At 37.9% G+C, this 57671-nt stretch carries 59 protein-coding genes (2 of these 59 cut by a window edge); 27 read left to right on the forward strand and 32 right to left on the reverse strand.

The window, feature by feature from the left end; genetic code table 11:
* From AC59HZ_RS18080 to AC59HZ_RS18160, 17 genes are all read left to right on the forward strand, one after another.
* Nucleotides 1-872: the 3' portion of a hemolysin family protein gene (locus tag AC59HZ_RS18080; protein WP_496547187.1), read on the forward strand. Its footprint begins 433 nt before the window's first position; 872 of the gene's 1305 nt are visible here — the last part of the coding sequence; its start codon lies off the left edge, out of view; it ends in the stop codon at nucleotides 870-872.
* 233 nt (nucleotides 873-1105) lie between these two features.
* The gene (locus AC59HZ_RS18085; protein ID WP_496547188.1) at nucleotides 1106-1750 is read left to right on the forward strand and encodes a helix-turn-helix domain-containing protein; all 645 of its coding nucleotides are present in this window, start codon (nucleotides 1106-1108) and stop codon (nucleotides 1748-1750) included.
* A 93-nt stretch (nucleotides 1751-1843) separates the two neighbouring features.
* Nucleotides 1844-2794, forward strand: coding sequence for an LCP family protein (locus AC59HZ_RS18090; protein ID WP_496547189.1), 951 nt, complete (start codon nucleotides 1844-1846; stop codon nucleotides 2792-2794).
* 42 nt (nucleotides 2795-2836) lie between these two features.
* Entirely contained in the window at nucleotides 2837-3031 is a 195-nt protein-coding gene (locus tag AC59HZ_RS18095) for a twin-arginine translocase TatA/TatE family subunit (RefSeq protein WP_496547190.1), read from the forward strand.
* Between the two features lie 96 nt (nucleotides 3032-3127).
* Nucleotides 3128-3886 (forward strand): twin-arginine translocase subunit TatC, encoded by a 759-nt coding sequence (gene tatC / locus AC59HZ_RS18100; protein ID WP_496547191.1) that lies wholly within the window; start codon nucleotides 3128-3130, stop codon nucleotides 3884-3886.
* A gap of 112 nt (nucleotides 3887-3998) precedes the next feature.
* Nucleotides 3999-4214, forward strand: coding sequence for a hypothetical protein (locus tag AC59HZ_RS18105; protein ID WP_496547192.1), 216 nt, complete (start codon nucleotides 3999-4001; stop codon nucleotides 4212-4214).
* Nucleotides 4215-4424: 210 nt separating this feature from the next.
* The gene (locus AC59HZ_RS18110; protein ID WP_496547193.1) at nucleotides 4425-4811 is read left to right on the forward strand and encodes an FxsA family protein; all 387 of its coding nucleotides are present in this window, start codon (nucleotides 4425-4427) and stop codon (nucleotides 4809-4811) included.
* Between the two features lie 212 nt (nucleotides 4812-5023).
* Nucleotides 5024-5659, forward strand: a complete 636-nt coding sequence (gene ytaF, locus AC59HZ_RS18115; protein ID WP_496547435.1) for a sporulation membrane protein YtaF — start codon at nucleotides 5024-5026, stop codon at nucleotides 5657-5659.
* Nucleotides 5660-5922: 263 nt separating this feature from the next.
* Nucleotides 5923-6663, forward strand: a complete 741-nt coding sequence (locus tag AC59HZ_RS18120; protein WP_496547194.1) for a cation diffusion facilitator family transporter — start codon at nucleotides 5923-5925, stop codon at nucleotides 6661-6663.
* A 104-nt stretch (nucleotides 6664-6767) separates the two neighbouring features.
* Nucleotides 6768-7403 (forward strand): YitT family protein, encoded by a 636-nt coding sequence (locus AC59HZ_RS18125; protein WP_496547195.1) that lies wholly within the window; start codon nucleotides 6768-6770, stop codon nucleotides 7401-7403.
* Between the two features lie 149 nt (nucleotides 7404-7552).
* Nucleotides 7553-7975, forward strand: coding sequence for a MarR family winged helix-turn-helix transcriptional regulator (locus tag AC59HZ_RS18130; protein ID WP_496547196.1), 423 nt, complete (start codon nucleotides 7553-7555; stop codon nucleotides 7973-7975).
* 62 nt (nucleotides 7976-8037) lie between these two features.
* The gene (locus tag AC59HZ_RS18135; RefSeq protein ID WP_496547197.1) at nucleotides 8038-8436 is read left to right on the forward strand and encodes a DoxX family protein; all 399 of its coding nucleotides are present in this window, start codon (nucleotides 8038-8040) and stop codon (nucleotides 8434-8436) included.
* A gap of 114 nt (nucleotides 8437-8550) precedes the next feature.
* Nucleotides 8551-9489, forward strand: coding sequence for a ring-cleaving dioxygenase (locus AC59HZ_RS18140; RefSeq protein WP_496547198.1), 939 nt, complete (start codon nucleotides 8551-8553; stop codon nucleotides 9487-9489).
* 23 nt (nucleotides 9490-9512) lie between these two features.
* The gene (locus AC59HZ_RS18145; protein ID WP_496547436.1) at nucleotides 9513-10121 is read left to right on the forward strand and encodes a flavin reductase family protein; all 609 of its coding nucleotides are present in this window, start codon (nucleotides 9513-9515) and stop codon (nucleotides 10119-10121) included.
* A 43-nt stretch (nucleotides 10122-10164) separates the two neighbouring features.
* Complete coding sequence (locus AC59HZ_RS18150) at nucleotides 10165-11109, forward strand: ring-cleaving dioxygenase (RefSeq protein ID WP_496547199.1); 945 nt, start codon at nucleotides 10165-10167, stop codon at nucleotides 11107-11109.
* Nucleotides 11109-11732, forward strand: a complete 624-nt coding sequence (locus tag AC59HZ_RS18155) for an alpha/beta hydrolase (RefSeq protein ID WP_496547200.1) — start codon at nucleotides 11109-11111, stop codon at nucleotides 11730-11732. Before AC59HZ_RS18150 ends, AC59HZ_RS18155 begins: the two co-directional genes overlap by 1 nt.
* Before the next feature lie 52 nt (nucleotides 11733-11784).
* A complete protein-coding gene (locus AC59HZ_RS18160; protein ID WP_496547201.1) occupies nucleotides 11785-12762 on the forward strand; it encodes a ring-cleaving dioxygenase in 978 nt (325 codons plus the stop codon).
* Nucleotides 12763-12852: 90 nt separating this feature from the next.
* On the opposite strand, the gene pdxR is transcribed toward AC59HZ_RS18160, so the two are convergent.
* A complete protein-coding gene (pdxR, locus tag AC59HZ_RS18165; RefSeq protein WP_496547202.1) occupies nucleotides 12853-14256 on the reverse strand; it encodes a MocR-like pyridoxine biosynthesis transcription factor PdxR in 1404 nt (467 codons plus the stop codon).
* 104 nt (nucleotides 14257-14360) lie between these two features.
* On the opposite strand from pdxR, the gene pdxS reads away from it, so the two are divergent.
* The 7 genes from pdxS (at nucleotide 14361) to xerS (ending at nucleotide 20183) form a co-directional block, all read left to right on the forward strand.
* Nucleotides 14361-15245 carry a pyridoxal 5'-phosphate synthase lyase subunit PdxS gene (pdxS, locus tag AC59HZ_RS18170; protein WP_430068342.1) on the forward strand — a complete coding sequence of 295 codons (885 nt, stop codon included), beginning with the start codon at nucleotides 14361-14363 and terminating at the stop codon, nucleotides 15243-15245.
* 1 nt (nucleotide 15246) lies between these two features.
* The gene (pdxT, locus tag AC59HZ_RS18175) at nucleotides 15247-15837 is read left to right on the forward strand and encodes a pyridoxal 5'-phosphate synthase glutaminase subunit PdxT (protein ID WP_496547437.1); all 591 of its coding nucleotides are present in this window, start codon (nucleotides 15247-15249) and stop codon (nucleotides 15835-15837) included.
* A gap of 371 nt (nucleotides 15838-16208) precedes the next feature.
* Nucleotides 16209-16835 carry a sporulation-specific diadenylate cyclase CdaS gene (gene cdaS, locus AC59HZ_RS18180; protein ID WP_496547203.1) on the forward strand — a complete coding sequence of 209 codons (627 nt, stop codon included), beginning with the start codon at nucleotides 16209-16211 and terminating at the stop codon, nucleotides 16833-16835.
* 123 nt (nucleotides 16836-16958) lie between these two features.
* A complete protein-coding gene (gene wrbA, locus AC59HZ_RS18185; protein WP_496547204.1) occupies nucleotides 16959-17582 on the forward strand; it encodes an NAD(P)H:quinone oxidoreductase in 624 nt (207 codons plus the stop codon).
* A 101-nt stretch (nucleotides 17583-17683) separates the two neighbouring features.
* Nucleotides 17684-18169, forward strand: a complete 486-nt coding sequence (locus tag AC59HZ_RS18190; protein WP_496547205.1) for a hypothetical protein — start codon at nucleotides 17684-17686, stop codon at nucleotides 18167-18169.
* 41 nt (nucleotides 18170-18210) lie between these two features.
* On the forward strand, nucleotides 18211-18711 hold the full coding sequence (locus tag AC59HZ_RS18195) for a hypothetical protein (RefSeq protein WP_496547206.1): 501 nt from the start codon (nucleotides 18211-18213) through the stop codon (nucleotides 18709-18711).
* A gap of 383 nt (nucleotides 18712-19094) precedes the next feature.
* A complete protein-coding gene (gene xerS, locus AC59HZ_RS18200) occupies nucleotides 19095-20183 on the forward strand; it encodes a tyrosine recombinase XerS (RefSeq protein WP_496547207.1) in 1089 nt (362 codons plus the stop codon).
* Between the two features lie 265 nt (nucleotides 20184-20448).
* Here xerS and AC59HZ_RS18205 read toward each other — a convergent pair whose 3' ends face one another.
* Together AC59HZ_RS18205 and AC59HZ_RS18210 are read right to left on the reverse strand one after the other, a co-directional pair.
* Nucleotides 20449-20910, reverse strand: coding sequence for a DUF8821 family protein (locus tag AC59HZ_RS18205; protein ID WP_496547208.1), 462 nt, complete (start codon nucleotides 20908-20910; stop codon nucleotides 20449-20451).
* Between the two features lie 22 nt (nucleotides 20911-20932).
* On the reverse strand, nucleotides 20933-21412 hold the full coding sequence (locus tag AC59HZ_RS18210) for a GyrI-like domain-containing protein (RefSeq protein ID WP_496547209.1): 480 nt from the start codon (nucleotides 21410-21412) through the stop codon (nucleotides 20933-20935).
* A 110-nt stretch (nucleotides 21413-21522) separates the two neighbouring features.
* Here AC59HZ_RS18210 and AC59HZ_RS18215 point away from each other — a divergent pair, with 110 nt between their 5' ends.
* Entirely contained in the window at nucleotides 21523-22485 is a 963-nt protein-coding gene (locus tag AC59HZ_RS18215; RefSeq protein ID WP_496547210.1) for a helix-turn-helix transcriptional regulator, read from the forward strand.
* Nucleotides 22486-22530: 45 nt separating this feature from the next.
* Here the strand turns inward: AC59HZ_RS18215 and AC59HZ_RS18220 are convergent, their stop codons facing one another.
* Nucleotides 22531-23379: an MBL fold metallo-hydrolase gene (locus AC59HZ_RS18220; RefSeq protein ID WP_496547211.1), complete on the reverse strand. Its 849-nt coding sequence runs from the start codon at nucleotides 23377-23379 to the stop codon at nucleotides 22531-22533.
* Nucleotides 23380-24000: 621 nt separating this feature from the next.
* On the opposite strand from AC59HZ_RS18220, the gene AC59HZ_RS18225 reads away from it, so the two are divergent.
* Nucleotides 24001-24783, forward strand: a complete 783-nt coding sequence (locus AC59HZ_RS18225) for a GntR family transcriptional regulator (protein WP_496547212.1) — start codon at nucleotides 24001-24003, stop codon at nucleotides 24781-24783.
* 67 nt (nucleotides 24784-24850) lie between these two features.
* Here the strand turns inward: AC59HZ_RS18225 and AC59HZ_RS18230 are convergent, their stop codons facing one another.
* The 28 genes from AC59HZ_RS18230 to purK all read right to left on the reverse strand — a co-directional run bounded on the left by AC59HZ_RS18230 (nucleotide 24851) and on the right by purK (nucleotide 57080).
* A complete protein-coding gene (locus AC59HZ_RS18230; RefSeq protein WP_496547213.1) occupies nucleotides 24851-26074 on the reverse strand; it encodes an alkyl sulfatase dimerization domain-containing protein in 1224 nt (407 codons plus the stop codon).
* Between the two features lie 19 nt (nucleotides 26075-26093).
* Nucleotides 26094-27320, reverse strand: a complete 1227-nt coding sequence (locus tag AC59HZ_RS18235) for an alkyl sulfatase dimerization domain-containing protein (RefSeq protein WP_496547214.1) — start codon at nucleotides 27318-27320, stop codon at nucleotides 26094-26096.
* Between the two features lie 21 nt (nucleotides 27321-27341).
* Nucleotides 27342-28265, reverse strand: coding sequence for an ABC transporter ATP-binding protein (locus AC59HZ_RS18240; RefSeq protein WP_496547438.1), 924 nt, complete (start codon nucleotides 28263-28265; stop codon nucleotides 27342-27344).
* Between the two features lie 47 nt (nucleotides 28266-28312).
* A complete protein-coding gene (locus tag AC59HZ_RS18245; RefSeq protein ID WP_496547215.1) occupies nucleotides 28313-29275 on the reverse strand; it encodes an ABC transporter ATP-binding protein in 963 nt (320 codons plus the stop codon).
* Nucleotides 29276-29287: 12 nt separating this feature from the next.
* Entirely contained in the window at nucleotides 29288-30211 is a 924-nt protein-coding gene (locus AC59HZ_RS18250; protein ID WP_496547216.1) for an ABC transporter permease, read from the reverse strand.
* 28 nt (nucleotides 30212-30239) lie between these two features.
* Nucleotides 30240-31175 (reverse strand): ABC transporter permease, encoded by a 936-nt coding sequence (locus AC59HZ_RS18255; RefSeq protein ID WP_496547217.1) that lies wholly within the window; start codon nucleotides 31173-31175, stop codon nucleotides 30240-30242.
* A gap of 71 nt (nucleotides 31176-31246) precedes the next feature.
* Nucleotides 31247-32851, reverse strand: coding sequence for an ABC transporter substrate-binding protein (locus AC59HZ_RS18260; RefSeq protein ID WP_496547218.1), 1605 nt, complete (start codon nucleotides 32849-32851; stop codon nucleotides 31247-31249).
* A gap of 52 nt (nucleotides 32852-32903) precedes the next feature.
* Complete coding sequence (locus tag AC59HZ_RS18265; protein WP_496547219.1) at nucleotides 32904-34523, reverse strand: long-chain fatty acid--CoA ligase; 1620 nt, start codon at nucleotides 34521-34523, stop codon at nucleotides 32904-32906.
* A 39-nt stretch (nucleotides 34524-34562) separates the two neighbouring features.
* Nucleotides 34563-35408, reverse strand: coding sequence for an alpha/beta fold hydrolase (locus AC59HZ_RS18270; protein WP_496547220.1), 846 nt, complete (start codon nucleotides 35406-35408; stop codon nucleotides 34563-34565).
* Nucleotides 35409-35452: 44 nt separating this feature from the next.
* Complete coding sequence (locus AC59HZ_RS18275; RefSeq protein WP_496547221.1) at nucleotides 35453-37168, reverse strand: alkyl sulfatase dimerization domain-containing protein; 1716 nt, start codon at nucleotides 37166-37168, stop codon at nucleotides 35453-35455.
* Between the two features lie 27 nt (nucleotides 37169-37195).
* Nucleotides 37196-38959, reverse strand: a complete 1764-nt coding sequence (locus AC59HZ_RS18280; RefSeq protein ID WP_496547222.1) for an alkyl sulfatase dimerization domain-containing protein — start codon at nucleotides 38957-38959, stop codon at nucleotides 37196-37198.
* Nucleotides 38960-39038: 79 nt separating this feature from the next.
* Nucleotides 39039-39812, reverse strand: a complete 774-nt coding sequence (locus AC59HZ_RS18285; RefSeq protein WP_496547223.1) for an SDR family NAD(P)-dependent oxidoreductase — start codon at nucleotides 39810-39812, stop codon at nucleotides 39039-39041.
* Between the two features lie 95 nt (nucleotides 39813-39907).
* Nucleotides 39908-40444 (reverse strand): chromate transporter, encoded by a 537-nt coding sequence (locus AC59HZ_RS18290; protein ID WP_496547224.1) that lies wholly within the window; start codon nucleotides 40442-40444, stop codon nucleotides 39908-39910.
* 12 nt (nucleotides 40445-40456) lie between these two features.
* Nucleotides 40457-41065 carry a chromate transporter gene (locus tag AC59HZ_RS18295; protein WP_496547225.1) on the reverse strand — a complete coding sequence of 203 codons (609 nt, stop codon included), beginning with the start codon at nucleotides 41063-41065 and terminating at the stop codon, nucleotides 40457-40459.
* Between the two features lie 36 nt (nucleotides 41066-41101).
* A complete protein-coding gene (locus AC59HZ_RS18300; protein WP_496547226.1) occupies nucleotides 41102-41920 on the reverse strand; it encodes a GntR family transcriptional regulator in 819 nt (272 codons plus the stop codon).
* A gap of 805 nt (nucleotides 41921-42725) precedes the next feature.
* Entirely contained in the window at nucleotides 42726-43775 is a 1050-nt protein-coding gene (locus AC59HZ_RS18305; protein WP_496547227.1) for a phosphotransferase family protein, read from the reverse strand.
* A 217-nt stretch (nucleotides 43776-43992) separates the two neighbouring features.
* A complete protein-coding gene (locus AC59HZ_RS18310; RefSeq protein ID WP_496547228.1) occupies nucleotides 43993-45357 on the reverse strand; it encodes a PD-(D/E)XK nuclease family protein in 1365 nt (454 codons plus the stop codon).
* A gap of 337 nt (nucleotides 45358-45694) precedes the next feature.
* Nucleotides 45695-46339 carry a hypothetical protein gene (locus tag AC59HZ_RS18315; RefSeq protein WP_496547229.1) on the reverse strand — a complete coding sequence of 215 codons (645 nt, stop codon included), beginning with the start codon at nucleotides 46337-46339 and terminating at the stop codon, nucleotides 45695-45697.
* Nucleotides 46340-46390: 51 nt separating this feature from the next.
* The gene (locus AC59HZ_RS18320) at nucleotides 46391-46999 is read right to left on the reverse strand and encodes a hypothetical protein (protein WP_496547230.1); all 609 of its coding nucleotides are present in this window, start codon (nucleotides 46997-46999) and stop codon (nucleotides 46391-46393) included.
* Between the two features lie 191 nt (nucleotides 47000-47190).
* Entirely contained in the window at nucleotides 47191-48558 is a 1368-nt protein-coding gene (locus AC59HZ_RS18325; protein WP_496547231.1) for a dipeptidase, read from the reverse strand.
* A 435-nt stretch (nucleotides 48559-48993) separates the two neighbouring features.
* Entirely contained in the window at nucleotides 48994-50253 is a 1260-nt protein-coding gene (gene purD, locus AC59HZ_RS18330; RefSeq protein ID WP_496547232.1) for a phosphoribosylamine--glycine ligase, read from the reverse strand.
* 59 nt (nucleotides 50254-50312) lie between these two features.
* Nucleotides 50313-50891 carry a phosphoribosylglycinamide formyltransferase gene (purN, locus tag AC59HZ_RS18335; protein ID WP_496547233.1) on the reverse strand — a complete coding sequence of 193 codons (579 nt, stop codon included), beginning with the start codon at nucleotides 50889-50891 and terminating at the stop codon, nucleotides 50313-50315.
* A gap of 2 nt (nucleotides 50892-50893) precedes the next feature.
* Nucleotides 50894-51928: a phosphoribosylformylglycinamidine cyclo-ligase gene (gene purM / locus AC59HZ_RS18340; protein ID WP_496547234.1), complete on the reverse strand. Its 1035-nt coding sequence runs from the start codon at nucleotides 51926-51928 to the stop codon at nucleotides 50894-50896.
* Between the two features lie 13 nt (nucleotides 51929-51941).
* Nucleotides 51942-54230: a phosphoribosylformylglycinamidine synthase subunit PurL gene (purL, locus tag AC59HZ_RS18345; RefSeq protein ID WP_496547235.1), complete on the reverse strand. Its 2289-nt coding sequence runs from the start codon at nucleotides 54228-54230 to the stop codon at nucleotides 51942-51944.
* Complete coding sequence (gene purQ / locus AC59HZ_RS18350) at nucleotides 54217-54900, reverse strand: phosphoribosylformylglycinamidine synthase subunit PurQ (protein WP_496547236.1); 684 nt, start codon at nucleotides 54898-54900, stop codon at nucleotides 54217-54219. Before purQ ends, purL begins: the two co-directional genes overlap by 14 nt.
* A gap of 12 nt (nucleotides 54901-54912) precedes the next feature.
* Nucleotides 54913-55167 carry a phosphoribosylformylglycinamidine synthase subunit PurS gene (gene purS / locus AC59HZ_RS18355; RefSeq protein WP_496547237.1) on the reverse strand — a complete coding sequence of 85 codons (255 nt, stop codon included), beginning with the start codon at nucleotides 55165-55167 and terminating at the stop codon, nucleotides 54913-54915.
* On the reverse strand, nucleotides 55160-55879 hold the full coding sequence (gene purC, locus AC59HZ_RS18360; RefSeq protein WP_496547238.1) for a phosphoribosylaminoimidazolesuccinocarboxamide synthase: 720 nt from the start codon (nucleotides 55877-55879) through the stop codon (nucleotides 55160-55162). The genes purS and purC overlap by 8 nt, the downstream gene beginning before the upstream one ends.
* A gap of 73 nt (nucleotides 55880-55952) precedes the next feature.
* Complete coding sequence (gene purK / locus AC59HZ_RS18365; RefSeq protein WP_496547239.1) at nucleotides 55953-57080, reverse strand: 5-(carboxyamino)imidazole ribonucleotide synthase; 1128 nt, start codon at nucleotides 57078-57080, stop codon at nucleotides 55953-55955.
* A gap of 180 nt (nucleotides 57081-57260) precedes the next feature.
* On the opposite strand from purK, the gene purF reads away from it, so the two are divergent.
* Nucleotides 57261-57671: the 5' end (the start) of an amidophosphoribosyltransferase gene (gene purF, locus AC59HZ_RS18370; RefSeq protein ID WP_496547240.1), read on the forward strand. The gene runs 969 nt beyond the window's last position; only the first 411 of its 1380 coding nucleotides appear in the window; its start codon is at nucleotides 57261-57263; its stop codon lies beyond the right edge, outside the window.

Genomic DNA, 57671 nt, shown 5'->3' on the forward strand with positions numbered 1-57671 from the left:
TTTATAAAATCATGTATCCTTTTATTAAAGCATTAAATGGATCTGCTCGTTCGATTTTAGGCATCTTTGGAATAAAACCAGCTTCAGAACACGAAGCTGCTCACTCGGAGGAAGAACTTCAATTGATTATTTCTGAAAGCTATAAAAGCGGAGAAATTAATCAGTCTGAGTATAAATATGTGAACAATATTTTTGAATTTAATGATCGAATTGCAAAAGAAATTATGGTGCCACGAACTGAGATTGTTGTTTTTGATAAATCACAAACGTTAGCAGAATGCCTTGAAACTGTTAAGAGTGAAAAGTATACAAGATACCCAGTTATCGATGGGGATAAAGATAATATCGTGGGTATGCTGAATTTGAAAGAAGTCTTAACGGATTATATCGTCGGCAAGAATCTAGAAACTCCAATTGAACATTATGTACGTCCTGTGATCCAGGTAATTGAATCGATCGCCATACACGATTTGTTACTTAAAATGCAAAAAGACCGTATTCATATGGCTATCCTAATGGATGAGTATGGCGGAACAGCTGGATTAGTAACAGTTGAAGATATTCTAGAGGAAATTGTCGGTGATATTCGAGATGAATTTGATGCGGATGAGGTACCTGAAATCAATAAAATAAACGATAATAAAACAATCGTCGATGGAAAAGTTCTTATAGAAGAAATAAATGATTTATTCGGAATAGATTTAGATGATGAGGATATTGATACCATTGGTGGTTGGATATTATCCAAAAAGATGGATGTTTTCGAAGGCGAGATAATTAATTATGGTGATTTTGATTTTAAAGTCCTTGAAGTTGATGGGTATCATATCAAATCTTTAGAAATAGTAAAAAAGCAAGAAGCTTTTGCTTAATAGATGAATCTCTCTTAATTAGAGGGATTTTTTTCGTTTTTATTCTGTATAAATAATAAATATGTTGACATTTTAATGACAACAAAAAGTCGATTGTTGACAAAATGTCAACGAATTTGTATATTTTAATAGAATTTCATTTTTTCAATAAGGATAAAGTGTGTTTAATTCTTCTACTGATTTTTAATCGTTATGAAATTGATAAGTAATGAAAAACGGAAAGGGAAGCTAAGATGTCTGGTGAAAAGATGGATAATAATCTGGGGTTATTATTGAAAAAATTATTAAAGGAACGTTCTTTATCCATGAGGAAGCTTAGTGAGCTTACTGATATTGACACAGCCACGATCTCTAGGATTATTAATGGTAAACGCAAAGCAAAGCCTGCCCATTTACAAAAATTTGCTGATTTTTTACAAGTCCCCGTTTCAGAGTTATTTATAGCTGCAGGCTTTTCAATTGAAGAGAAAAATACAACACAGCAATCTGACATTTTTATGTCTGTTGAAAGTATTCAAAATTTACTTGAATTCTCCAACATTATAGATAATAAGTTTAGTATTGCTAGTTTAGAACAGGAATTATCTAATTATGAACAATATGTACAAACAGAAGAGGGAAAAGAAAATATTCTCAAAAGCTTTGGGGAAAAGATTAAGAAATTAGGCAGTATTGGTCCGTTTATCAATCAGCTTAAGGAAATGTATGAGAAATTCCGCTTAAATAAGGGCACACCACGGGAGCTTGCCATAGTTGGAAGTGCACTAATTTATTTTATTGTCTCAGTGGATGTTATTCCAGATTACATTTTTCCAGTCGGTTTTATCGACGATGCTATAGCAATTCAAATTGTAGCAAATTTACTAAAAGCCGAATAGCAATTGCCTTAATTCTTCCAAATAGCCGTTTAAGAGCTACATTGGAGGTAAAGGGCAAATTCAATAAACTAAGGACAGTTGGGAAGGTGTACTATGGAAAGAATGCTTCGTAGGAAAAAGCGTGTTAGATGGATAAGGGTAATGATGCTTATTTTTATTTTAATGATTGGTAGTGTAGGTGCTTATGCAGCTTATCAATATAAACAAGGAGTTTCGCTTGGTAAGGATGGGAAATTTAATGGTGATGAGAAAGTAGCGAAAGCTTTCCAGGGAGAAGATGTGAAGTTTGGTAGAATTAATGTGCTTCTATTGGGAAATGATTCACGTGGTGAAGAACATTCAAGAACAGATTCGATCATGATTGCCCATTACGATCAAAATACTCATCAATCTAAGTTGATTTCTATAATGAGAGATACCTATGTTAATATACCTGGTCATGGAAAACAAAAAATAAATGCAGCATATGCATATGGCGGACCAGAGCTTCTTAGACAAACAATTAAAGAAAACTTTGATATTGACGTAAATTATTACGCTGTTGTTGATTTTGAAGGATTCTCAAAGATTGCAGATATTATTGCACCAGATGGAATTGAAGTTGATGTTCCTCATGAAATGCAGTATGGAATCGGAACGACAATAAACCCTGGAAAACAAACCTTACATGGTGATAAGTTATTAGGATATGTACGTTTTAGGCATGACAAATTAAGTGACTTTGGCCGAGTTCAAAGACAACAGGAAGTCATTAGCAAGTTGAAGGACCAAGCTTTGAGTATTGGAAGCATCATACAGCTTCCTAAAATATTGGGTGTTATAAACCCTTATGTTGATACCAATTTGGATACTCCTACTCTATTTACCTTGGGGAAAGATTTGCTTACTAATCAATCCAATGACCTAAAAACAATGCGTATCCCCGTGGATGGGTCTTTTACTAATGAGCAATTCAAGAATGCGGGTGCAGTGTTAAGTATCAATCTTGAACAAAACAAGTCTGCTCTAAATGAATTTTTATCATCGAAACAAAGCCAAAAATAAGACAAGGATAAAAACAAGAGCTTAGCACTAGGAGAGGAAAATATGTTATCAAATATTGGTTTTCCAGGATTAATTTTGATCCTTATCGTTGCACTTGTTATTTTTGGTCCTAACAAGCTTCCAGAAATCGGCCAAGCCTTTGGAAAAACAATTCGGGAATTTAAAAAAGCTACAGAAGGCATAGCACAAGATATTAAGGAAGAAGTGAAGGATGACAAAATTGATTTAAATAAATAATGACCTTTATAAAAAAATGCAGGATGGAAAGTGAGCATCTTGCATTTTTTAAATTGGTTGTATCAAGTTAATTATTTAACAGGCGGGAGTAAGCACATGGATGATAAAGAACTTAATTTATTTGAGCATTTAAATGAGTTGCGAAAAAGATTAATTATTTCGTCACTTGCTTTCATAATATTTCTTATTTTAGGGATGGTTTATGTCAAAGATTTATATGCTTTTTTCATGGGGAATCTTGATTATAAATTAATGGTTTTGGGGCCAAGCGATATTATATGGATCTATTTTCACATCGCCACCGTCGTTGCAGTAGCAGGAACAATCCCAATAGCTGCATGGCAAATTTGGTTATTTGTAAAACCTGCTTTAAAGCCAGTGGAGAGGAAAATAACAATAGCGTATATCCCAGCCTTGTTCTTTCTTTTTATTGGAGGATTGGCATTTGGTTATTTTTTTATCTTCCCAAATGTCATGAACTTTCTTATCAATTTGGGAAACGATTTAGTGACAACCTCCTTTACGGTAGATAAATATTTTAGTTTTTTAATTAATATGACTTTACCTTTTGGTGTAGCGTTTGAATTACCTCTTATCTCGATGTTTTTAACGACTTTAGGACTGGTTAATCCATATAAAATTGTAAAACTTAGAAAGTATGCGTATTTAATTCTTGTAATCATCGCCTCAATGATTTCCCCACCAGAATTTATTTCTCATATTTCTGTAGCAATACCACTAATTCTCATATATGAATTAAGCGTTTTATTATCCAAAGTGGTTTTTAATCGAAAACAAAAACGTCTCAGTGCTCTAACTGATGATGAAGAGCCTTATTATTTGAAGTTAGAATGACAATAATGAAAATTATAAAAATATATCGATAAATATATTCAATGTGATAAACCTGGCGGGAGACGGAGACGGTGTTGATGAGAAACTTCATATGAGAAAGGGGATTTTGAAAATGAATTCAATTCAAACAATTACTGTTTCGAAATGTCATTGTAATTATTGTCATAAGGAATTTTATGAATATAAGCATTTTGAATTAAGTAAATGTCCGATTTGTGATGCTGAATTTAGTAACAAAGGCGATTGTTATATTGAGGAAAACGTGGATATTGGAATTGAAGTTGACTCTAAAACGGGAAAAATAAACATTATGTTACCAATCATTTAATAAGCACGCTTTTCGATTTTGTCTAAACTTCTAACTTATAAACCATTTCTTTTTGTTATTTATTATTTTTAGCATTGTTTTTTAACGAAACTTTTGGATTCAATAATTAGGTAATACAGGAATAACATAAATCTTTGGGGATATGTATATCCATTACCAATGTCACCTGAGAATTACACTATATACAACTCATTTGAAAGGTGGACAAACATGCGTTATTTATTCTTATTAATCATTATTATTCCTGCAATGGATATAGGCGTTTTGCTGTTATCTGGTAAAACGATTGGTGTTTGGCCAACATTGATTTTTATGATATTAACAGGGATAATTGGAGCCTATTTAGCTAAAAGAGAGGGGCTGCAAGCCATTCGCAGGGCACAGGAGCAACTGCGTTACGGACAAATTCCCGGTGAAGCTGTTTTAGATGGCATTTGTATTCTAATTGGCGGTATACTACTTTTGACACCAGGATTTATCACGGATTTATTCGGATTTCTAATGCTTTTTCCGCCAACAAGAAAGCTGTTTAAATTCTTAATTAAAAATTCATTTCGAAGAAGGATCAATAGAGGAAATATTAAGATTATAAACTAAAAAAGTCAGCTTCCAATACTGGAAGCTGACTTTTTAGTTTTCTTTTCCTTTAAATACCCAAATATTATAAAAAGTTTATTTGTGTTAACAAATAAATTCTGCGTAATAGACGGTTTCCTTTTAATATATCCTTTTTGAAGAGTTGGTTCTGATTAACATAATCCAAGCATTTCGAATATATAAATACACATAAGAATTTTTCCAAAGAACAACTGAAAGAACGCACACCACAGGAGGAAAATATGCATTATTTGTCTATATTATTAATTGGTATTGCGGCGAATCTAGATAATTTAGGCATAAGTGTTTCGTATGGATTAAGGTCAACACGGATTCCATTTGTTTCTAATTTTATTATTGCTATAGTCTCCATGTTTTGTGCTTATCTTTCCATTATTGCAGGGGAATTCATTTCCCAGTTCATTTCGATTGGATTTGCCAATTTTGCAGGTGGTTTGATTATTATTTGTATAGGGATAAAGTGCATTGTAGATTCCTTCTCTTTACATGAATCTACAACGGAAGTTAAGGTTGATTCTAATTTTTCGCATGTTATTTCTCATCCGGATTCAGCAGATGTAAATGATGATAAAGTCATTTCTGTTAAAGAGTCGATTTTCTTAGGATTTGCGTTAGCAATCAATTGCCTAGCTATGGGATTGGGAGCAGGTATTACAGGTGTTTCGCCTGTTTTAACCACCTTGTCTATTGGATTGTTTTCCATTGTATCCATTTGGAGTGGAATAAAACTTGGCAATAAGATTTATGGTTTGAGCATAGGCAAATACTCTAACATTGTTGCAGGAATCCTGTTAATAATAATTGGTGTTTATGAAATGATTGTGTAAAAAAGGATAAAAAAAGAGAGTTGGAGTACCCAACTCTCTTTACGTTATGAAATGTTCAAAAGTTTGTTTTAACCGATACTGATAAAAAAATAAAAATCCCACTTGTATAAAAGTTTTGATCATTTATACAAGTGGGATTTTTTATTTTTATACATGAAATTCGCCTTTTTAAACTCATAAAAAGTTAACAAAAATTTGATTTTATCAATATTTCCCATTTTTATTGGGACACTATAAGAACATAGAGTGGGGGAGGTAAGCATATGAAAATTAAGCTGTTGTTTGAGTCAGTAAAAAAAGGTAACAAATCATCTGCATTAGCCATGACGGGTAATACGCTTATTGCTGTTACTGAATTTATAGCTGGAAGCATTAGTGGGAGCGGAGCCATGTTTGCCGCAGCTATGCACTCTTTAGGAGACGCCGTTAACCAAGGTTTCATTTTTATAGGAAGTGTTTTATCTCAAAAAAAACCGTCAAAACGGTTTCCTAATGGTTTCGAACGTTTGAACCATATTTTTGGCATGATTGCCGCATTGGTTGTCTTCACTATGGCATTTGAAACCATCCGTGAGGGATGTCATTTAATTTATAATCCTGTTGAACCAAGTACAGGTCTATTGATGAACATATTTATTTTAATTCTAAACCTGGTTATTGATGGAGCTGTTTTAATTAAAGCGATGAAAGAAATAAATCATGATTCTGGGATAAAAGTAAAAGGGCTCAGAATTGTCCTCGAATCATTTAAAAATGTAGGCAGAGCAACTCCTCCAACAAGATTTGTCTTCTATGAAGATCTTGTGTCTGTTACAAGTGCGTTATTGGCCTTAATTGCAGTAGTAATAACCTCGATTACAAATTTACATCTTTTAGATGGAGTTTTCACCGTCATCATTGGATTGTTAATGCTCGGTGTTTCTATTCGAGTGGCCTATGATAATATTGTAGATCTAATTGGAAGCTCACCTATTGTGAAATTAAAGAACGGATGGCAAAAATAATAGGAATAGTAGGTATATAAATTTTAAAGTACATTTTAAAAATTAGTGATAGATAACCATAACAACTTTATTTCGGGGCCATGAAAATAGGGGGTGATGAGACAATGAATATTCCTAAGAAAATGTGTGTCATTTTGCTTGGCAGTATTTTGTTGTCAATTGGTATTAATTTCTTTTTAGTGCCATTTGAATTACTTGATGGCGGAATAATCGGCATAGGGTTGATTATCAAGTATTTAACAGGAATTCAACCTGGACTAGCTATTATTATTTTAAGTGTACCTATATTTGCACTAGCCTGGTTCCATAATAAAAATTATTTTTATAATAGTTTACATGGGATGTTGTTTTCTTCGTTTGTGATTGACCTACTGGCACCTTCACGATCCATTTTACCAGAATTTCAAATCCCTGCTGTCTTTAGTTCTATTTTGGGAGGAATATTCGTTGGATTAGGTATTGGGATCATGCTCCGCCATGAAACTAGTACGGGTGGAACAGATCTATTAGCTCAATTTTTATCGAAAATATTTAAAATTAATGTAGGGATTTTGATATTCATTATCGATGCATTGGTCATTTGTCTTGGCGGTTTATTATTATCTAAAGAGACCTTTTTCTTATCTTTTGTTACGATAACAGTTGTAGGTTTATTTACCAGCCTATGCACGTGGAAAATTAAAGGGAGTAATATAAAGACGAGTTGGAGGAAAAACTTCATTAAAACGAAAATTGGATAAACAACCATTCGGTTCCTGTTCAACCGTTTGACTCAATATGTTCTTCGATAAGTTTATCAATTGGTTATTGACAAAAAAAAATATAAGTATTATGATTATCTCATATTCAAGATATTTTAATTCAAGATTTTATAAGGGGGGTGAAATTAATGGAGAGGAAATGCAATAATCTTCCCTTTCTGATATTAATGCAAACATCTAAAGCAATTCATGAACGAATAAAAGAAGAAATGGCAAAAAATAAGTTAAGTATTACGGAATTTTCTGTTTTAGAGGTACTTTATCAAAAAGGGAAACAAACGATTCAACAAATTGGAAATTGCATATTAATCTCAAGTGGTTCGATGACCTATGTTATAGATAAGCTGGAGCAAAGAGGTTTATTAAGCCGAAATGCCTGTTCAGATGACCGCCGAGTGATACATGTGACATTAACGGATGATGGAAATGAGCTAATGAATGTAATCATGCCAAAATATCATGATACTGTTAATCAGATGTTTGAATCATTAGTTGATGATGAGGCCGAGACATTGGTGCAGCTTTTGAAAAAAGTAAGGAACATAGTTTAAATATCATTTTTTTTATAAATATATCTCGAATTCGAGATAAAAATTTTTAGGAGGATATTAAGATGATAAATATCGGTTTATTAATAATTCGTTTGGTAATTGGTTTATTATTCGTTGGTCATGGAGCTCAAAAATTGTTTGGTTGGTTTGGCGGCCATGGATTGAAAGGAACGGGAGGATGGTTTGAATCCATAGGCATGAAACCAGGAATAACACTGGCTCTTATTGCAGGGTTAGCAGAATTTGTTGGCGGAATATTGTTTGCACTAGGGCTTTTAACCCCAGTAGCAGGAATTTTGATCGCTGGAACTATGGCTATGGCAATCATAAAAGTTCATGCGCCAAACGGATTATGGATTACATCAAATGGATATGAATTTAACTTAACATTACTTGCTGTGGCAATTGGTGTTGCCTTAATCGGTCCTGGTAAATATGCTTTAGATGCTTTTTTATTCTAAAATATCTCCATTTTGAGATTGATAAATAATTGTGTTTTATCCGTAGATGGAACAAAATAAGGTATCTCGTTTAGTTAAATACTGGATATTAATTTATAAAGGAGTGTTGAAAAAATGAGTAAGAAAACAATGGGTATTCACCATATCACAGCAATCGTAGGGCATCCGCAAGAAAATGTGGATTTTTACGCAGGAGTTTTGGGATTACGTTTGGTTAAGCAAACGGTCAATTTTGATGATCCAGGCACCTATCACCTTTATTTCGGTAATGAAGGTGGAAAACCAGGAACCATTATTACATTCTTTCCATGGGCTGGAGCACGTCAAGGAGTCATTGGGGATGGTCAAGTAGGGGTTACTTCTTATGTAGTTCCGAAAGGTGCCATGGAATTCTGGGAAAAAAGGTTAGAAAAATTTAATATTCCCTTCACTATAATGGAGCGCTTTGGAGAGCAATATTTAGAATTTGATGATCCGCACGGTCTTCACTTGGAAATTGTGGAAAGAGAAGATGGAGAAATAAATACTTGGACTTTCGGTGAGGTTGCACCTGAAGTTGCTATCAAAGGTTTTGGCGGCGCAACTCTTTTATCGACCCAGCCTAACAAAACGGCTGAATTATTAGAAAAAGTAATGGGACTTGAATTAGTCGGTAAAGAAGGAGATTTCGCACGTTATCGTTCCACTGCTGATATTGGAAATATTATCGACGTTAAATTAACTCCAATCGGACGTGGGCAAATGGGTGTAGGAACGGTCCATCACATTGCATGGCGGGCTATTGATGACGAAGATCAATTAGATTGGCAAAAGTATGTGGCTGCGAATGGATATGGCGTCACTGCTGTAAAGGACAGAAACTACTTTAATGCAATTTATTTCAGAGAGCATGGTGAGATTCTATTTGAAATTGCCACTGATCCTCCAGGTTTTGCTCATGATGAATCGCAAAAGTCAATGGGAGAAAAATTGATGCTGCCATCGCAGTATGAGCCTCAAAGAGAAAAAATTGAAAGAGTATTATTACCATTTGAAGTAAGAGAACTAGACTGATTTTATGAAAAGGGATGATTTCTTTGCTTTCAATCGATCCAGCCACATTGTCCGAAAGAGAAAATTATAAATTTCTAATAGGTAGCATCATACCTAGACCGATTGCTTTCGTCACCACCATTTCAAAAGACGGCGTTTTAAATGGGGCACCATTTAGTTATTTTAATATCGTGTCATCCAATCCCCCGATGATTTCTTTATCTATTCAACGGTCATCGGGGAGACAAAAAGATACAGCGAGGAACATCATGGAGTCAAAAGAGTTTGTGGTTCATATCGTGGATGACCACAATGTTGAAAAAATTAATAAAACAGCTGCAAACCTTCCTCCTGACGAGAGTGAGATTGAGTTAGCTAACTTAACTCCAGTCGATAGTACGAAGATTTCAGTTCCTGGAGTAAAGGAAGCAAAAATTCGCATGGAATGTTTGATGGAGCATTCCTTCGAACTGGGTGGTTCAGATACTCCTGGATGTGATTTTATTATAGGAAAAGTTGTTCAATTTCATGTCGAAAGCGACATTTATGAAAACGGAAGAATCGATCCAAGGGGATTAGGTGCTGTAAGTCGATTGGCTGGAAATAACTACGCCAAAATTGGTGAGATTTTTGAAATCGAAAGGCCTAAATAATTGGTTTCTAAATCTCAATGATGAAATGGATGGAGAGGATTGAATGCAAAAAACAGCAGGTATCCATCATATCACAGCGATGGTAAACGATGCCGGGCGGAATATAGATTTTTATGCAGGTGTATTAGGATTAAGGCTTGTTAAAAAAACCATCAATTTTGATCGTCCAGAAGTCTACCATTTATATTTTGGGGATGAAACGGGTCAACCAGGAACTGTGATTACGTTTTTTCCATGGGCTAAACAGTTGAAAGGCCGAATTGGAACAGGTCAGGTTGGTGTGACCAGTTATGTAATACCAAAAGGTTCAGTCCAATTTTGGGAGAGTCGATTGCAAAAATTTGGAGTGGAGTTTACTTCATCCATTCGATTTGGTGAAAAATATTTAAAATTCAACGATCCTGACGGACTTCAACTTGAACTAACAGAAAGAGATGAAGGATCAAAAAATCCCTGGAGCTTCGGGGGAGTCCAACAAGAACATGCCATTAAAGGGTTTGGTGGTGCTGTTCTGTTTTCAGCGCAACCACATAAGACAACGGATGTTCTTGAAAATATTTTAGGTTTAGATTGTATCGGTCAAGAAAATGAATTTCTAAGATTTAAATCGACAGGAAATGTTGGCAACACTATTGATATTCACTTAAATCCTTCAGTTCGAGGGCTGATGGGAGCAGGAACGGTTCACCATATTGCATGGCGGGCAAATGATAAAGAAGTTCTTCTTAAATGGCGTTCACTACTCCAAGATAAAGGTTTTTATCCAACAGAAATTCGTGACCGTAACTATTTTAATGCAGTGTATTTTCATGAAGGAGGGGGCATCCTCTTCGAAATAGCCACTGACCCGCCAGGATTTGCAGTAGATGAACCTGTCGCCGAATTAGGAAATAAACTCATGCTGCCATCCTGGTTAGAGTCGCAAAGAAAAGAATTAGAAGAAACCTTGCCTCCAGTGGAGGTTCGTGTTTTGGAGGGAGATAAATAATGAAACATATATTCAATAAGGGCCAAGATCCAACAAAACCAACATTATTATTGCTTCATGGTACTGGTGGTAATGAATTAGACCTGCTTCCTCTTGCGGGAAGAATTGATGAAGAGGCTTCTGTCTTAAGCGTTCGAGGAAATGTATTAGAAAATGGAATGCCTAGATTCTTCCGAAGATTGGCTGAAGGAGTATTTGATATAGAGGACCTTATTTTCAGAACAAAAGAATTAAATGAGTTTCTAGATGAGGCAGCTGAGAAATATGGTTTCGACCGGGATAATATTATTGCCATTGGGTACTCAAATGGAGCCAATATAGCCGCAAGTTTATTATTCCACTATCAAAATGCCTTAAAGGGTGCCATTCTTCATCACCCTATGGTACCGAGAAAAGGAATTGAACTTCCCGATTTATCAGGGAAACATGTGTTTATTGCTGCTGGATCAAATGATCCGATATGCTCGCCAATGGAATCTGCTGAATTACAATCGTTATTAGAAAATGCTAATGCGAAGGTTGAACTACATTGGGAAAATAGAGGACATCAATTAACAATGCAAGAAGTCGAGGCTGCGGCTGACTGGTATCGCCATTTTGGGAACCGAATCGAAAAAAGATAGAAGAAAAGTTAAGACTCTTAATATTAAAATAAATCTCTAGGAGGGATATATAATGAACAAACTAAAAGGAATACACCATGTAACAGCTATTACAAGCAGTGCAGAAAAAAACTATGAATTTTTCACCAATGTTTTAGGTATGCGTTTAGTTAAAAAAACAGTAAATCAAGATGATATTCAAACCTATCATCTATTCTTTGCAGATGATAAAGGCAGTGCAGGCACAGACATGACTTTCTTCGATTTCCCCGGCATTCCGAAAGGCGTACATGGTACTAACGAGATCTCAAAGACATCTTTCCGTGTACCGAGTGATGAAGCATTAAACTATTGGGTAAAACGTTTTGATCGTTTAGAAGTCAAACATACTGGAATCAATGAGCAATTCGGCAAGAAAACCCTCTCTTTCAATGATTTTGACGATCAGCAATATCAATTGATTTCAGATGAATTCAATAAAGGGCTGGAATCTGGCACACCATGGCAAAAAGGTCCAATTCCACTGGAATATGCAATTACTGGTTTAGGACCTGTTTTTATCCGTATTGCGAACTTTGATTACTTTAAAGAAATGATGGAAAAAGTCCTATTATTTAAAGAGACAGATAAAGAAGAATCATTCCATTTATTTGAAGTGGGGGAAGGCGGGAATGGTGCTTCGGTCATTGTAGAATATAATACCGTTCTTCCTGAATCCCAACAGGGTTTTGGGACGGTTCACCATGCGGCATTCCGTGTAGAGGATCGCTCGGTTTTAGAAGAATGGATTGAACGAATGAGTAGTTTTGGATTTCATACATCCGGTTATGTAAATCGTCACTTTTTTGAGTCATTATACGCTAGAGTGGCACCGCAAATTTTATTTGAGTTCGCTACAGATGGTCCTGGTTTTATGGGAGACGAACCTTATGAAACGCTTGGGGAAAAATTATCTTTACCTCCATTCTTAGAGCCAAAACGTGCGGAAATAGAAAAATTAGTTCGCCCAATTGATACAATGAGAAGTACAAAGGAATTCATCAAAGAATAAAAAGAAACACATTCAACGAAACTGATATGTACCATTTCAATAAATACAGATTTGAAAAAGGGGGGATGATTCTAGTGGCACAAAAAGCCATTAGAACCGTCCCCCCTGTATCCAACATTGCATTAATTGGTGTATGCCTTTTTCAATTTGGTCCAATGGAATGCCGCCGAAGCCTAATAGAAAAGTTGGATATTGATAGTCAATGGGACTTAACAGATAATCGCTTACTGGATAGATGGCAATATGGTCCTTTGCCGCCATTTGTTTTAACTGATTTTCCCCTTTTGACAGGGGGACGGAAATTAAAATATGCATTCCTGCTAGGTCTCCTGTGATCATAACATCTGGATAATACGTTTCTAATATCCGGGTCAATTTTTCATGTTTTTTGCGATAAATTTTCCGCATCCTGTTTAGGTGTTTGGAAAAATTGCCATCTCTCATAAAGTCAGCTAAAATATGCTGATCGAATCTCGGTACTGTTGATGAGTAAAAACTGAAGGTCTCCTTATATTTTTGCAGTAAGGTTGAAGGTAGAACACAATATGCAACACGTAAGGAAGGCATTAATGATTTGGTAAACGTGCTCAAATAAATAACTTTTTCGTTTTGGTCTAACCCTTGTAAGGCGGGAATAGGTTTTCCTATATAACGAAACTCACTATCGTAATCGTCTTCAATGATGTAACGATTTTCACCTTTTGCTGCCCAGTTTAATAGCTGCGTCCTTCTTGTTGCTGATAGAACCGCACCCGTAGGGAATTGGTGGGAAGGGGTAATGTAAACCACATTGGCATTTGTTTTTTCAAGTTCATCCACTATTAAACCATCTTCATCCACCTGAATGGGGATGGCCCTATTTTGCAAGTGTATTTTTGGGATGGCTGAATAGCCGGGATTTTCAAGGGCGAATTTTGAATCATTTCCAAGTAACCTTAGAATCATTGGAAGCAGCTGTTCCGTTCCCGAACCAATGACAATTTGTTCGGGGCTGCAGACAATCCCCCTCGATTGATAAAGATATTTAGAAATTTCAGCTCTTAATGCGTATTCTCCTTGAGGGTCTCCAATTTGTAACAACTCTTTTGAACTATGATCATATAAATTTTTTGCATATTTTCGCCAAAGTGAAAATGGGAATGAGTCTGAATCAATTTTTCCCGGATGGAAGTCGAATTGATATATTTTTTTCTCGACCTTTTCTACAGGCATGTTTAATAGATCTTTTTCAATATAGGGTAATTCATCAATCTCTTCTACAAAAAAACCAATACGGGGTTTAGATCCCACATAGCCTTCTGCGATAAGTTGGGCATAGGCAATTTCAATGGTTGTTTGACTGATATTTAAAAATTCAGCTAATTTTTTTTTGGATGGTAATTTGGTTCCAACTTCAATTTGTTTTTGGATAATGGCGTCTTTGATACCGATATAAAGCTGTTCATATAAAGGTTTTTCTGTACTTTTATCCAATTTAAACATGAGCATATCCATCTGCAATCTCCCCAACTGACCATATTAATTTTTAAAAAATTGAACCTTTTCTTAAAGTCAATTTCTATTATACTAGTAATCATCAAATGTATGGAGGTTTTTTTATGAAACAAGTTGGAACTGAAAGAGTAAAACGTGGTATGGCAGAAATGCAAAAAGGCGGCGTGATTATGGACGTCATTAATGCCGAGCAAGCAAAAATTGCAGAGGCTGCAGGTGCAGTTGCTGTTATGGCTTTAGAGCGAGTACCATCCGATATTCGAAAAGCTGGTGGCGTAGCTCGTATGGCAGATCCTCGGATTGTAGAGGAAGTATTGAACGCTGTCACCATTCCAGTTATGGCAAAAGCACGTATTGGTCATATTGTCGAAGCACGTGTATTAGAATCAATGGGCGTTGATTACATAGATGAAAGTGAAGTATTAACACCTGCTGATGAGGAATTCCATTTATTAAAAAGCGACTACACCGTACCTTTTGTATGTGGATGCCGCGATTTAGGGGAAGCTGCTCGTCGTATTGGAGAAGGGGCTTCCATGTTACGTACGAAAGGTGAACCGGGAACAGGAAATATTGTCGAAGCTGTTCGTCATATTCGTAAAGTTAATTCACAGGTAAGACGCGTTGTTGGTATGAGCACTGATGAATTAATGACAGAAGCAAAAATTTTAGGTGCACCATTTGAATTATTGTTGGAAATCAAAAAATTAGGGCGCTTACCAGTTGTAAATTTTGCTGCTGGTGGGGTGGCAACACCTGCTGATGCCGCTTTAATGATGGAACTTGGAGCAGATGGTGTATTTGTTGGATCAGGTATTTTCAAATCTGATAACCCAGAAAAGTTCGCACGTGCCATTGTAGAAGCAACAACGCACTATCAGGACTATAAACTAATTGCTGCCATTTCAAAAGAGCTTGGGACACCGATGAAAGGTATTGATATTGCAACGCTAAATGCAAGTGAACGTATGCAGGAACGTGGTTGGTAATATGCTGAAAATTGGGATACTTGCATTACAAGGTGCAGTCAGAGAGCATATAAGACAAATTGAAGAGCTTGGCTGTAAGGCCATTTCAGTTAAATCGGCTGAAGATCTAAAAGAATTGAATGGTCTTGTTCTGCCTGGCGGAGAAAGTACAACAATGCGGAAACTCCTGGACCGATACGAGTTGCTTGAACCCATTCGTGCTTTAGCCGCCGCGGGAGTTCCGATGTTTGGAACATGTGCAGGCCTGATTTTACTGGCAAAAGAAATCGTTGGATTTGATACGCCTCATCTGGGGGTGATGGACGTCGTGGTCGAACGGAATTCATTTGGTCGCCAAGTGGATAGTTTTGAAGTCGAGATGTCCTTCAGAGGAGTAGTGGGGGATTTTCCTGCTGTTTTTATCCGAGCGCCACATATCGTTGCGGCAGGCGAAAATGTTGAAGTTCTCGCAAAACATGAAGAGCGCATAGTTTTAGCGCGAGATGGCCAATTTTTAGGATGTTCCTTTCATCCGGAATTAACAGAGGATCTTAGAATTATGAAGTATTTTATTGAAATGGTGCGAGAGAACACAAATGTTTTAGCTCATTAGGGGCCATGGGACGCCGATTGGTTAAAGACCAGTCGGCGTTTTTTTGGGGTTATAGTAATACTACCAAGCAAAGCGTACAGTAACAGTTGTAGAGTGAGTTAAGAAAGAAAATCAAAAAACTATTCGTTTAAAGGCTAATCGTAACTTCACGATTAGCTTTTGTTTTTTTCCTATTATATGAGAGATAAGAAGTTGTAATTTTTTATTTTAAAAAGGCCCATGCTATTTGTCATCCATTAAACAAAAGAAGGGAACACTTTAAACAACATACCATTCTTATATTAAGTTAAATCAGATTCTTTTTAGAAGGGGCTTATTTGGAATTTACTCATTCAATGGTTAATGATAATAAACGATCTGGAGGGACCGTCTTGGAGAACACAAATTGTGATTTTTCACCAATGAAAGAGAATTTAGAAAATGGCATTAAACACCTAATACATATACTACAATCTAACTTAAACGTTCTGGGAAATGAAAATTATTGTGTATTAGGTAGTCTAGAGGATGCTAAAAACCAGCTAAATTCAATTGAATCTTTGGCGGCCTCTTTTTATTTAGATTGTTATTTATCCTCTTTTACTAACACATATAAGGATCTGTCAACTACTGTGCAGCACCTTTCAAAATTAAAACATGGAGCATTGATAGTAGTCGAACGTGGTGACTCTATTGAAACTATTATCCAAAAAGGAACCACAATTGGAGCTATGGTTACACATAAATTATTAGAAGCGATTTTTTACCCTGGGAATCCTCTCCATGATGGGGCTGTTTTGATCCGAGGGAATGTAGTGGTTTCAGCAGCCAATGTTCTTCCTTTAACTAATAAAGTATTGGATGGAAAGAAAATTGGAACCCGTCATCGTGCAGCTCTCGGAATATCTGAGCAAAGTGATGCCCTTGCTCTTGTTGTTTCAGAAGAAACGGGCCAAATTTCATTTGCGATTAATGGTAATCTTTATCCAATTAACACTACACACCCCATAGTTTTTTAAGCCTACAAAATAACAATATAAAAATGTAAAAAAGATGAATAAAGAAGGATTGAACTTTTTAGTAAAGGCAACATTATCAATGTGGATTTTATTTTTTATAATCTGAAAAGGAGATTGGCTTCAATGACAAATGTAAATCTTTCAATCATTTTTTATAGTTCAACAGGAACAAATTATCAATTAACACAGTGGGCATCCGAAGGAGCAAGAGAAGCTGGAGCCGATGTTAAGGTCTTAAAAGTTCCTGAATTAGCTCCACAAGAAGTTATTGATTCAAATCCTGCATGGAAGCACTACTCAGAGGAAGTTGCAGCATGTGTTCCAACTGTTTCACTTGAAGATTTAGAATGGGCAGACGCAATCATTTTTAGCGTTCCAACTAGATTCGGAAATATGCCGTCACAGATGAAGCAATTCTTAGATACAACAGGTGGGCTGTGGTTTAATGGGAAACTCGTAAATAAAGTAGTAAGTGCTATGACTTCTGCTCAAAACCCTCATGGTGGTCAAGAGGCAACCATTTTGTCATTATATACAACTATGCACCATTGGGGAGCTATTATTGCCGCTCCAGGCTATACTGATCCAATTATTTTCGGAGCAGGAGGAAACCCTTATGGAACAAGTGTAACTGTTGACCAGAATGGCAAAATAGTTGAGGATTTTCCTGCTGTTCAAGCCGCTGTAAAGCACCAAGCAAAACGCACAGTTACGGTTGCGGAATGGATGAAGAAAGGAAATCAATAAATTTAAAAGAGCTAATCGACTAGTTAGATTTTCTCTTTAGTTTTGATTTTAGGAACTTAAAAATTAAACGAAAATTTAAATACAGTTAAAGGAGCTGGAATATGTTTAATAATAAAAAAATGGCATTCTCTATAGGAATGCTAATCATTCCATGGCTTACTGTACCTTTTATGGGAAAAAAGTCATTTTTCAGGTTTTTGCCTGTAGCAAGTTTTACTAATTTATTCATAAGTATGTTCAGTGTCATTGCAAATAAGAGAAAATGGTGGGTAAATAAAAATCCTTTATCTCCTGGTCTTGTTGATTTTACATATATATTGGGCCCATTTTTTGTAGCTACACTTTGGATATTTAAACTGACATACGGCAATTTTCTCAAATATTTCATTACAAATGCAGTTTTGGATGTTATTTGTGCTTATCCTTTTGCTGAAATATGGGAAAGAGTAGGGGTATTTAAATTAAAAAAATTAAGTCATACGATGTGGTATGTGTTTTGTATTTCTTTAGCAGTTATTATTTATGGGTTTCAGAAATTAGTGGAAAAGTCGATAAAGGAACCAAACAGTTCTGAATCAAAATTGTAAGGAAAAGCATCACATATACCGATATTAAAGGCTGATATTTAATGAAAAAGACAACTAAATTGGAGGCAATACTTTGGTGCATTGCTTTTCCAGGTTTTGGGCAACTTTTAAATGGTCATCTTATAAAAGGAATTCTGTTTATCATTTTAGAATTCACTATTAACGTAAACAGTTCATTTAACCAAGCTATCATGTTGAGTTTTCTTGGGAAGATTACAGAGGCTTCCAGAGTAGTTAATCACCAATGGCTTATGTTTTACCCTTGTGTTTATATGTTTGCTATGTATGATGCCTATAAATTTGCGGAAGGGGAGAATCCTCGGTTATCGTTTGTTCCTTTTGCTTTTGGAGCCTATTTTGTAACTATAGGTCTAATGTACTCACCAAAAGAAATTTTCGGCATATTTTTTGGTCCTATTTGGCTTCCAATGATGTCTCTTATTCCTGGTTTAGGAATTGGATTTATCGTTCGTAATATTATAATAAAAATTGGTCTAAAAAAAAGTTATAGTGAGAGACATTCCTTAAAGGATAAAGGATAAAGGCTATGTAACTTTTTTATAAGGGTAAAAGATTGGATGAATATGCCATAATGCTTATGGGGGAGCCGCCCGTTAGGTAGGGAAATCTTGTCGTTTTGGTAGGGAGATTCTTGTCGCAGGACAGCTGGAGTTATTATTCGAGATCTTATTTGTATCTTTAAAAGAATCAATAATTATGCCGCACATTATGTAGGCATATTTGTGTCGTGAAAATAGGGGGATATTGGTTCCTTGAACGTTATGTAGGCAAGTTTGTGTCGCTGGACAATGAAGGTGGAAATCTGGCAGCCACCCTTCCTAAAACACTTCGAAATATAATTACGTAAAATATAAATTTGACGTAATTATGTATGGGAGGTAAAATATAGGAGTGAGGTGTTATTATGGTAAATCAGGAAAAACAAACAAATTTCAAAAAGCTGCAAGATCTCCTTCATGAATTACCCTGGTATGTTGAAGAATATATCAATCACAAATTACGAAAACTTTCTACTGCATCGTTATTTAATTACTGTCATGATTATAAGATTTTCTTCAATTGGATGATTAGCGAACAATTATGGAACGGCACTGTTAAGGAAATTCCCCTAGAACGTTTGGAGCAAATGACTGTCATAGAGGTTGAAGGATTTTTAAATTTTCTTCATTATCAATTAAACAATAAGGAATTAACCGTTAATCGTAAGCTATCAGCATTGAAATCGCTGTTTAATTACCTGCAGAATATTGCTGAAACCCCTGATTTAAAGCCTTATATTAACCGTAATGTGATGGCGAAAATTGAATTTAATGAAGTGAAAGACAGTATGGAAACGAAGGCTAATAAAATGGAAGGCAAAATTCTGCTTGGTGATGAGTACGAAAAATTTCGCTTTTTTGTGGCCAATGATTATGGTGAATTGAATAAGGATCATAAAAAAATCTATAATTTTTATCAAATAAACAAAGAACGTGATACTGCAATTGTCTCGTTAATCTTAGGTTCTGGGCTGCGGCTTTCGGAGTTAGTTGGTATTGATTTAGATGATGTTGATTTTAGCAAGTATTGTGTAAGAGTGATTCGCAAAGGAAATAAAGAACAATTCGTTTACTTCAGCCAAGTGGCGATGGCAGATTTGCAGGAATATCTAACTATTCGAACTGCTAAGTATCAGGTTGATAAGACTAATAAGGCGTTATTTATTTCAGCTTCAGTGGGTCCTAAAGGTAAATCCCGGAGACTTACCGCACGTTCCGTTGAAAAACTAATTGAAAAATATGCTGCGGCCTTTGGCAAACCGTCATTATCAGTACATAAGCTGCGTCATTCATTTGCAACCAGATACCATGCTGAAATAAATGACGTGCCAAAATTAAGACGGCAATTAGGTCATTCCTCGATCCAAACGACCATGATTTATACGCATATTAAGAATGATGATTTAAAAATTGCGGTTGATAAGATGGATATGCCAAAGGAACAAATAGAATAATAGCTGCCATTGTTGTGGCAGCTTTTTTGATTTTTTAGTTTACATAATATAATTATAATAAACCAAATTAAATTTATCTCAAAATCCAAGTATACTTAAGAAAATGAGACAGAATAAAAATTTTCACTTTTTAACAACCTCATTTCTATAAATATTAAGTCGGTTTCTACAAATTGATACATGATTTCCTTAAACAAAAAACCCTTCACAAATATTGATATATCAATATTTGTGAAGGGTTTTATCGTTTGTACTTTTGCTTACTTTAATATTCACCTTTAATGACAAAAAACGAGCCCCGAATGGTTCCAGCCAGCTTCGACTTCTGCCTAGCAAACTTAAACTTCGCTTCTAACTCCTTTGGTATCTCCATCCCCTCAGAAAGCTTAAAACCAACCGCCCGCTTCTTAGGGTCATCAACCGTATACATGACGTTGACCGAAAGACCATCCTCATAAAATACGTAGGCCATTTTGATATTTTCCACTTGAAAACGCGACGTTTCTAAAGGTTTGGCCGCAAACTCAATATCACGTTCTTTCAAAATTCGGTTCACATAATCAAGGGTCTCGCAGGACTCGCTAGCTGGTACAACTGTAAATTCATGCTTGTATTTGTTCATAAAGTAACGTGCTTCATTCGCACGTAAACCAGCAAGCGCTTCTACTACAGGTGAAGACTCTAAACCAACCGCAGACACATTTTTAAAATCAACGATATTTGACATTTCCATCTCCCCTTTTATCTCTTTATTTCCTAACAACAGGAATCCACATTTCACCAAAAACTAAGCCGTTTCGCTGCCCCATCTCAACCGTTGCATTTGGGGCACCAACATAGGCAAAATTCTTTGCTTCCGGCAAGACTTGACCAAAGGCTATGCCAGCAAGCTTATTATTCAATTCATCAGCCGTCTTCCCTTCCCCTTTAACAACTAGGTATTCCCCCTTAGGGAATTGGATAACTCTGTCTACTTCTGGTGCCGATACCTCTGACATGACCCCAGCATAATGCATCATCTTGTTATTCACCGCTTCGTTCACGGCAAAAATGTAGTCATTTGTAGCTTTGGATTTTAAAGCGTCAAGCCTTCCATCTTCGCTGACGGCCTGCCAAAAGTCTGACTTTTCCTTGTTTAAGCCAGCAAAGTCTGTGTAATGGCTCTTAAGCTCAGTTCCAAACCCTAAAACGGTAAAGCTGTCTTTTTCCTCTAATGTAAAGTCTGCCATATTCAAAACCTTCCTCTTTTTTAAATTTATCAAATGACTTGCGTTCTTCACTTGATAGTTATATCATAGCCTTAAATCATGTCAAAAAATGATACTGTTTAGGAGTCCTGATGAAAAAAGTTGAACGGATTAATATCATTATGCGGTATATCAACAACCGCGCCCACTTTACCATTTCTGAAATCATGCAAGAATTTAACATTTCTCGTTCCACAGCAATTAGAGATGTCAGAGAAATTGAGGCCATGGGGATGCCGCTTGTCGCTGAAGTTGGGAGGGATGGGGGCTACTTTGTCATGCACAATTCTGTCCTGCCCGATGTTCGCTTTACCGATAATGAGGTCAAAGCTCTTTTTATTGCCTTTATGGCCACAAGAAATCAACAACTCCCCTATCTAAAGAGTCGTCAGTCTTTAGCTGAAAAATTACTAGGCCTCATCTCAAAAAACCAGCAAGATGACCTTGTTCTTTTAAATCAAATCTTGCTATTTGAAGGTACCAACCCTCATAATCCCGACCTGCTCGATCTGTCAGACCTCCCCCATCCCATGTTAGAAAAACTAATCCAAATCCTTCTTCTGGATAACTATTTATTGATTACCATCAATGAAGAGAATGTAATAAAGTCTTATCCAATTTATCTCTTGCACCTTTATCGTGAGAAAAGTCTTTGGATGATTGAAGGGTTTAACTTAAAGGAAGAAAAGAAGCAAATTTTTCCTGTGGACGATCTTACCAATGTCAAACCCTACCCGACGAAAAAAAGATTAAGTAAGAAAAGAATTTTAGAAAAACTAAGTAAGCAGGAAGAAGTAATCAACCTTGTCATTGAACTTGGTCCAAAAGCGATTGCCCAGTTCAGAAAATACCATCCTTTAAATGTTTCCATTTCCTATACGAATCCATACCAAGCCACAGCCATTCTAAAGACTTTTATCAATGTTAATAAGCCCGAAGAATTGACCGAAATAACAAATTGGCTCCTTTTTCTAGGTGGGGATATTAAGGTCAGGGAAATGCCAGAAGAAATCTTAGAAGGTTTACAAGATAGATTAGGCTTATACTGCCAATAAGCATAATCTTATCTTTATTGATGTATATTCACTTATTAAAATCAATTATTTATGATAAATAAACCTTTCCCCAGGAACCATCATATGAAATTTTTGGTTAGGATAGGTATGAAATAAATAATCGACAAAATAGGCAGGATTCTCGCGGTTATTCGGAAACATATCATAATGAATCGGAACAACAAGGTCTATCCCAACCGCTGCAGAAAAGTCTGCTGCTTCTCTGGAATTCATGTTTCCGATAATACCACGTGAAGTTCTAAAATAGTCTGCCCCATTTATTGGCAAGAAAGCCACATGTGTTCTGAACTCTTTTACTTTTTCGATCAGTTCAGGTGTAACTAGTGTATCCCCGCTGTGAAATAGACGAATTCCGTTTACTTCTATCAAGTAGCCTAAAAAAACATGATTTCCTAAAGAATCCGTTTCATAATCCGTATGTGCGGCAGGAATAGGTGTTACCATAAATCCTTTAATCATAAACGATTCACCAATTTTGGCTGAATGGACATAATTATTTTTCACCTGTTCTTGAACTAACGAGACTTGCGGCGCAGGGATTCCAAAAAAGGAATCGGATACTCTTGCAATCTCTTTAATACTTGATAAATCTAAAGGATCATCGTGTCCGTGAGTAACTAATACACCGTCTAAGTCATGGAGCATTCCCGGATCAATAACTGGTGGAAAAGCTCTTTTAAATTCAGTTTCGGGATTCATTTCTTCAATTCTTCTAGTTAAATAAGGATCAATGCAAATGAGCCCATCCTCTTCTGTTCCTTTTAAGAGAACACCCGCTTGCCCTAAATTCCAAAAGGAAACAGACTCTCCCAAAATTTTTGTTCGCCTAACCTCATTCATTAATTCTTCGCCACTTTTATAAATTGCTGTCATAGATTCCACCTGTTTCTCATAATTAGATTAGCACTAAAAATATGTACTCTTTCGCTATTCTTGACGAACTTAAACGCTTCGAACATCTCTTTTATTCTCACCGGAAATTCGGATGACTTCGTAGGTTTTCTTCTATTAATTTCTATGCAAAATAGAATTCCCCTTCCGCCAGACAAAAATTAACGTAACAGGACGAACTTTTAACCTATACTGTTTCGCGCGACCTTGTATTCTAGTAGATTCAGCAACCAAATAAACAAAAATGGCGCTTGATTCCTTCAGAAAAATACTGTCAAGGTCAAACCCCATTTTGGTTATTCTCCAAGCAATAAAAGCCGGTCATCAAGTATAAAGGCTACCATAATAGCCTGCTTGATTCACTGCTTTCACTAAGAAAGCGATATATGGGTCTAATTCCAGCGTATTAACCTTTAACCCATTACTTATGAAAATTAAGCAATTATGATATTAACATAAGAAATTTTTATATTTTATAAAATATGTTTATCTACCTAGATTAAAAAATGAATTTTGACACAGTTCTGAAATTTATTATGCTATAATAGGTGGTACGGATAACATATTAGGCTCGCACATTCATTACGGAGAAGAGTTGATGTCATGTTAGATGAAAAAAGTGTTATACCACTCTATTATCAATTAAAGGAAATCATTAAAGAAAAAATAAAAGATGGCTCCTGGAAAGAAGGAGAAAAAGTTCCCTCTGAAAGAGAGCTTATGGAGCAATATAATATCAGCCGCGCTACAGCAAGGAAAGCACTCAATGACCTCTTATTTGAAGGATTAATCGAAAAAAAACAAGGGGTAGGAACCTTCGTAGCGAAAAGAAAAGTTTTACAAGATTTAACGGGTGAATTAGCCTATGCCCATCAAGTCAGGGCTCAGGGATTAGTCCCTGGCTTAAAAGTGATTTTTTCAGGAACCGATAAAAATATTCCTAAGCGGATATTAAACACGTTCCAGTTAAACAACTCTGAACAAATATTTAAATATAGTGGTGTTCTTTTCGCAGATAATCAACCTCTGATTTTAGCAACAACCTGCATCCCTTTTGCATTAGTTCCAAATATAATAGAAAAAAATTTAGAAAAATTAATTTTATTTGATTACTTAAAAAATGAATGCAATATAAATATCTCGCATTCTACAGTTGATATCGAGCCAATCATTTTAAATGATTTTGAAGCAAATCATTTAAATACGGATATGGGGAAACCAGCTTTATCCGTTGAACGAATTATTTTTGAAGATAGTAAAGCTGTAGTAATATCCAAACACATCATGCTCGGTGAAAGATGTAAATACTTCTTTACTATCAAACAGAATGGTAATAATGAGCCTGACTTAAATATAGATTTTAAGTTTAATATTAACCCTGCCTGAAAAGTTTAAAAGCTCTTTACAAGGAAATCAACATTCCCTTGCAAAGAGCTTTTTGTATAGCTAATAGTTAATTTATTTCCTTTAAAATTACTTTTGAGGCATTATTATAGATGTTCTTCCGCATATAATTATCATCTATTTCAGAAAGTTGAGCCACTATTTCTGATTTTAGTCCTTTAGCTTCCCTTAGCAATTTACCTTCAGATTCAATAATGACATCTAACAGATGGAGAGCAAGCTGGTGCTTGTTTACCCGTACCAATTCTTTTGACCGATTCAAGACCTTTTCTTCATCTGCTATCAAACTGTTAATTTCGGCAGCAACAGTTTGGCTCTTTTCCGGATAGAGATTGGTAGGATTCCCATCATACCAACCAGTGTACCGGCGGTATGTCCCTCTGATGGCAAAATCCAGACATCCATAGAACTGGGCTAAATAAGGGCTCTCTTGCAAATGGGCTGGCAGAACCGATTCTTCAAGAATATCGTCCAAAGATTTCCCTTCATTTAAGCCATTTACAACACTCTCATGGACAAACTCCATTGATTCCTTGATGGCCAATGTCTGGTCGTCAAATACCTTAGGGTCATCAATATACGGTCCATGGCCTGGGAATGTAAGCTTAGGTTTCAATCCCCGGATTTTATCCATCATCTGCGCCCATTCTTTTGCATACCGCCTATCTTTCGCAGGATTCCCGACATTTGGAAATGAACGTATGATAAAATCCCCAGTAAACACTACATCGTCTTCCGGAACATGAATAATCGTTTGATCGTCAGTCTCGCCTTTCCCATGCATCAAGTTAAAAGTTTTACCTCCCAACGAAAAAACATATTCATGATCATAAACAATATCCGGAAATAAAAACTTCTCCCATAATTGATGATGCCTAAAATTAGTGGCAAATTGCCGCTCATTTATTAAATTATGAAACGCACTTAATTCTTCATATTTATTTAACCTTGCATTAACGTTCCGATGTGCGATAATTTGAGCTCCTTCCCTCTTAAAAACACGGGCCCCTCCTACATGATCGCCATGACCATGGGTATAAACCAAATACCTAATAGGCTGATCTGTCACTTCTTTGATTTTGGTTACAATACTTTCAGCCTGCATGGGACTAATGGTGCTATCAATGACGACTACCCCCTCATTAGTGACAACGATACCGACATTCCCAAATGCCTTCACAAAAAAATACTCACCTGTCACTTTTTGAAAATCAATATCCGTAGTTTTTGCGGCATAATTATTCATATCATTCTGTAAACTTGATATACTCATTTCCATTCACCTCAATAGTTTATTTCACTTCTACTACCATTCTTTGGGCCAGCTGTTTATAGATGTTTCTCATTATAAAATTATCATTGGTTTCAGAAAGCTTTTTGGTCAAATCGGCTTTTAATTGCAGGGCTTCGGAATCGTCAGCTCCGTATACAAGCAGATCTATCAAATGAATGGCCATTTGATAGTCACCTTTATCCCGAAGCACTTTACACTTTTCCAGTATTAAATGAGGATCTGAAACGAAAGAAAGAATTTCTTTCGCTACTTCGGTTTGTTTTGCAGGCTGCAGATTGGTTGGATTTCCATCAAACCAGCCAGAATATCGACGGTAGGTTCCTTTAATGGCAAACATTAAACAGCCATAGTGAGGTTGTATATATTCGCTTTTTTCCAAACGCTCTGGAAGTTTAATAGCTTCTATCATCTCTTCCACAGAAACTCCTTTATTCATATAATGAATCACTTCATTATGGATAAAGCGCAAACAATCAATGACATCCTGTAGGGCAGTCTGAATCCTGGCTTTATTATCAAAATGCTCACCATGTCCTGGGATTAAATATTCCGGACGCTTTTGTTTGATTTTTTCCAAAGCCTCAGCCCATTCCCGTTCAAAGCGGACCTCCTTTAAAGGATTCCCGATATTAGGGAATGACCAAATGAAGAAGTCGCCTGAATAGACCACCTTATCTTCTGGAATATAGACAAAACAGTGGTCATCTGTTTCACCTTTCCCGTGAACAATTTGAAACGTCTTGTCCCCAAGCGAAAACACATACTCGGAATGAAAATTAATATCTGGATAAGAAAAATCGTAGCTTTTGGCAGAAGTTGTTTTGTTATCAAATTGCACGGAGCCAATCCGTTGCCGATGTTCTTTTAACAGTTCGTATTTTCTAAATCTCTCATTGATATTTTCATGTGCGATAACAATTGTTCCCTGTTCTTTAAATACACTGGCGGAATTAACGTGGTCCATATGGCCATGTGTATATATAATGTAGCGAATCGGCAGGTCAGTCCGTTCCCGAATCTGTTGATAGATATTTTCCGCGAAATCTTTGTTAATACCCGTATCAATGAGGACCACACCTTCAGAGGTAAGGACAACGCCCACATTCCCAAATCCCGGTGCATAAAATATGTCCTTTTTTAATTCAATTAATCGAACATGATTTGTACTGTTTTCAAAAACCTGATTCATTTGTGTGTCCAGCATACTTAACCCATTTCTTGCCATTTCCATCCTCCTTCATTCACTCTAGATTAGATGGCATGAAGCCTGGTGCTCATGCACAATTTCATTTAATACAGGAATACTTTGATTACAGGAATCCAATCTTACTGGGCATCTTGAATAAAATGGACAGCCCTTTGGCGGATTTTTAGGACTTGGTATATCACCCTCTAAAGTCACTCTATTTTTCATTTTCTTTAATTTCGGATCAGCAATAGGGACGGATCCTAACAATGCCTTCGTATATGGATGCTGGGGATTATTAAATATTTGTTCCTTACTGCCGATTTCAACAATTTTCCCCAAGTACATAACCGCAACACGATCACTGATATGTTCTACGACACTTAAATCATGGGAGATGAAAATATACGTAAGTTTAAGCCTTTTCTGCAGTGACTTTAATAAATTTAAAATTTGTGATTGAATCGAGACATCCAGTGCAGAAACAGGCTCATCACATATAATGAGCTGCGGTTCAAGTGCTAGAGCCCTTGCAATTCCGATTCTTTGCCGTTGTCCTCCGGAAAATTCATGGGGATAACGGTATAAATGATGGACATCCATCCCCACTAATCTCAGGAGCTCGATCACTTTTTCTTCAATTTCGTATTTTGATAGATTGGTATTAATAGCAAAAGGTTCACTCAAAATCTTATTAATGGTATGTCTTGGGTTTAGTGAACTGTATGGGTCTTGGAAGATAACCTGAATATTTTTTCTGTATCCGCTCATCTCCTTTCTTTTCATGTCTAAGACATTTTTATTTTCAAAAACAATTTCACCCGAAGTAGGTTCGATTAACCTTAATAAAGACATTCCAGTTGTACTTTTTCCACAGCCTGATTCACCAACGATGCTGAAGGTTTCCCCTTTTCTCACTTGGAAGGAAACACCATCCACCGCTTTTACGACACCATCAGTTTTACCTAAGAAATTACCTTTCATCGGGTAGTATTTCGTTAAATTTTTTACATCGATTAGCACTTCTTCCTTTACATCTGGTGCCAACAGCGAACCCTCCTTCCTTCGCCTACATCCACTAACTGTGGTTCATATTCCCGGCATTCTATGGCTGCCACGGTACAGCGCGGATGAAATCGGCATCCATTAGGCATGCTGTCAAAGTCGGGAACGGCTCCCTCAATCGAATATAATTCCTTCTTTCCGCTGCCCAATTTCGGAACAGATAGCATTAGGGCTTTTGTATAGGGATGTTTAGGATTGTCAAACAGTTCTTCTACCGGAGCTTCTTCAATCACTTGCCCGGCATACATGACAACCGCCTTTTGACAGGTTTCAGCGACCACTCCTAAATCATGGGTAATCATAATGACCGTCATGTGAAGCTTTTGCTGAAGTTCATACAAAAGGTCTATTATTTGTGCTTGGATGGTGACATCTAAGGCTGTAGTTGGCTCATCAGCAATTAATACTTTGGGATTGCAAGCGAGAGCCATCGCAATCATGACACGCTGCCTCATTCCCCCGGAAAGTTCATGGGGGTAAGCCTTAAGTTTATCTTCCGCATCTGGAATCTTAACTTGTTTAAGAACTTCGATCGAATTTTGTTTAATCTCTTTTGCGGTAAGATTTGTATGATATTTAAAAACCTCTGCCAATTGATTTCCAATCGTAAAAGAAGGATTTAACGATGTCATCGGTTCTTGGAATATCATCGATATTTCTTTTCCTCGAATCTTATTAATCTCTTTGATGGACATTTTTGTAATATCTTTTCCATTATAGAAAATGCTGCCTGACCCGACTTCCATCGCCTTTGGAAGTAACCCCATAATAGACAAAGCCGTCATGCTTTTCCCGCAGCCGCTTTCTCCTACAAATGCCACAAATTCCCCTTTATCAATAGAAAAACTGACATTTTCCAATATAGTATTAAAGCCCTCTTTGCTTTTTCTACCAACCTGTAAATCTTTAATTTCCAAAACCTTACTCATCTTCTTCACCTCCTACTTCCTCTGGCGTTTAATATGGGGATCAAAAGCATCGCGAATGGCATCACCCAAAATATTAAACGCAATCGATACGATTAGTAACGCCAACCCAGGATAAAGCACTAAACCCGGGGTAGAGGTAATATATTTAAAACCTTCCTGAATCATATTTCCCCAAGTAGGTGTAGGAGGCTGAACACCTACTCCTAGAAAGCTCAAACTCGCCTCAATTCGAATGGCAGATGACATGTGCAGGGTGGATATAACTAAGAGGGGGCCTAAAATATTAGGAAAAATATGCTGTAGAATCACTCGAAAATTCCCTGCCCCTAGTGATATCGCAGCTTTTATATACTCCCTCTCTTTGACTTCCAGTGCGGATGCCCTTGCCATCCTGGCTACACCAGGAATTAAGCCAATGCTAATGACAACGATTAAAGTTGTCATACTTGATCCCAAGGCGACAAGAACCATTAGGCCAAATAATAAAAGCGGAATCATCATAATAGACTCGAGGATTCTCATTAAAACATCGTCCAGCCAGCCTCCCTTGTAGGCAGCAACCATCCCGAGCAATCCTCCAATAACAGTGCTGACAGCAACTGAAGCAAATCCAACAAATAAAGAGGTTTGTGATCCCAAAATGACACGACTTAATATATCCCTCCCTAGAGGATCCGTTCCGAGCCAATGTTCTCCAGAGATTCCCTTTGCCCGATTAGCGACATTCTGAGCCAGCGGGTCATGGGGCATGATAAATGGTGCGGTAATGGCTACCAATAGCATGATGACTAATATCACCAGTCCTGCCATTCCTAATTTGTTTTTCTTTAATGCAGCCCATTCTGCTGATTTGACTCGTTTTTTTACAGGAATTTCTATAGGCGGCAATTCCGAAATTAATTTAGGCTCTGTATCTTGTCGTAATGGTTGTACCAATCAGCATCTCTCCTTTCCTAAATAATGTTTATCGCGGCCTTATTTTTGGATTAACAAACGAGTAACTAACATCAACGATTAAATTAACAAATATAACCAATAGGGCGAACAGGATTAGGCAACCTTGTAGAATGGTAAAATCCCTTGTAGCTATCGCTCCGACCGCTAGACTTCCCAATCCCGGCCGGCTAAAAATGGTTTCTGTAATGACAGCACCACTGATCAAGGCAGTAATATCAATACCAATGACGGTAATGACTGGGATAAGACTATTTCGTAAGGCATGTTTAAAAATAACTAATTTGGTTGGGATTCCTTTGGCACGAGCAGTCCTGATATAATCTTGGTTAATTTCCTCCAGCATACTGGCACGGGAAAATCTCATCATAACTCCCGACAGGATTAAACCTAATGTAAATGCCGGCAGAATCAGGTGTAAGATACCATCCCCAAGACCTTCACCGGTTCCCATCGAAGGGAAAATATTTAATTTAAGTGACAACGTTAAAATCAATATAATACCTAGTAAAAATGGGGGTGAAGATAACCAAATCATTGAAAAAATTCTCACAATAGTATCTATTAATGAATTAGGTTTTAATGCTGAAAGGATCCCTACAGGAATACCAATGACGCAGCCAAGGATAATGCTGGTAATGGATAGAGTCAGAGTGGGAGTGAAATTGTCTGCAATAAGTTTGATAACTGGAGTTCCCGACGCAATCGAATCTCCCAAATTCCCTCTTAAAATATCACCTAAGTAGTGTAAATATTGCTGCCAAACAGGCAAATTCAATCCCATTTGTGCACGTAAATTATCCAAAGCCTCATGGCTGGCATTTTCCCCCAAAATAACTTCCGCGGGGTCGCCAGGCAGGACTCTAAGTGCGAAAAAGATAATGGTTAATGTAATAAAAACAGTTGGAATCGCTACCAATAATCGCCGAACTAAAAACTTCAACAAAACTATCACCCCTTTTTATGTAAGGTAGAGAGAGGGGGGCAGGAAACGTCTCCCCTTTCCCAACAAAGAACTTACTTTAGGTCAGTTGTTTCATAAATAGGATAGGAATAAACGAATGTACCTTTAAAATCATATCCGAGATTTACTTCTGCTCTTCGGAACAAGATACTCTTAGTCTCAATTAATGGAATGACAGAATAATTATCCATGATTTGTTTTTGAATTTCTGCGAACATTTCTTTTGCTTTTGCAGGATCCATTTCCTGCACTGCCTGGTTAATTAAACTATCGGATTTGTTATACTTAGAAAAGTTTGTTTTCCCTATGGAATTACTACTGAAGAAGTAATTAATCGGGAATGAAGCAGACGGCTTGAAATTCTTCGTATAAAGACTAATATTGTTCAGACCTTTACGGATATTAGCCTGATAGGTAGGAATATCTGCCTGCTTTAATTCCATTTTGATTCCCACCTGTCTTAATTCTTCTTGAATAAAGGTCATCATATTAAGATAAACTGGGCGGGTATTGACAAAGTTCGGCGGCAGCGTCAATCCATTCGGATAACCGGCCTCTTTTAATAATTGTTTTGATAATTCTGGATCATACTTATAAACTCCTAAATCTACATGTCCCTCCATATTACTTGCTAAAGGACCTGATCCTAATTGGGCAACACCTTTGCCATAAACTTCCTTTACATATTTCTTCATATCGATGGCATGGGCAATCGCTTCTCGGACTCGAATATCATTTAGTGGTTTAATGGTCGAATCTAAGTGAAGGAGCCAATTAAGCGGCGGATCAGGTAAATCAATGTTAAATTCCTTTTTACTCTTCATTTTATCTAACCATAGCTGATCTCCACTTCCGGTTGCCATTTGAATCTCGCCTTTTTCCATGGCAATATCCACTGCATTTTGATCCGTCATCGTAATAAATTCAATTCCATCCAGCTTAGGTTCACCGCGGAAATAATCTTTATTTTTTTCCAGGACAACTTTTTCATTAAGCTTATATTCTTTTAACATAAATGGCCCAGTACCAACCGGCTTTACCATTGAATCTTTACCAGCCGCCTCGATAGCCTCTTTCTTAACGATGGCCCCAACTGAATCATCCACAAGCAACCGTTGCAGGAAAACAGGGTCAGGACGATTTAACTGGAACACGACTGTATATTTATCAGGCGCTTGCACTTCTTTAATGATTTTTAAATCTTCTAGAGCCGGTGAACCAGTGTTTGGATCCAGTAATCTGTCATAGGTCCACTTTACATCTGCAGATGTAAATTCTCCGTATCCAAATTGCCATTGTACACCTTTGCGAAGATGAAACTTCCAAGTCGTTCCGTCGGAGCTGGTTTCCCATTTTTCAGCCAAATCTCCTTCGATATCATTTACGGAGAGTGTTCCGGGTTTAAATCGAACTAGTCCATTGTAGATTGTTTGATTGACAGTAAGGTCAGGTGCAGAAGCGGCAAAAGCTGGGTCTAATCGGGTAGCGTTGCCGGGCATTGCTACCTTTAACACTTTTACTTTGTCTGCTGTTTTTCCACTATCACCACTATTACTTGTTTTCTTAGATGTTTGGCTGGATGACGAGCAGCCCGTTAAAACTAGAATGACACTCAAAATTAGAGCCAGACTCAAGTTTAACCATTTTGATGATTTCATCGGAACTCCCACTCCCTCGTAATTTATATAATTTAAGTTTCGGAAATTTCAGTTAGTTTACTGCATAATAGTTTTCTAATTTTTCCCGTAATGCCCTCTTTAGGAACTTTCCAACTGAGGTTTTAGGGATTTCGTCCATTATAATAACGTCATCTGGGATCCACCACTTAGCAAACTGTGGTTGAATAAACTCAATGATTTCCTCTTTTGTTACTTTATCTTTATAGTTTTCTTTTAAAACGACTACTGCAATTGGGCGTTCCTGCCATTTAGGATGCGGTACTGCCACAACTGCGGCTTCCATGACAGCATTATGAGCCATAATCGCATTTTCTAAATCGACAGAGGAGATCCACTCGCCACCACTTTTCACCAAATCCTTTGTTCGGTCCACAAGCTTGATGAACCCTTCTTCATCGATGGTGGCAATATCCCCTGTATGCAGCCATCCATCCCTTATCGCTTCTTTCGTTTTCTCCGGTTCTTTAAAATAGGAATCAGTAATCCACGGTCCGCGCAGGAGCAATTCGCCCATACTCTTTCCGTCCCATGGAACTTCACCATTCTCATCGATAATTTTCGTTTTCAATCCAGGCACCAATAGCCCCTGTTTCGCTTTTAGGTCCAACTTAAATTCATAAGGTAAATCCTGCTGATAACTTTTTAAGCGAGTGATAGTGACCAACGGGCTTGTTTCTGTCATCCCGTATCCTTGATAGAAAGGAATTTGATATTTTTCCTCGTAATCTCGAATCATACTTTTTGGAGCTGCTGATCCCCCATTAATCACCATCCGTAAGCTTGATGTATCATATGGATGAGAATCCAGTTCATTTAAAATTCCCAATAAAACAGTTGGTACAGCTGCTGTTAATGTCACCTTTTCAGATTGAATCAATTCCAAAAGAATTTTGGGAGTATAGTTTGGTCCTGGGAGTATTTGAGTGGTTCCAAGCATCATTGCCGAGAACGGAAGCCCCCATGCATTCACATGAAACATCGGAACGATGACAAGTGCCCGGTCTGTTTCTGAAATTCCCACTCCATCTGTCATACTTTGAGCCATACTGTGCAGGACAATGCTTCTATGAGTATAAAGAACACCCTTGGGGTATCCCGTCGTTGCCGAAGTATAACAAATTCCTGCAGGCTCATTTTCCTTAATATCTGTAGGGTACTGATAGTTTGGATCACCATTACATAGTAACTTCTCGTATAGAAACAACGGTTTTAGATCAGATATTGGAAGCTCTTCCTCATCTGTCATGACAATAATGGACTCAACAGTAGGAATTCGGTCCTTCACTCTTTCAATAAGGGGAAGGAAATCTTTGTCAACGAGCAAAACCTTATCCTCTGCATTGTTAATGATGTAGATCAAATGTTCTTCTGAAAGACGAAAATTGATCGTATGCAAAACGGCTCCCATGTTTGGAATCGCAAAATAAGCTTCTAAATGCCAGTGATGGTTCCACCCTATGGTTCCAACCGCATCACCTCTATTAACACCCAGCGTCTCTAAAGCACTTGACAATCTCCTGATTCGCTCGCCTATTTGTTGATAGGTAAATCGCTGTATGCCAGATGAAGTTCTAGAAACAACCGGTTTTTTGGCGAAATACTTTTCCGCTCTTTCAAGTAAAGAAATGGTAGTTAATTGGACATCCATCATTTCTTCATCAATCCCCTTGCGTCAGATATTTAGAAACTTCTAATGAATCGTTTTTTGCTGATTTTTTACTGTTTGGAAGTGTTCCTTTACTAATGGAACCACCTTCTGAGGTGCTTCAATATGAATAAAGTGACCAAGGCCTGGAATGACATGGACGGCTGCCTGTGGAAATTGTTGTTCACGAGTTTTATAGGCATACTCATAATGAATGTAGGGATCATTTTCTCCCCATAAAATCGTCACCGGACTTTTAACGGCAGACAGTTTTTGGTATGGTTCCAACAATTCAACATTGGCCGAACGGTACAAATCCAGAATGACTCTTCTTGACGCTTCCGTTTGATAAATAGAGTAGAAGTCTTCCAATATCGCTTCATCCACTGAAGGGACCTCTTTTCTCATATTGGCCAACCAGCGGTCTTTATCTGCCATACCCTCCATCACCTTTTCACCGACTCCAGGGGTCCGCCATTTCTTAGCAATCGGATGCCACCTATATCCTGGTATAAACGAGGTGTCACTAATAATAAGGCTTTCGATTTTTTCCATATTTTCACTTGCCCACCGCAACCCGATTAATCCGCCCCAATCATGGACAATGAGATGAACTTTTTCTAGTTTCAGCTCTTCTGTCAAACGGTTGATAAATGTCAGATAGTTTTGCCAGGAAGACACGGTTTGAAATCGATCACTTTGACCAAATCCAGGCAGGTCTGGAGCAATGGCACGGAATCCTTGTGAAACAATCTCTGGAATGAGATGTTTCCATAACATGCTTGATTCTGGTACACCGTGAATAAGCAGCACAGGCGGATCATCCTTGTTACCCTCATCTATATACTTAATAATCAGGTCATCGATCTTAATTGACTTTTTGGTAATCATGGTTCCCCCTTAATGAAATTAGTCAAATATAATCGCAATTAAACTTAATCAAACATTTCGAAGATTGGAATCAATTCCTGCAGATTCCCGGATAGTTGGGCTCGGCCGCTGGAAATTAAACTGGCTATATCTGCTCTCTTAAAGATCAAGCTGTTCCAGTCTGAACTTTGAAGGGAGAGTGAGTATTTCGGATCTTTTAAGGCATGAGGGACAAATTCTGCCACTCCTCTCCGAATACACAGCCCTAACGTTTCACCTTTATCAGTAAAATGTAATCCAATCTCCGTATCTACAGCCGCTGATTTTACAGGGTCAATTCTATATTGGAGGACCCTTACAGCCTCTTCGATTGGAAGGGTGCCAATTCTTTTTTCATCAACTGATATAAAGCCAGTAGGAATTTGAGTAAAATCGATTTTTCCTTCCAGTGCCAATGCCTGGGTTAAATAGAAATTTCTAGATGTTGATGCCGGTGTGACATAGGCCATTTCCCTTAATGCGTTTGCCTTAATCTGTTTCGCCTGTTCATGGTCAGGATCAGTCATCAAAACATAGTTAATTAGTTCTGCTGCCCACGCAAATTCTTTTTTCTCTAAAGAATCTTTGGCTGATACAACGACCTGATCGATTCCTCCAAAACCTTCAATTAATTTTTGAGATCGAATTTTACTGGTGACAGGGTTGATATCCGCTGCATCCATACTGAACCAGCCAATTAACCCGCTATAAACTCCCTTTACGTGGTGCTTCAGTTCCAAGTAGGTTTCCGTTAAACGTGGATGCTTGGCAAGATGTTCCGGGAGTTTAACAGACTCTGCAATTTCGTCTGGTTTCAGCACTTTGTTAATACCACGGATGGTTTGACTATAAATAAAGGCAATAGAATCTCGATAGGCAGTCGCCAGCTCGTAGCTGTCTTCCCTCGTCAACATCGCTTCCCCATGCTCGGGAATGAGGTAGGTCGGGTTAATTCGCCTAATATTGTCTATTCCTTTCAGCCACATTATCGGATCTCGATAAGGCTGACCTCTTAGTGTGTACATATTGGGAAGCGAGCTAAGGATGCTGTTCGTGATAACGGCATCATCGTCTGGAAGCCACAGAGTGATCGAATCATTGGCATCTGATGGAGAATAAAAAAATTGCATTCTCACTCCATCAATCGTTAATTCTTCTTCATGTTGGACTTCATAAGTTGGCTTTATATATCCTGAGGATTTATCTTCCCCTTCTCCTCCTTCATAACTAATTGGCGGAGCGTCGGGACCAGTCCTAGGGAGCATCATGCCAAAATGCTGTGCGATATTACGTGTAAAGGATGGCCCTAATTCAATACCGGAGTTCATGCAATTTTTATGAACGTCGGGATGAGCAATAATTTGGATCGATTTTCCCTCTTCTCCTTCAGGAACAAACGCTCTGGCTCCATTGGTATAATGACTGTGGGAGTAAATTATCGCCCGGACTGGTTTATCCGTAATTTGACGCAGCAGCTGATATTTCTTTTTTCCGACTCCCATATTTGAACCCGTATCCCAGAAAATGACGCTATTCTCACCTTCAATTATCACCGAATTTTCCAGGGTAAACCTCTCCAACACGGTAATTCGTTTTCCGATTTTCCTGATTACTGATTCTCTTCGTTTTCCATAGGCTTCGCCCATAAGTTTATTAACAAAAGCCCCATGAGGCATGGTCATTTGTTTTACTGGTGACCCCATATATGGGGATTGTAAATGTTGGTCTGTTAACTGTCCCATAAACTTCATTCCTCCTTAAAATTCGTTTTAGTCTAATAAATCAAAGCCCTTAAACAGTTCAATGACAGCTGATACCTCACCGCTGACTCGTACAGAATCATGATTGAGGACCTCTACAATCGTGTGCTTTCCTAAAATAAAATCTATCCAAATGGTGCTAGGCAGGCTGAGTGATTCATTTGCCTGTTTAGGCGGAGAATCACTAAATTCCGCCACCCCTCTTCTTACATGCAAACCGAACGTTTGATTTTGGTCGGAAAATTCAATGGATAATATTCGATCAATATGTTTACATTTCTCTGGGTTAATTTTAAACTCCAGCAGCTTGATAGAGGTTTCGATTGGATACTTTTGTGCTGCTTCTTTATCGTAATTTTTCGAGAAAGAATTAGGGATGTTAGATAGATTCACCTTCCCCTCAAGTTCCAGTGCTTGTGAAAGGTAGAATCCTCTTGAGGAAAGGGCTGGTGTTAATTGCCCCATTTCCCTTAACGCTTGGGCTTTGATTTGCCGTGCTTCCTTCAAGTCAGGCATTACATTCAACACATGTGTAACCAATTCCGCTGCCCATGCAAATTCATGATTCTCAATAGATTCCCTGCAAGCCTCGAGAACTTTAGGTATTCCCCCATAGCCCTCAATAATTTTCTGTGATCTAAAGGAGATTGGCACGGGATTAATGTCGGCTGCATCTAAACTAAACCAGCCAATTAAACCACTGTATACACCTTTAACCTGATGCTTGAACTCACCATAAACTTCTATTAATCTAGGATGCTGTGAAAGATGTGCAGGCAGGGTAATTTCCTCTGCTATTTCATCCGGTTTCAACCCTTTATTAATCCATCGAATGGTTTGACAATAGATGAACGACATCGCATCACGATATGCCGTAGCTATTTCATAGCTTGCTTCTCTTGTTATCGCAGGACTGCCATGAGTTGTGATTAGATATTGCGGCCTTAAACTGCGAATCTGGTCAATTCCTTTAATCCAATAAACCGGATCGCGATAAGGCTGTCCACGTAAGGTATACATATTTGGAAGAACATGCCAAATACTGTTGGTAATGACCGTATCGTAATCTGGAAGCCAGGCAGTTATCGAATCAAAAGTGTCCGCAGGAGAATAGAAAAACTGCATTCTCACACCATCGACTGTCAGTTCTTCTCCATCCCCAACGCCATAGTTAGGCTTTACATATCCAGAGGACTTGTCAGCATCACTGCCGCCATCATAGGTGACAGGCGGTGCATCAGGTCCTTCACTTGGCAGGAACAACCCGAAGTGCTGCGCGGTTGATTTGGAAATAGCCTTACCAAGTTCAGCTGTTGAGTTGACAATGTTTTTATGTACATCTGGATGGCTGATAATTTGAATACTCTCTTCATCCGCTTTTTCTAGCAAAAAGGCTTTTGCCCCTTTGGTGTAGTGGTTATGAGAATAGATAATCGCCTTAATCGGTTTATCAGTTACACTTCTAAGAGCCTGATATTTCTTTTTTCCAATCCCCATATTGGAACCGGTGTCCCAAACAATGACCCCTTCTTTTCCATCAATAATGACAGTGTTTTCTAATGAGAAATTTTCAAGTACCGTTATTTTGTCCGTCAATTTTGTAATGGAAGGCCCTGCTGATTCCGAGTAGTGCTTCGCTAAGACTTTATTAATGATGGCGCCATTTTGCATCGTTACTTTTTCCACTGGTGCCCCCATATATATATTGGGCTTCGTTGCCGTTGCTGCCATCTCTTCCCGAATCTGCACGGTTTCGTTTAAATTATTTTTCATTCGGATTCCTCCTTGGTCCTATTAAAATCTAAACTATCACTAGCCTTGAGAACTTAGAAAAGGGGCATTTCACCTACATTTAACTCGCTGTTATTCCACCATCAATCGGAAGAGTTTGACCCGTACAAAAGTTGGATGCTTTAGAGGCGAAAAATAATACAGCTCCTATAAGGTCGTGTTCACCGCCAAATTTGCGAAGTGGAATTTTATCCAGCATTCTATCACCAATTTTTGCAATTTTATCCCTGTTAATATCGGTAGGGAACGTTCCCGGAGCTACTGTGTTTATATAAACACCAAATGGCCCCCATTTCACCGCAAGGTCTTTTGTAAGGATCGCCAGTCCACCTTTACTAGTGTTATAGGCCACGTTATCAAGCCAATAAGGCTCTGTTCCTTTAAAACCTGCTGCCGAGCCGATATTGACAATTTTCCCATAACCATTAGAAATCATGGTTCTGCCAACTTTCTGACACATTAGAAAAACACCTGTAAGGTTCGTATTCAAGACACTTTGCCAAGTTTCTAAAGGCATTTCTGCAGCAGGAAATCGGCCACCTATGCCGCTATTATTGACCAATATATCAATCTTTCCAAAATGAGAAACAGCGTCATCAATTAGCTTGTCAATCGATTCTGGAATAGTAACATCCACTGGTAAAGCAATGGCCTCTCTGCCAATCTCATTTATTTCTTGTTTAACTTTTTCGCAAGCATTAACGTTTCTGGAGCAAAGAACGATATCTGCGCCGGCTTCTGCCAGCCCAATGGCAATTTGGCGGCCTAAGCCTCTTCCACCACCTGTGACAATCGCTGTTTGCCCAGAGAGATCAAATAGTCCTTGAATAGGCATTGGAAATTTCACCCCTTTTTAAATTTTTCCTGTCACCAACCCAACCGAGAAAGCACTAGCTTTAAACCTTTTTTTAATACTTCTGCCTGTGATCCTTATAAAAATGCTATTCCTCCTAAAACTGATAAGAGGATAAGAAACAGGGGATGAATTTTTTTATAGATTAAGAGAAACATAGCTATAAAAAACATTAACGAAAAATTAATCGTTTCCAGAGAAACTGACCTAACAATATCCATGGAAAAAGCAAATTTAATAGCTGAATAGATTAGTAAAGCAACAACAACTGGCCTTAAACCGTTTAATGCTTTTACAATTGATTCATTACTTTGAAAGCGCTTAAAAAATTTCCCGATGAATACAACCAGTATTAAAGATGGTGAGATGATCCCTGCCGTTGCTACTATAGAACCAACTATTCCGGCTGTTCGGTAGCCAACAAAAACAGCGGCATTCGTTCCAATGGAACCTGGCAGCATGCCTGATAATGCAATTACCTCTCCAAACTGTCCGGGCGACATCCAATTATGACTGGATATTAGTCGTTCAATGAGCGGGAGCATGGCATAACCGCCGCCAAATGAAAAACATCCTACTAGAAAAAAACCACAATATAGTTGTATATACATCATCGCTTTTCCTCTTTAATTGTCTTTATAAATAAACTTTTGCTCTTCACTAGAAGCAATTTTTACATCCTCCTTTCCTTCAGATTTGGGTTTCAGTTGAATCAGTCCAACAAGAGCGCCGCCAATAATCATTAAAATTGGATTTATGTGAAAGATTAGCAGAAGTAATAAGCTTAGAAACATGATTAAAAAAGTAGTTTTCCCTTTAATCGCCGATTTTCCAATCGTTATTCCTGCATAAAGAATCAAAGCAATGATTGCAGCCCCAATTCCATTAAACGCAGCTTTTATGACAGGGTCATTCTTGAAGAAAAAAAATAGAAACGAAACAAGAATGACTATGAGAAAGGTAGGGAATAAGATGCCAATTAATGAAATCACTGCTCCTGTAAAGCCTGCTACACGGTAACCTATAAACATTGCAGAATTTATTGCAACAGCTCCAGGTAGGGTTTGAGCAATCGTAAAAACATCGATAATATCTTCTTGTTTAATCCATTTATTTTTATTGACAACTTCTATTTCAATTAAAGTAGTCATGGCGTAACCGCCGCCAAAGGTAATGGGACTAATCTTTAAAAAAGTGATAAATAATTTGAATAGAATTCTGATTTTTGAATCCATTCACTCTTCCCTTCTTTATCTTTATTTTTCTAAAGGTTAAGGCTGCTGGTTAAATTCAATTCCTACTAGATAATCCTCTTTCTTTTGTAAGCTTTCCCCTAAAGTTAAGGAAAACTTTCCTCTATCCCCCCGCATGATTCTCTTTTGAATAGCTATGGCATCATCTTGAAAGTAAATCACGCGCTCCAACGATAGTGCTGGCTTACCGATATCGATTTCCAAATATCTTGATTCAAAATCATTAGTTGCCACAGGTTCAATCTCCAGGGTGGAGTGTGTAAAAGTCAGCTTACAATCCATTTCTAGGTAATTAAATATTGCAATATTCATTAAATCCTGATGTAATATTTCTGGTGCATATTTATGTGGGATGTGAAGTGTTTCTAATATTAATGGGGACTCGTTAGCTAAACGAACTCGGATGATTTTATGGATTTTTTCGTTCTCTTTCAATTTGAAAATATCCATTATGCGGTTAGGTGTAGGTGATTCTAAAGCTGCATAAACAACCTTTGAACTTGGGATCAATCCATGAAGTATGGCTTGCCGGTTAAAACTCAACTCGCCAATTAAATTCTGAGCAATTTTCGATTTGGATACAAATGTTCCAACACCCTGCTTACTGTAAATCAAACCCTCCATCATCAGTTCACTTAGAGCTTTTCTGACAGTGGCACGACTGACGCTGTAGGTTTCCATTAGTTCTCTCTCGGATGGAACCTTTAATCCTTCCTCCCATGAACCATCTTTGATTTTTTCCTTTAATATTTCTTTCAGCTGGTAATATAGAGGGATGACATTCCTTTCATCTAGCATGGCTATCCTCTCTCTTTCTAAAAAAATCCAATAGTTCATGCCTCCTAATGGTGTGAATAAATACGAATATCCTTATGTAATAAATAGCGGTCATCAGCCCATTAGGTTATACGTACCAGTTACAGTTTTTAGTCTAATATGAATTTTCATAATTGTCAAACTCTTTTTGTGTTTATTTTTACCAGTTAAGGGATTTTTTCGAGGTCAAAAAAGCACAGTGTTGTCTTTAAGTCTCGAGGACCGTACTCTCCCCCCTCATAACACCGGCTGGAAAATAACCTTCAGACTCTTTTGACCACTTTATTTTAAAAGTATAAAACGAATATATTAAACTAGTTTTATCCTAAATCACTCTCTCAACCTCTTTTAGGCGAGAACTTATGGAGTTACAATATTAACTTGTATTATTAAAGTCATCCAACAGGCTCAATAATTCATTTAGCTTTTTTGAATCACCTAATATTTTCAATTTTTCGGAAGCAATCGCTTGTTCTAGAAATAATTGTGATACTAACATAAGAACAATTTATATTTTAAAAAAATAATAGAATAACAAAAGGGGACATGGGGACGGTTCTTCTAGTCTGAACTAACCACGTGGAAATTGGTCTCTTCTTCCTGCTGGTAAATAAAAAGAGGCAGCCATTCAATAATATCGGCTGCCTTAGTTACTTCATCACTACTCTTTGAATCGTGCACACTCTTTAAATAAAAATATTGTTAGAATTAGGAGCCACTAACTCAATTTTAGTAGTGTCACTTAACCTTATTTAAAGATTTTTGAAGTTATGGTCTGAATTCACCTAAAATCATTTGAACTATGAGAACCGTCCCTACGGCATTTTCACAATATTTTATTTGTCCTTGTTAAATTCGCCAAATCAAATAAATTGGCAATGGGAAAATTCATCTTTGCAAACCGAACGTCGTTTGTCTCGCCTTTTTTCCAGCGGTAGTAAAGCTGTTGTAGGATAATGGCAAGCTTGTAAAAGCTAAATGCCACATAATATTCAATATCTGTGATATCACGACCACTCACTTGAGCATACCGTTCGGCCATTTCCCTTCTTGAAAAGAAACCTGGTTGGTTTGTAACCACTGAAATGCCCATGTCGGGATCGCTTGCTTCCCCCCAGTAGGTTAACAGGGCTCCGATATCACTCATCGGGTCACCAATAGTGGCCATTTCCCAGTCAAGAACTCCTTTGATCACTCCTGGGTCATGCGGATCCAAAACAAGGTTGTTGAGTTTAAAGTCGTTATGAACAATCGTCGAATCGACCGTTTCCGGCCGCTGCTTGATCAGCCAGGCCTCCAATTCCGCTACACCTGCTATTTCATCCGTCTTGACTAGACTGTAGCGTTTGATCCAGCTATGAACCTGCCTTTCTAAAAATCCTTCCGGCTTCCCGATATCCATTAAATTCACTTTTTCATAATCTACCTGTTGAAGCTCTACTAGACTATTAATAATACTTTTTGAAATGGAAGGTCCAATCAGCTCAGAGGAACCATAGATCTCAGGAATACTTTGATTGATTACTACCCCTTGCTTTTTTTCCATCAGATAAAAATGTCTCTCCATAATGGCAGAGTCTTCTTTATAAAAATAAGGTTTTGGAGCGAGAGGGTAGACTCCATGCAATCTTGAAAGAATCGTATATTCTCGCTTGATATCATGGGCCTTCGTTGGAATTTCACCGAATGGGGGCCTCCTTAACACAGCTTCCCAATCCCCAAATGTCAGTAAGTAGGTATGATTTGAATAACCTTCGGAAAATTTCCTGATCTTCATTGTTTCTTTTGGGATACCCTGAATCGTTTCACGTAATAACATTTCCAATCGAACCCAATTTATATGTTCATGATCCACCCATTGGTTGACAGTTTTCATAACATAGATTCTCCCCTCTTACTTACCTTAAATGTAGGAACGTGTTTCTCTTTAATTGCACTTGGCCCTTCAGAAAAGAATTTACTCTAATCACTACAATTACTTTAGGGTCCTCAGAAATAGAAGAAAAACCCCTCCCAACTCTCTTACTACGCTAGTCGGGCCTTTTTACGCGTAAAACTTCTGACTGTCTCCTTAGTTAACCGTCCCTATGAATTTACACCGTTTCTAGCAGTGGAGTTTCTACCGCTACACCTAAAGATTTTAGTAGTTTAGAAATGGTTTTCATACAACTTTCGGGATTAATTTTGGTTTCAATGTAGTAAGTCTCACCGGTTATAATTGATTCGTATGTATGAATTTGTGCGAATTTTTTTCTGTCTTTATGGACTGGCTGAAACGCAATGGCATAACGCTTTCCTTTATTTCCGGCTCCAAGAATAAAGCCTTCTTCAACAAGCTGACGAAGTGGGAGTTTATGCTCTTCAATCCACTGTAAAGTCTTTTTCCAAAGTTCTGGAACATTTTCTCCATTAATAACTGTTCCTTCACTCTCATAATTAATAACGATAGTTAGTTCGTCCCATCTTTTAAAAATGTTTCTTTGGAATGGTGTCGAAAAATTCCATACCTCCTCTACATCGTTTTCCTCGGTAAGGATCCATTTGATGGTTCTAAAAACTTCACCGTAGGTTTCGTTCACGATAGTGTTAACATAGTTTCTTTCTTCACTGTCCTCTTCATTTGATATTTTCGTAATAGCTTTAAAAACATCTTCAAAGCGATCATAAATGGAGCGAACCAGCGTGCGTTCTTCTTCAATTGTAGCCAATTTTTCACGTTTTCCTTTATAAGGCATCCGTAAGGCATCTACATATTGCTGAATGATGGGTTTGGCGTAAATACTTAAATCAGGATTTTCCAGGCAAGGCATAAGAACAATGTCTACTAATTGCTGATAATCAATCCCAAACCATTTTGAACTGCCAAATGTAGCTTCATTTGATTCTTTAATTTGGCTTTTTGGTACCAAGCCTACAAGCATGAACGTTTCTTCTTTGAATTTCTGTTCGAACTTTCTTAAGTATTTATTGCATTGATTCACGTCTACTCTTGCATATACCTTTTGCTCAACGGCGAGGATTAACTTTTTTTCCACGGTAGAATTCGTTTCATCGATGATATTTACCTTAAAAAAGACATCCAGCCTTCCTTTGTCATCATTTTTTTCTGTTTCCTCGATTGTTTCCTCCTCATCGATATCTAGTTTGTTGAGATCCTTCTCAGCTATGACCTCAGGATTTCTGAATTGATTCACATTCAGCATTGCTATATCGGTAATATCGTCTAAATTTTCATCAGCCGATTCGGCAACGGCCATTAAGAATCTCTGAAAAGGATAATAGCCTAGCATATGTCTTTCTGTCGGATCCAAAAGCCAGGATAAGAACCTTGAATGCCATGTTTCTAAATGGGTAGCCCCAACGACATGGAAGACATTCGGACGATCAATCAGGAATTTTAAAGCGACAAAGTCTTTATCCATTGTTAATTCATAGAGCATTCGTTTCAGTGATTTCAATATTTATTACCTCCATTTTTCGTTTATCTAGAGAAGACATAGATCAAAAAATCACCTTCAAAAAGGTAAAATATTCACTAAAATTATACTACATTAAACATCATTGGTAATCTATGGATTAGTCACTACACTATCATTCTAGTTAGCGGAACTACAATGAACCAGATGATAAAATGGAATTGATATAATATGAAACTACATTCTACTTATTTACCTTTATAGAAAAAACTCAGTTCACGGTGAACTGAGCTAATTCTTTGGTATATCCCCACTTTTTATAGTGATCTCCATTTGCTCTAGGTTAATGAGTCATTTTTACATTTTTATTATAGGGTTGTTATTGTAAATTAAAGAAAACTTGACCACCAATCATTTCTTCATAACGAAGTTGTGCTTTTTCACCTGTTTTCACTAAATTGGCAATATATCCTTCTTTTTCATTCCCGACATACATTTCGAAACTAAATGCCGGTTCGGTTGTTCCATATATATCACCACTATAAATATCTCCACTTTCACTTACCATTTCAAAATTCATAATACCATCAATGTTAAAAGATAAGTCTTGGGTTTCAGATTTAACAAACTTTACTTTTGCTTTCACTAACATCCATTCATATCCTTGTGGTGCAGGTTCATTGAATTCATTCATAGCTTTTAGTTTTTGATAGGCAGCATCTCCACGTGTAACTTCTTCAACCGTTAAATCAAATTTAATCGGGAAAGCATTACCTTGATCATTGTACAATTCATCATCGATCGTGGCCGTTTTTTGAAATGGCACTGGATAGGTACGAGAACCTAATTTAGAGGGTGCTTGTTCCTCTTTCTGCGTTTCATCCTGTTTTTGAGATGTTTCATTTTTTCCTGTATTTTCTTTTACTGAGATATCTTTCGTATCCTGTCCACACGCTCCAAGAACCATAATGGTTATTAATGTTGTTAAAAGTAAGCCGAGTATTCTTTTTCCCTTTTTTTTCATGGTTTCCACTCCCGATAATTCGATTATTAATTCAAATAATTTTAAAAAATATTATTGTTGGTCACTTTCTTCTTTTAAGGCATCAGGGTAAACGATTTGGTCAAACACTTTTTGAGTAGCTTGGTCTTTTAAGAGAATCGTTACTTTATAATCATTTTGGTCTACACCATTGAATAGCTGATACATCATGCCGGACATCCCCAGCCCCAAGGCCACAAAACCATCCATACTGTTTTCATAAGCTGCTTTATCCACTTCAACAGTAAACTCCGAGATATCATCGTTATATGTTATATCTTTTATAGAGGCGTAGTCTTTACTGTTTTTTGTTTCTTCAACAGTTTTGGTGATGTTTTCCTTCATTTCTTTCATCATTTTCTTATGTTGCGCTTTTGACATTTTATAAGTAAGGGAACCATCTTGATTTTTTGTTACTTCTATCCCTTCTTTTTTAGCATCTGCGATAACTTGGTCTATATCTTGATCTTCAAACATGGAAGCTGGCAAAGTAATTTTTACACTCAAAAGACCTTTGTCCACGTCTACTTGCTCTTTCGGCTTTTCTTCTTTTTCCTTGGTTTTGTTTGATGGTTTTTCAGATGAACACCCAGCAACAAAAGCGATCATTAGCACGAATAGTATATAGGTATATCTCTTCATAAATTATCCCCCTCATTTATTTATGATTTTGCCTTACAAACTGAATTATATAAAAAAGGGTGCACCAAAAATGGCGCACCTTTACGAATTGAACTTATTCATATTCTCCATTTCTACTTTCATCTACTGAACCAGTAATGGGTAATAGTGCCTGTCACTACCTGAATATTGTATTCGTGACAGGCACTATTTTACTTTTTAAGAAGGTCTAAAAAGGTACAGATGGTTAAGATCCCTTTATCAAAGTTTTCCAAATTAAAATGTTCGTTTGGAGCATGAAGATTTTCATCTGGCAAACCGAATCCCATTAAGACAACAGGAGCACTTAGGGATTGGTTAAAATCCGATACAATCGGAATCGAACCACCTTCTCTTTTGTAAACCGGCGATTTCCCATAAACGGTTTCATAAGCTTCAGCCGCTTTTTGAATCATCGGACTGTCGATCGGCGTTAAGAATGGATTTCCCGTATCGCCAAGAGACACTTTCACCGTACATCCCTTTGGTGCATGTTCCTCAAGATGCTTTTTAATCAATTCCTGAATTTTTTCAGGGTTTTGATTGTGGACTAGACGGCAGGTGATTTTGGCATGAGCTTCGTTCGGGATAACTGTTTTTGTTCCTTCTCCCTGAAATCCGCCCCATAATCCGTTTATTTCTAATGTTGGCCGGGAACTGATTTTTTCAGGGTAAGGAAAATTGTTTTCCCCTCCCGTTAAATCTGTTAATCCTAAAGATTTTTTCAATTTTTCTTCATCAAATCCTAACGCTTTAATCTGTTCCTTTTCAAAATCAGTAAGTTCCACTACATCATCATAAAACTGATCAACATTTACTTTTCCGTTTGCATCATGAAGGGTCGAAAGCAGCTGTACCAATAAATGGTTGGCATTCTGGACTCCCCCGCCGAACATGCCCGAGTGCAAATCAGAATTAGCGGTATGAAGGGTAAATTCCAGTGCACAAAGACCTCTTAAAGAATAGGTGATGGCAGGGACACCTCTGTCCCACATATCAGAGTCTGAAATAACGACTACATCACAGGATAATTTCTCTTTATTTTCGGATAAATACGGCGGAAGATGAGGACTTCCGATTTCTTCTTCTCCTTCGATGCAAAATTTCACGTTTACCGGTAATTTACCTTCTAATTTCAATAGTGTTTCGACTGCTTTGATATGTAAGAATGTCTGACCTTTGTCATCGGTTGCCCCTCTGGCATAAATCTTTTCATCACGGATCGTTGGTTCAAACGGAGGCGTTTCCCATAAATGAACAGGGTCAACGGGTTGTACGTCATAATGGCCGTACACTAGGACTGTTGGGGCGTTTTCCTGATGAAGCCAGTCACCATAGATAATCGGATGACCTTTTGTCTGAACAATTTCAACATGTTCCATTCCAATGCTTTCTAATTCATTGGCAATCCATGAAGCTGCTTTTTGAATGTCCTCTTTATGCTCCGATAAGGAACTGATGCTTGGAATCCGGAGCAATTCTTTTAATTCCTCGACATTGTTATGATGATTATTGGATAAGAACTCTGATAATTCACTCATATTATCACCTTTTCTAGTTTATTTTCTATTCTTATATTATACAAAAAGTATGAAGAAAACCTTCAATCCGCTCTAATTCAAAAAACTAATCTTTTTACAATTCATACATCCGTTCCTTCACTCATTACATCTTCTTTTGAATGAAAATGGTAATTAGACACCAATTGCAGAAGGAAAAAATGGACCAATCTACCTTATTTGATTGGTCCATTTTTTTATATATTAATCTGCATAAGGATTCCTAATGTAAGCTCACATTCAAATTCAGTATGATGAAATTTAAATGTTTGAACGTCTTTGGATATTCTCTTTTTTAATACATAACCAGATTTTTAATAGATTTGCTTCCAGCGTATGTGAAAAAATGTTGAACATCAAAAATAGAGAGTCACCCTTGATGTCTCTCCTTTTCCTGATAAGATTCAAGCATGTTAATTACAAAGCCCTAGAACTTATATCTGTTCGGTAATGAGCACCTGTAAAAGATATCTTTTCTACAGACTGGTATGCCAATTTCCTTGCTTCTTTCAAAGTGTCACCAATAGCAGTGATCCCAAGAACACGTCCGCCATTGGTTAGAATCTCGCCTTCCTGTTCAGAGGTTCCAGCATGAAAAACAATCGTTGGATAAGAAACCTGATCCAATCCATTAATTACTTGGCCTTTTTTGTATGGGCCTGGATAGCCGGCAGAAGACATAATCACGCAAACTGCTGACTTGTTTTTCCATTTCACCTCTAGATGTTCCAATTCACTTGAGCTGCTTGCCATTAAGATATCAAGTAAATCCGTTTCTAAAAGTGGTAGAACTACTTGTGTTTCCGGATCACCAAAGCGTGCATTATATTCAATCACCTTTGGACCTTCCTTCGTCAGCATCAAACCCGTATAAAGAATCCCCTCAAAAGGACAGCCTTCTAATGCCATCCCTCTTACCGTTGGTTGGACTATTTCTTGGACGATCCGCTCAACCATTAATGAATCAATATGAGGTAATGGTGCATAAGTACCCATTCCACCTGTGTTAGGTCCCTTGTCACCATCATATACAGACTTATGATCTTGGGCTGGAACCATTGGCTTCACAGTAGTCCCATTTACAAATGCGAGCAAGGTCATTTCTTCGCCCTCCAGAAACTCCTCTACGACCACTCTTGCTCCAGCCGAACCAAATGTGACTTCTTTCATCATACTATTTAGGGCTTCCTCTGCTTCATCCAGTTTTTTTGCTACAATTACCCCTTTTCCGGCAGCTAAGCCATCTGCTTTTATTACGATTGGTGCTCCTTCACTGCGAACATAGGCTAAAGCTTCATCGTAGTTTGTAAAAGCAGCATATTTTGCTGTGGGAATATGATACTTCATCATTAATTCTTTTGCGAACGACTTGCTTCCCTCAATCAGTGCTGCTTCTTTTGTAGGGCCAAAAATCGCTAATCCCTGTTGTTTAAAATAATTGACAATCCCCTTTGAGAGAGGCTCCTCTGGTCCTACAAAAGTAAAATCTATTTGTTCATTTTTTGCAAAATCAGCTAATTTTTCAATCTCTGAAACAGAAATAGATACGCATTTCGCTAATTCTGCGATTCCTGGATTACCAGGAGCACAATAGATTTGCTTAATCTTAGGACTTTTAGACAATTTCCAAACAATGGCATGCTCACGGCCGCCTCCCCCTACGACTAACACCTTCATTCTGCTAATACCTCCTAGTGTTTAAAATGTCTTATGCCTGTAAACACCATAGCGATTTCTCATTTTACTGCCTCCTTACTCGCAAGCATTTGAATCACTTCTGGTAATAGTTGGTGCTCCTGCCCTTGAATCTTTTTTACTAATGAATCTTTTGTCTCATCTGAATCGACAGTAACGACTCGCTGGGCGATAATGGGACCTGTATCCATTCCCTCATCCACAAAATGGACCGTCACACCTGTCACCTTTACCCCATAATTGAGTGCTTGGCCTATGGCATCTTTTCCTGCGAAGGCTGGTAATAAGGACGGATGGATATTGATGATTTTTCTATCATAGGCTTGTAGTAAAACAGGACCCAGCAGTCTCATGTATCCAGCCAATACGATAAAATCGACATACCTTTGTCTTAATATTTCTACAATCTCTTCTTCAAAGGCTTGTTTGTTTGGATAGTCCTTGGCCCTAAAAGTATGCACAGGAATCAGTTCTTCCTTAGCTTTCTGAACAGCAAGGGCTTCAGGGCGGTCGCTAACTAGTAAAACCACTTCAACGTTAGTGATTTTTTTTGATTGGATGGATTCTAGAATTGCTGTAAAATTAGAACCCGTACCAGAAGCAAAAACGGCTATCTTCATACTTACTCCTTCTTGAATACGACGTCTTCGGTTCCTTTTTGCACTGTACCAATTACATGCGCGTCTTCACCCAACGATTGTAGATGCTCGATAATGGCCCGGGAGTCTACAGAATCTACGACTAAAATCATGCCAATTCCCATATTAAAAGTCCGAAACATATCATAATCAGAAATTTTGCCTACATTTTGGATAAAGGAAAAAATTTTCGGGACCTTCCATGATTCACCATTAATTTCAACTTGTAAGCCTTTTGGAAGAATCCGTGGAATGTTATCGTAAAAGCCTCCACCTGTTACATGTACCAGACCAGAGACATTATATTTCCGTATGGTTGAAAGGACGGATTTCACATAAATTTTGGTTGGTTCTAATAACACGTTTCCCAATTCAGATTTTAATTCATCCACATAGTCACCTAATGTGAGCTGAGCATCCTCCAATAAAACCTTTCTGACAAGCGAAAACCCATTGCTATGTACACCACTTGAAGCTAAACCAATTAGGACCTGGCCTTCTTTTACTTTGGTTCCATCAATAACATGTTTTTGATCCACCACACCTACTGTGAATCCAGCAATGTCATATTCCTCGTCCTGGTACATTCCCGGCATCTCGGCGGTCTCGCCGCCAATTAATGCACATCCGGCCAGCACACAGCCATCTGCGATCCCTTTCACGATGGCTTCAATTTTTTCGGGGTTGATCTTACTGCAGGCTAAATAGTCTAGAAAAAAAAGGGGCTCGGCCCCTTGGACGATGACATCATTTACACACATGGCAACAGCATCGATTCCAATGGTGTCGTGCTTGTCCATGGCAAAGGCAATTTTCAATTTGGTCCCTACTCCATCCGTACCGGAAACAAAAACTGGCTCTTCCATCCCCGTTAGGTCTGGCTTAAATAGAGCTCCAAACCCCCCTAATCCGGTTAACACCTCTGGTCGAAAGGTTTTTTTTACATGTTTTTTCATTCGTTCAACTGCTTCATTCCCTGCATCGATATCGACTCCAGCTTGACGGTACGCATCACTCATTTGCTTCTCTCCTTTACGGTAAATTTGCTGAGATTTCATGCATGTTGAACTTTTTTAATAATCCTGAACGCATAATGTCTGGAATAGCATTCCGCCAGGCTGCTTCCAATGCTGCAATCGGCTCCGAGATGACCATTCTTCCATTATGAGTAATTGACAGTTCCTTACCTTTCACTTTACCGATTTCTTTTATTGGTACCTCTACTTGTTTCGCCATTTTCTTTATCCTTTCCGCCTGGTCCGCTGACACAGAAAGAATAATTCTAGATTGAGATTCACTAAAAAGGCTAAAATCTGCTCGAAGTTCTTCTGTTAATTGAATTTCTGATCCCATCTTCCCGCCAATACAACTTTCCGCTATAGCAACTGCTAAACCGCCTTCTGCCGTATCATGAGCTGATTGGACCCATCCTTCTTGAATCACCTTGAGGGTAAAAGCTTGGATATTCTTTTCCAAATCAAGGTTTATTTTCGGTGGACGCCCTTCGATTTTTCCTGTTATTATTTTTTGGTATTCCGAGCCGCCAATTTCTGCTTTGGTTTCCCCAATTAAAAAGATTAAGTCTCCCTCATTTTTAAATTCCTGAGTAGTAATATGATTGATATCTTTAATTAACCCTACCATGCCAATCGTTGGAGTTGGAAAAATAGCTTCTCCTTTTGTTTCGTTATAAAGACTGACGTTTCCGCCAATGACCGGTGTATTTAACTGACGGCACGCTTCACTTATTCCATCTGCAGCCTTTTCAAACTGCCAGAAGATTTCCGGTTTTTCTGGATTCCCAAAATTTAAGTTATCGGTTATGGCTAAAGGCTCCGCACCAGAACATATGACATTACGAGCTGCTTCGGCTACGGCAATGGCTCCACCAACGAATGGATCAAGGTAAACATACCTTCCGTTGCAATCCGTTGTCATCGCCAATGCTTTTCGTGTTCCACGGATTGCCACAACTGCTGCATCCGATCCTGGTATGACCGCTGTATTTGTTCTAACCATAAAGTCATATTGTTGATATACCCACTCCTTATTAGCAATCGTAGGCGAAGCTAACAGCTGCTTTAAGACGGAAATATAGTCGTTAGGTTCATCAATGACTGCAGCTGGATCTAAAGAGGAGTATTGTTCATAATATGGAGCTTCTTTAGATGGCTTACAATAAACCGGAGCATCATCCGCCAGCTTGTCTGCTGGAATTTCCGCAACGACCTCTCCTTTATGAATTAATCGAAGTAGGTTATCATCTGTCACTCGGCCAATAACAGAAGAATGCAGTCCCCATTTGTCAAAAATCTTTTTTACTTCCTCTTCTTTCCCTTTTTTTGCTACAACCAGCATTCTTTCTTGGGATTCTGATAGCATCATTTCGTAGGCACTCATTCCCTTTTCACGTTGTGGGACAAGATCAAGATTCAATTCAATGCCATTTCCCGCTTTACTGGCCATTTCAGAGCTGGAGCTGGTTAATCCAGCCGCCCCCATATCCTGAATCCCCACCACATGACCAGAGGCAATAAGTTCAAGAGTTGCCTCCAGTAACAATTTTTCCATAAAAGGGTCTCCCACCTGAACGGCAGGTCGTTTTGCTTCGGAATTTTCACTCAACTCTTCTGATGCGAATGTAGCTCCATGTATCCCATCTCTTCCAGTTGCTGCACCAACATAAATAACAGGATTGCCAATCCCTTTGGCTACCCCTTTCTGAATTTGATCATGGTTGATTAAGCCAACACACATGGCATTGACCAAGGGATTTCCTTCATAAGAAGAATCAAAGTAGATCTCTCCGGCAACCGTAGGAATGCCCATACAGTTACCGTAGCCAGCAATTCCCGCGACCACATTTTCAAAAATATATTTGGTTTTTGGGTTGTCCAGTTCGCCAAAACGGAGCGAGTTCAATAAAGCAATCGGGCGGGCACCCATAGAAAAAACATCTCGAATGATACCGCCAACCCCCGTAGCAGCGCCTTGGTAGGGCTCAATGGCCGAAGGATGATTGTGGCTTTCAATTTTAAACACGACTGCTTGATTATCTCCAATATCAACAATCCCTGCTCCTTCACCCGGACCTTGCAGTACGTGAGGACCAGAGGTGGGAAACCGTTTAAGGACTACCTTCGAATTTTTATAGCTGCAGTGCTCGGACCACATCACACTAAATATGCCCGTTTCTGTATAATTTGGTCTCCTCCCCAGAATATCGATTACTTTATCAAATTCTTCATCAGTCAATCCCATTTCCCGATAGACTTTTTGCTGGGCGATTTGCTCGGGAGTTGGTTCATTATACTGTGCCATTTTGTTGCCTCCAGTAACTTAAAATAGAAGAGAACATTCGCCTTCCATCATCCGACCCGAGCCATTTATGAACGGCGCGTTCTGGGTGGGGCATTAAACCTAAAACATTTCCTCTTTCATTGATCACCCCGGCAATCTCAGAAATGGAACCATTTGGATTGTTTCCTTTATACCTGAAGACGATTTGATTATTCTGTTCTAAATGCTTCAGTGTCTCTTCGTCGCAATAATAATTTCCATCCCCATGGGCAATGGGAATACGAATGGTTTCGCTTTCTTGATATTCTAATGTGAACGGAGTTTTGTTGTTTTCCACATGTAAATCAATGGTGTCACAATAAAACTTTAAACGTTGATTCCTTTTTAACGCACCTGGCAATAACCCAGCCTCCGTTAGAATCTGAAAACCATTGCAGACCCCAAGAACCAATTTGCCTTTTTCCGCCGCTATTTTTACTTGATCCATTACGGGAGATAAGCTCGCCACTGCCCCTGGACGCAAATAATCTCCATAAGAAAACCCTCCTGGAACCAGGATTGCATCATATTTTGCCAGGTCCGTTTCCTTATGCCATACATACTCTACAGGCTGTTCAATCGTATCTGAAACAGCTTTATACATATCTATATCGCAGTTTGAACCTGGAAAAACTAGTACAGCAAAGTTCAACTTATTTCCCTCCTATCCTTCTAACTTTTTAAGTTCAAATCTATAGTCTTCGATGACAGTGTTAGCTAGCAATTTTTCACACATATCCCTTACTCGTTCTTCGGCCGTCTTCTGATCCTCACTATTTATTTCAAGCTCCATGTATTTCCCAATTCGAACATCTCCGACCTCGTCATAGCCAAGAGAATGCAGCGACTCGTGAACAGCATTTCCTTGTGGATCTAAAACACTCTCCCTTAATGTTACATATACCGTAACTTTAAACATTGATACTACCCCCAATTCTCCTTAGAATTTCTTGATAAGCTTCCTCGACGTTCCCTAAATCCCGTCTAAACCGATCTTTATCTAACTTTTTCTTTGTTTCGGCATCCCAGAATCGACAGGTATCCGGAGAGATTTCATCCGCCAAAATCACATCGCCAGCAGGAGTTTTCCCAAACTCCAATTTAAAATCAACTAAAATAATACCTTTGTTTAAAACAAATTCTTTTAATATCTCATTGATTTTTAGGGCTTGTTCTCGAATTTCAACCAATTCCGACTCATTAGCTAGTCCAAGAATGCCTATATGATCATTGTTAATGAAAGGGTCTCCCAGCTCATCATTTTTAAAGTAAAACTCCACAATTGATTGTAAAAGTTCCTTTCCTTCCTCCCAACCCAGCCTTTTGGCAAGTGACCCTGCTGCTATATTTCGAACCACAACCTCAATAGGGATAATCTCTACTTGCTGTACGATTTGTTCCGTGGCTGAGATTTTTTTAATAAAATGATTGTGCACTCCTTTTTCCTTCAATAAACTAAGAAAAATGGTACTAATCTCGTTATTTAGCATTCCTTTTCCAGCAATTTGAGCTTTTTTCTCCCCATTAAAGGCGGTGGCATCATCTTTATATTCAATCCAATACTTTCCAGGTTCTGATGTTTTAAACACCTTTTTGGCTTTTCCTTCATAAAGCAGTTCTAATTTTTCCACTAAATTCACTCCTCTGCCCCAGCTATTCGTTAATTTCAATACCTATCCATAAAACTTCATCTGGCAACCTGTTTTATGTCCAAATTTGAAGTTTATTGATTTGCAGGACCACTTCTTCGATCGTTGGACCTAAAAAATTGATATGGCCCATTTTCCTATTTTCTACGCTTTCCTTCTTACCATATAAATGAAGCTTGGAAGTTGAAGGAAGCTGATCCATTTTATCTAACACAGCACCTAAATGCTGGCCTAAAATATTCACCATTATAATCGGACTTAAAAGGGTAGTATCGCCTAAAGGAAGTCCACATATTGCCCGAATATGCTGTTCAAATTGTGATGTAATACAAGCATCCATTGAAAAATGACCGGAATTATGGGGTCTAGGTGCAAGCTCATTCACAATAATTTCACCTTCATTTGTAAGGAACATTTCAATGGCAATTAATCCCACAACTTGGAAGGATTCTGCGATTCTCAATGCGACTCTTTCTGCCGCCTTTCGTTGTTCGTCTGTGATTCTTGCTGGCACAATTGACTGATGCAGGATATTATTTGTATGTACATTTTCAGCTACTGGAAAGGTTTTCATTTGACCATGTGCATTTCGGGCAACAATCACCGATAATTCTTTGCTAAACGGAATAAATTGTTCAATGATCATGTCTACACCAGCTTTATTCCAAGCCTCAATAGCAATGGAAATCTGATCCTGACTTCTTATCACCCATTGCCCTTTCCCATCGTATCCTCCAGTTGCTGTTTTCATTACAAAAGGAAGTCCAAGACAATCTATTGCCGAGGTAATGTCATTTTCAGTTTCTATAACCATGAAAGGGGTAACAGGCACATCGCTCGACTGTAAGGTGCTTTTTTCACGAATTCGATTTTGAGTTATTTTAAGAAGCTTGCTACTTTGTGGGACTAACGCAGTTGTTTCTAAGATGGAGGCTACATTAGAGTCAACATTCTCAAATTCGTAAGTAATAACATCTGAGGAATCCGCTAATTCTTTGGCAGCCTTTAACTCTGAAAAAGGAGCTGTGATTTGAAAATCAGCAACCTGTCCACAAGGTGAATCGGGTGTCGGATCCAAAGTAATGAAGCGGTATCCCATATTTCTCCCAGCAAGTGAAATCATTCTGCCCAGCTGTCCTCCCCCTAAAATACCTATTGTTGAGCCGGGTTTAATTACTTCCACAGTGTTCTCCTCCTTTTTACAGCTGTAGTTTCTCCAACGTTTTAATCATTTTATGTTCTCCTGTTTTCCACTCTAAATAACCAAAAAATTTTCCTTTTGACATTACAGTAAATTAGTAGGATAGAAATTTATCACTCGACAAAAATAAGGAAATGATGTTCTATGGGGAGGTTTATACAAATGGATTTAGAAATGCGGGAGAAATGCGGAGTATTTGGGGTGTTTAATCACCCGAAAGCAGCGGATTTAACTTATTACGGACTTCATGCCCTTCAGCATCGCGGACAGGAGAGTGCCGGCATCGTTGCAAGTGATGGGAAAACATTTAGGCATCATAGGGGAATGGGTTTGGTAACCCAAGTATTTTCCCGACAAATTCTTGATGGGCTTAGTGGAAATATGGCCATTGGGCATGTAAGGTATTCCACTTCCGGTGCTAGTTTACTGCAAAACGCTCAGCCCCTTGTCTTTAAATATAGTGAGGGCGATTTGGCCGTTGCCCATAACGGGAACCTTGTGAATGCTAATATCGAACGGAAAGTTCTCCAACAACAAGGAGCCATCTTTCAGACCACAACTGATACAGAAATG

This window comes from Neobacillus sp. DZ-9 (genome assembly GCF_059587065.1).

Excerpts from the sequence above, each read along its gene's own strand:
- AC59HZ_RS18315 (WP_496547229.1), bottom strand. The coding sequence starts at position 46,339 with ATGAAAAAAAAGGGAAAAAGAATACTCGGCTTACTTTTAACAACATTA.
- purL (WP_496547235.1), bottom strand. The coding sequence starts at position 54,230 with ATGGCACAGTATAATGAACCAACTCCCGAGCAAATCGCCCAGCAAAAA.
- AC59HZ_RS18195 (WP_496547206.1), top strand. The coding sequence starts at position 18,211 with ATGAAAAAGACAACTAAATTGGAGGCAATACTTTGGTGCATTGCTTTT.
- purN (WP_496547233.1), bottom strand. The coding sequence starts at position 50,891 with ATGAAGATAGCCGTTTTTGCTTCTGGTACGGGTTCTAATTTTACAGCA.
- AC59HZ_RS18245 (WP_496547215.1), bottom strand. The coding sequence starts at position 29,275 with ATGAGTAAGGTTTTGGAAATTAAAGATTTACAGGTTGGTAGAAAAAGC.
- AC59HZ_RS18095 (WP_496547190.1), top strand. The coding sequence starts at position 2,837 with ATGTTATCAAATATTGGTTTTCCAGGATTAATTTTGATCCTTATCGTT.
- pdxT (WP_496547437.1), top strand. The coding sequence starts at position 15,247 with ATGCTGAAAATTGGGATACTTGCATTACAAGGTGCAGTCAGAGAGCAT.
- purS (WP_496547237.1), bottom strand. The coding sequence starts at position 55,167 with ATGTTTAAAGTTACGGTATATGTAACATTAAGGGAGAGTGTTTTAGAT.
- AC59HZ_RS18160 (WP_496547201.1), top strand. The coding sequence starts at position 11,785 with ATGAACAAACTAAAAGGAATACACCATGTAACAGCTATTACAAGCAGT.
- AC59HZ_RS18290 (WP_496547224.1), bottom strand. The coding sequence starts at position 40,444 with ATGATGTATATACAACTATATTGTGGTTTTTTTCTAGTAGGATGTTTT.
- AC59HZ_RS18230 (WP_496547213.1), bottom strand. The coding sequence starts at position 26,074 with ATGAGTATATCAAGTTTACAGAATGATATGAATAATTATGCCGCAAAA.
- AC59HZ_RS18120 (WP_496547194.1), top strand. The coding sequence starts at position 5,923 with ATGAAAATTAAGCTGTTGTTTGAGTCAGTAAAAAAAGGTAACAAATCA.
- pdxR (WP_496547202.1), bottom strand. The coding sequence starts at position 14,256 with ATGGATATGCTCATGTTTAAATTGGATAAAAGTACAGAAAAACCTTTA.
- purM (WP_496547234.1), bottom strand. The coding sequence starts at position 51,928 with ATGAGTGATGCGTACCGTCAAGCTGGAGTCGATATCGATGCAGGGAAT.
- AC59HZ_RS18285 (WP_496547223.1), bottom strand. The coding sequence starts at position 39,812 with ATGCCTATTCAAGGACTATTTGATCTCTCTGGGCAAACAGCGATTGTC.
- AC59HZ_RS18085 (WP_496547188.1), top strand. The coding sequence starts at position 1,106 with ATGTCTGGTGAAAAGATGGATAATAATCTGGGGTTATTATTGAAAAAA.
- AC59HZ_RS18110 (WP_496547193.1), top strand. The coding sequence starts at position 4,425 with ATGCGTTATTTATTCTTATTAATCATTATTATTCCTGCAATGGATATA.
- AC59HZ_RS18325 (WP_496547231.1), bottom strand. The coding sequence starts at position 48,558 with ATGAGTGAATTATCAGAGTTCTTATCCAATAATCATCATAACAATGTC.
- AC59HZ_RS18320 (WP_496547230.1), bottom strand. The coding sequence starts at position 46,999 with ATGAAGAGATATACCTATATACTATTCGTGCTAATGATCGCTTTTGTT.
- AC59HZ_RS18150 (WP_496547199.1), top strand. The coding sequence starts at position 10,165 with ATGCAAAAAACAGCAGGTATCCATCATATCACAGCGATGGTAAACGAT.
- AC59HZ_RS18205 (WP_496547208.1), bottom strand. The coding sequence starts at position 20,910 with ATGTCAAATATCGTTGATTTTAAAAATGTGTCTGCGGTTGGTTTAGAG.
- AC59HZ_RS18130 (WP_496547196.1), top strand. The coding sequence starts at position 7,553 with ATGGAGAGGAAATGCAATAATCTTCCCTTTCTGATATTAATGCAAACA.
- xerS (WP_496547207.1), top strand. The coding sequence starts at position 19,095 with ATGGTAAATCAGGAAAAACAAACAAATTTCAAAAAGCTGCAAGATCTC.
- AC59HZ_RS18270 (WP_496547220.1), bottom strand. The coding sequence starts at position 35,408 with ATGATTACCAAAAAGTCAATTAAGATCGATGACCTGATTATTAAGTAT.
- AC59HZ_RS18260 (WP_496547218.1), bottom strand. The coding sequence starts at position 32,851 with ATGAAATCATCAAAATGGTTAAACTTGAGTCTGGCTCTAATTTTGAGT.
- AC59HZ_RS18305 (WP_496547227.1), bottom strand. The coding sequence starts at position 43,775 with ATGAAAACTGTCAACCAATGGGTGGATCATGAACATATAAATTGGGTT.
- AC59HZ_RS18265 (WP_496547219.1), bottom strand. The coding sequence starts at position 34,523 with ATGATGGATGTCCAATTAACTACCATTTCTTTACTTGAAAGAGCGGAA.
- purD (WP_496547232.1), bottom strand. The coding sequence starts at position 50,253 with ATGAAGGTGTTAGTCGTAGGGGGAGGCGGCCGTGAGCATGCCATTGTT.
- AC59HZ_RS18140 (WP_496547198.1), top strand. The coding sequence starts at position 8,551 with ATGAGTAAGAAAACAATGGGTATTCACCATATCACAGCAATCGTAGGG.
- AC59HZ_RS18220 (WP_496547211.1), bottom strand. The coding sequence starts at position 23,379 with ATGACAGCAATTTATAAAAGTGGCGAAGAATTAATGAATGAGGTTAGG.
- AC59HZ_RS18155 (WP_496547200.1), top strand. The coding sequence starts at position 11,109 with ATGAAACATATATTCAATAAGGGCCAAGATCCAACAAAACCAACATTA.
- AC59HZ_RS18300 (WP_496547226.1), bottom strand. The coding sequence starts at position 41,920 with ATGAACTATTGGATTTTTTTAGAAAGAGAGAGGATAGCCATGCTAGAT.
- AC59HZ_RS18190 (WP_496547205.1), top strand. The coding sequence starts at position 17,684 with ATGTTTAATAATAAAAAAATGGCATTCTCTATAGGAATGCTAATCATT.
- AC59HZ_RS18240 (WP_496547438.1), bottom strand. The coding sequence starts at position 28,265 with ATGAAAGGTAATTTCTTAGGTAAAACTGATGGTGTCGTAAAAGCGGTG.
- AC59HZ_RS18215 (WP_496547210.1), top strand. The coding sequence starts at position 21,523 with ATGAAAAAAGTTGAACGGATTAATATCATTATGCGGTATATCAACAAC.
- AC59HZ_RS18210 (WP_496547209.1), bottom strand. The coding sequence starts at position 21,412 with ATGGCAGACTTTACATTAGAGGAAAAAGACAGCTTTACCGTTTTAGGG.
- AC59HZ_RS18280 (WP_496547222.1), bottom strand. The coding sequence starts at position 38,959 with ATGAAAAATAATTTAAACGAAACCGTGCAGATTCGGGAAGAGATGGCA.
- AC59HZ_RS18275 (WP_496547221.1), bottom strand. The coding sequence starts at position 37,168 with ATGGGACAGTTAACAGACCAACATTTACAATCCCCATATATGGGGTCA.
- AC59HZ_RS18125 (WP_496547195.1), top strand. The coding sequence starts at position 6,768 with ATGAATATTCCTAAGAAAATGTGTGTCATTTTGCTTGGCAGTATTTTG.
- AC59HZ_RS18235 (WP_496547214.1), bottom strand. The coding sequence starts at position 27,320 with ATGGCAAGAAATGGGTTAAGTATGCTGGACACACAAATGAATCAGGTT.
- wrbA (WP_496547204.1), top strand. The coding sequence starts at position 16,959 with ATGACAAATGTAAATCTTTCAATCATTTTTTATAGTTCAACAGGAACA.
- pdxS (WP_430068342.1), top strand. The coding sequence starts at position 14,361 with ATGAAACAAGTTGGAACTGAAAGAGTAAAACGTGGTATGGCAGAAATG.
- AC59HZ_RS18225 (WP_496547212.1), top strand. The coding sequence starts at position 24,001 with ATGTTAGATGAAAAAAGTGTTATACCACTCTATTATCAATTAAAGGAA.
- tatC (WP_496547191.1), top strand. The coding sequence starts at position 3,128 with ATGGATGATAAAGAACTTAATTTATTTGAGCATTTAAATGAGTTGCGA.
- AC59HZ_RS18105 (WP_496547192.1), top strand. The coding sequence starts at position 3,999 with ATGAATTCAATTCAAACAATTACTGTTTCGAAATGTCATTGTAATTAT.
- AC59HZ_RS18090 (WP_496547189.1), top strand. The coding sequence starts at position 1,844 with ATGGAAAGAATGCTTCGTAGGAAAAAGCGTGTTAGATGGATAAGGGTA.
- AC59HZ_RS18135 (WP_496547197.1), top strand. The coding sequence starts at position 8,038 with ATGATAAATATCGGTTTATTAATAATTCGTTTGGTAATTGGTTTATTA.
- AC59HZ_RS18295 (WP_496547225.1), bottom strand. The coding sequence starts at position 41,065 with ATGGATTCAAAAATCAGAATTCTATTCAAATTATTTATCACTTTTTTA.